This window comes from Zavarzinella formosa DSM 19928, from assembly GCF_000255705.1.
GTDB classification, from domain to species: domain Bacteria; phylum Planctomycetota; class Planctomycetia; order Gemmatales; family Gemmataceae; genus Zavarzinella; species Zavarzinella formosa.
In genome coordinates this window covers 1-49,439 of sequence record NZ_JH636446.1, presented here as the reverse complement: position 1 = coordinate 49,439, position 49,439 = coordinate 1, and the positions used below count along the sequence as shown (strand labels likewise).

83 protein-coding genes (1 of these 83 running past the window's edge) are annotated in these 49,439 nt (G+C 59.6%); 34 read left to right on the top strand and 49 right to left on the bottom strand.

Annotated features, from left to right (window positions below; translation table 11 throughout):
* From BGIM_RS0134550 to BGIM_RS0134415, 27 genes are all read right to left on the bottom strand, one after another.
* Nucleotides 1-387, bottom strand: the start of a protein-coding gene (locus tag BGIM_RS0134550) for a beta strand repeat-containing protein (protein ID WP_020474237.1). The gene continues 1,083 nt to the left of window position 1, outside the view; the window shows 387 of its 1,470 coding nt (coding positions 1-387); the start codon lies at nucleotides 385-387; its stop codon lies off the left edge, out of view.
* 17 nt (nucleotides 388-404) lie between these two features.
* Nucleotides 405-638 (bottom strand): hypothetical protein, encoded by a 234-nt coding sequence (locus BGIM_RS0134545; RefSeq protein WP_020474236.1) that lies wholly within the window; start codon nucleotides 636-638, stop codon nucleotides 405-407.
* 11 nt (nucleotides 639-649) lie between these two features.
* Nucleotides 650-1,060 (bottom strand): hypothetical protein, encoded by a 411-nt coding sequence (locus BGIM_RS0134540; protein WP_020474235.1) that lies wholly within the window; start codon nucleotides 1,058-1,060, stop codon nucleotides 650-652.
* Between the two features lie 8 nt (nucleotides 1,061-1,068).
* Nucleotides 1,069-1,404 (bottom strand): phage head closure protein, encoded by a 336-nt coding sequence (locus BGIM_RS0134535; protein ID WP_169331897.1) that lies wholly within the window; start codon nucleotides 1,402-1,404, stop codon nucleotides 1,069-1,071.
* Nucleotides 1,397-2,023: a head-tail connector protein gene (locus BGIM_RS0134530; protein ID WP_020474233.1), complete on the bottom strand. Its 627-nt coding sequence runs from the start codon at nucleotides 2,021-2,023 to the stop codon at nucleotides 1,397-1,399. Before BGIM_RS0134530 ends, BGIM_RS0134535 begins: the two co-directional genes overlap by 8 nt.
* A complete protein-coding gene (locus BGIM_RS0134525; RefSeq protein WP_020474232.1) occupies nucleotides 2,024-2,323 on the bottom strand; it encodes a hypothetical protein in 300 nt (99 codons plus the stop codon).
* Between the two features lie 13 nt (nucleotides 2,324-2,336).
* Nucleotides 2,337-2,612 carry a spike base protein, RCAP_Rcc01079 family gene (locus BGIM_RS0134520; RefSeq protein ID WP_020474231.1) on the bottom strand — a complete coding sequence of 92 codons (276 nt, stop codon included), beginning with the start codon at nucleotides 2,610-2,612 and terminating at the stop codon, nucleotides 2,337-2,339.
* The gene (locus BGIM_RS0134515; RefSeq protein WP_020474230.1) at nucleotides 2,612-3,148 is read right to left on the bottom strand and encodes a hypothetical protein; all 537 of its coding nucleotides are present in this window, start codon (nucleotides 3,146-3,148) and stop codon (nucleotides 2,612-2,614) included. Before BGIM_RS0134515 ends, BGIM_RS0134520 begins: the two co-directional genes overlap by 1 nt.
* 54 nt (nucleotides 3,149-3,202) lie before the next feature.
* Entirely contained in the window at nucleotides 3,203-3,631 is a 429-nt protein-coding gene (locus BGIM_RS0134510) for a hypothetical protein (RefSeq protein ID WP_020474229.1), read from the bottom strand.
* A gap of 68 nt (nucleotides 3,632-3,699) precedes the next feature.
* Nucleotides 3,700-4,959, bottom strand: coding sequence for a phage major capsid protein (locus BGIM_RS0134505; RefSeq protein ID WP_020474228.1), 1,260 nt, complete (start codon nucleotides 4,957-4,959; stop codon nucleotides 3,700-3,702).
* 12 nt (nucleotides 4,960-4,971) lie between these two features.
* On the bottom strand, nucleotides 4,972-5,625 hold the full coding sequence (locus BGIM_RS53890) for an HK97 family phage prohead protease (protein WP_020474227.1): 654 nt from the start codon (nucleotides 5,623-5,625) through the stop codon (nucleotides 4,972-4,974).
* Complete coding sequence (locus BGIM_RS0134495) at nucleotides 5,622-5,810, bottom strand: hypothetical protein (protein ID WP_020474226.1); 189 nt, start codon at nucleotides 5,808-5,810, stop codon at nucleotides 5,622-5,624. Before BGIM_RS0134495 ends, BGIM_RS53890 begins: the two co-directional genes overlap by 4 nt.
* A 14-nt stretch (nucleotides 5,811-5,824) precedes the next feature.
* Nucleotides 5,825-6,571, bottom strand: coding sequence for a phage minor head protein (locus BGIM_RS0134490; protein WP_020474225.1), 747 nt, complete (start codon nucleotides 6,569-6,571; stop codon nucleotides 5,825-5,827).
* Nucleotides 6,564-6,752 carry a hypothetical protein gene (locus BGIM_RS0134485; RefSeq protein ID WP_020474224.1) on the bottom strand — a complete coding sequence of 63 codons (189 nt, stop codon included), beginning with the start codon at nucleotides 6,750-6,752 and terminating at the stop codon, nucleotides 6,564-6,566. The genes BGIM_RS0134490 and BGIM_RS0134485 overlap by 8 nt, the downstream gene beginning before the upstream one ends.
* A complete protein-coding gene (locus BGIM_RS0134480) occupies nucleotides 6,749-6,991 on the bottom strand; it encodes a hypothetical protein (protein ID WP_020474223.1) in 243 nt (80 codons plus the stop codon). The genes BGIM_RS0134485 and BGIM_RS0134480 overlap by 4 nt, the downstream gene beginning before the upstream one ends.
* Entirely contained in the window at nucleotides 6,978-8,285 is a 1,308-nt protein-coding gene (locus BGIM_RS53885) for a phage portal protein (RefSeq protein WP_020474222.1), read from the bottom strand. The genes BGIM_RS0134480 and BGIM_RS53885 overlap by 14 nt, the downstream gene beginning before the upstream one ends.
* Entirely contained in the window at nucleotides 8,286-9,563 is a 1,278-nt protein-coding gene (locus BGIM_RS0134470; protein ID WP_020474221.1) for a DNA-packaging protein, read from the bottom strand.
* Nucleotides 9,502-9,951, bottom strand: coding sequence for a terminase small subunit (locus BGIM_RS53880; protein WP_084760317.1), 450 nt, complete (start codon nucleotides 9,949-9,951; stop codon nucleotides 9,502-9,504). The genes BGIM_RS0134470 and BGIM_RS53880 overlap by 62 nt, the downstream gene beginning before the upstream one ends.
* Nucleotides 9,952-10,088: 137 nt before the next feature.
* The gene (locus tag BGIM_RS0134460) at nucleotides 10,089-10,688 is read right to left on the bottom strand and encodes a hypothetical protein (RefSeq protein ID WP_029631198.1); all 600 of its coding nucleotides are present in this window, start codon (nucleotides 10,686-10,688) and stop codon (nucleotides 10,089-10,091) included.
* Entirely contained in the window at nucleotides 10,685-11,740 is a 1,056-nt protein-coding gene (locus BGIM_RS0134455; RefSeq protein ID WP_020474218.1) for a DUF4062 domain-containing protein, read from the bottom strand. Before BGIM_RS0134455 ends, BGIM_RS0134460 begins: the two co-directional genes overlap by 4 nt.
* Before the next feature lie 49 nt (nucleotides 11,741-11,789).
* The gene (locus tag BGIM_RS0134450) at nucleotides 11,790-12,119 is read right to left on the bottom strand and encodes a hypothetical protein (protein ID WP_020474217.1); all 330 of its coding nucleotides are present in this window, start codon (nucleotides 12,117-12,119) and stop codon (nucleotides 11,790-11,792) included.
* A gap of 447 nt (nucleotides 12,120-12,566) precedes the next feature.
* On the bottom strand, nucleotides 12,567-12,851 hold the full coding sequence (locus BGIM_RS0134440; RefSeq protein ID WP_020474216.1) for a hypothetical protein: 285 nt from the start codon (nucleotides 12,849-12,851) through the stop codon (nucleotides 12,567-12,569).
* On the bottom strand, nucleotides 12,848-13,243 hold the full coding sequence (locus BGIM_RS0134435) for a hypothetical protein (protein ID WP_020474215.1): 396 nt from the start codon (nucleotides 13,241-13,243) through the stop codon (nucleotides 12,848-12,850). Before BGIM_RS0134435 ends, BGIM_RS0134440 begins: the two co-directional genes overlap by 4 nt.
* Nucleotides 13,244-13,340: 97 nt before the next feature.
* Nucleotides 13,341-13,592, bottom strand: a complete 252-nt coding sequence (locus tag BGIM_RS63770; RefSeq protein WP_020474214.1) for a hypothetical protein — start codon at nucleotides 13,590-13,592, stop codon at nucleotides 13,341-13,343.
* On the bottom strand, nucleotides 13,589-13,966 hold the full coding sequence (locus BGIM_RS53875; RefSeq protein WP_020474213.1) for a RusA family crossover junction endodeoxyribonuclease: 378 nt from the start codon (nucleotides 13,964-13,966) through the stop codon (nucleotides 13,589-13,591). Before BGIM_RS53875 ends, BGIM_RS63770 begins: the two co-directional genes overlap by 4 nt.
* Complete coding sequence (locus tag BGIM_RS0134420; RefSeq protein ID WP_020474212.1) at nucleotides 13,963-14,151, bottom strand: hypothetical protein; 189 nt, start codon at nucleotides 14,149-14,151, stop codon at nucleotides 13,963-13,965. Before BGIM_RS0134420 ends, BGIM_RS53875 begins: the two co-directional genes overlap by 4 nt.
* A complete protein-coding gene (locus tag BGIM_RS0134415; protein ID WP_020474211.1) occupies nucleotides 14,148-14,354 on the bottom strand; it encodes a helix-turn-helix domain-containing protein in 207 nt (68 codons plus the stop codon). Before BGIM_RS0134415 ends, BGIM_RS0134420 begins: the two co-directional genes overlap by 4 nt.
* A 113-nt stretch (nucleotides 14,355-14,467) precedes the next feature.
* Between BGIM_RS0134415 and BGIM_RS0134410 the strand changes: the two genes are divergently transcribed.
* From BGIM_RS0134410 to BGIM_RS63755, 16 genes are all read left to right on the top strand, one after another.
* Nucleotides 14,468-14,635 (top strand): hypothetical protein, encoded by a 168-nt coding sequence (locus BGIM_RS0134410; protein ID WP_157369648.1) that lies wholly within the window; start codon nucleotides 14,468-14,470, stop codon nucleotides 14,633-14,635.
* Nucleotides 14,636-14,637: 2 nt separating this feature from the next.
* The gene (locus BGIM_RS0134405) at nucleotides 14,638-14,859 is read left to right on the top strand and encodes a hypothetical protein (RefSeq protein ID WP_029631191.1); all 222 of its coding nucleotides are present in this window, start codon (nucleotides 14,638-14,640) and stop codon (nucleotides 14,857-14,859) included.
* Nucleotides 14,856-15,056 carry a hypothetical protein gene (locus BGIM_RS0134400; RefSeq protein WP_020474208.1) on the top strand — a complete coding sequence of 67 codons (201 nt, stop codon included), beginning with the start codon at nucleotides 14,856-14,858 and terminating at the stop codon, nucleotides 15,054-15,056. Before BGIM_RS0134405 ends, BGIM_RS0134400 begins: the two co-directional genes overlap by 4 nt.
* Nucleotides 15,057-15,058: 2 nt before the next feature.
* Nucleotides 15,059-15,304: a hypothetical protein gene (locus BGIM_RS0134395; RefSeq protein ID WP_020474207.1), complete on the top strand. Its 246-nt coding sequence runs from the start codon at nucleotides 15,059-15,061 to the stop codon at nucleotides 15,302-15,304.
* Nucleotides 15,301-15,570 (top strand): hypothetical protein, encoded by a 270-nt coding sequence (locus tag BGIM_RS0134390; protein ID WP_020474206.1) that lies wholly within the window; start codon nucleotides 15,301-15,303, stop codon nucleotides 15,568-15,570. Before BGIM_RS0134395 ends, BGIM_RS0134390 begins: the two co-directional genes overlap by 4 nt.
* A gap of 11 nt (nucleotides 15,571-15,581) precedes the next feature.
* Nucleotides 15,582-15,794 (top strand): hypothetical protein, encoded by a 213-nt coding sequence (locus BGIM_RS0134385; protein ID WP_020474205.1) that lies wholly within the window; start codon nucleotides 15,582-15,584, stop codon nucleotides 15,792-15,794.
* A 2-nt stretch (nucleotides 15,795-15,796) separates the two neighbouring features.
* Nucleotides 15,797-16,423 carry a phage replication initiation protein, NGO0469 family gene (locus tag BGIM_RS53870; RefSeq protein ID WP_020474204.1) on the top strand — a complete coding sequence of 209 codons (627 nt, stop codon included), beginning with the start codon at nucleotides 15,797-15,799 and terminating at the stop codon, nucleotides 16,421-16,423.
* Between the two features lie 2 nt (nucleotides 16,424-16,425).
* The gene (locus BGIM_RS0134375; protein ID WP_020474203.1) at nucleotides 16,426-16,845 is read left to right on the top strand and encodes a recombination protein NinB; all 420 of its coding nucleotides are present in this window, start codon (nucleotides 16,426-16,428) and stop codon (nucleotides 16,843-16,845) included.
* Nucleotides 16,846-16,909: 64 nt separating this feature from the next.
* A complete protein-coding gene (locus BGIM_RS0134370) occupies nucleotides 16,910-17,179 on the top strand; it encodes a DUF2312 domain-containing protein (RefSeq protein ID WP_020474202.1) in 270 nt (89 codons plus the stop codon).
* Nucleotides 17,176-17,673, top strand: coding sequence for a hypothetical protein (locus tag BGIM_RS0134365; protein WP_157369647.1), 498 nt, complete (start codon nucleotides 17,176-17,178; stop codon nucleotides 17,671-17,673). The genes BGIM_RS0134370 and BGIM_RS0134365 overlap by 4 nt, the downstream gene beginning before the upstream one ends.
* A gap of 8 nt (nucleotides 17,674-17,681) precedes the next feature.
* Nucleotides 17,682-17,831: a hypothetical protein gene (locus BGIM_RS63765; protein ID WP_157369646.1), complete on the top strand. Its 150-nt coding sequence runs from the start codon at nucleotides 17,682-17,684 to the stop codon at nucleotides 17,829-17,831.
* 2 nt (nucleotides 17,832-17,833) lie between these two features.
* Entirely contained in the window at nucleotides 17,834-17,995 is a 162-nt protein-coding gene (locus BGIM_RS63760) for a hypothetical protein (RefSeq protein WP_020474199.1), read from the top strand.
* Nucleotides 17,992-18,246, top strand: a complete 255-nt coding sequence (locus BGIM_RS0134350) for a hypothetical protein (RefSeq protein WP_157369645.1) — start codon at nucleotides 17,992-17,994, stop codon at nucleotides 18,244-18,246. The genes BGIM_RS63760 and BGIM_RS0134350 overlap by 4 nt, the downstream gene beginning before the upstream one ends.
* A 2-nt stretch (nucleotides 18,247-18,248) precedes the next feature.
* On the top strand, nucleotides 18,249-18,479 hold the full coding sequence (locus tag BGIM_RS0134345) for a hypothetical protein (protein WP_020474197.1): 231 nt from the start codon (nucleotides 18,249-18,251) through the stop codon (nucleotides 18,477-18,479).
* 12 nt (nucleotides 18,480-18,491) lie between these two features.
* Nucleotides 18,492-18,620, top strand: a complete 129-nt coding sequence (locus BGIM_RS67935) for a hypothetical protein (protein WP_020474196.1) — start codon at nucleotides 18,492-18,494, stop codon at nucleotides 18,618-18,620.
* The gene (locus tag BGIM_RS63755) at nucleotides 18,617-18,778 is read left to right on the top strand and encodes a hypothetical protein (RefSeq protein ID WP_020474195.1); all 162 of its coding nucleotides are present in this window, start codon (nucleotides 18,617-18,619) and stop codon (nucleotides 18,776-18,778) included. Before BGIM_RS67935 ends, BGIM_RS63755 begins: the two co-directional genes overlap by 4 nt.
* 235 nt (nucleotides 18,779-19,013) lie before the next feature.
* Here the strand turns inward: BGIM_RS63755 and BGIM_RS0134330 are convergent, their stop codons facing one another.
* Together BGIM_RS0134330 and BGIM_RS0134325 are read right to left on the bottom strand one after the other, a co-directional pair.
* On the bottom strand, nucleotides 19,014-19,343 hold the full coding sequence (locus tag BGIM_RS0134330) for a hypothetical protein (protein WP_020474194.1): 330 nt from the start codon (nucleotides 19,341-19,343) through the stop codon (nucleotides 19,014-19,016).
* A gap of 87 nt (nucleotides 19,344-19,430) precedes the next feature.
* Entirely contained in the window at nucleotides 19,431-19,856 is a 426-nt protein-coding gene (locus BGIM_RS0134325; RefSeq protein ID WP_029631184.1) for a hypothetical protein, read from the bottom strand.
* Nucleotides 19,857-20,124: 268 nt separating this feature from the next.
* Here BGIM_RS0134325 and mobF point away from each other — a divergent pair, with 268 nt between their 5' ends.
* From mobF to BGIM_RS0134300, 4 genes are all read left to right on the top strand, one after another.
* Entirely contained in the window at nucleotides 20,125-23,364 is a 3,240-nt protein-coding gene (gene mobF, locus BGIM_RS58770) for a MobF family relaxase (RefSeq protein ID WP_020474192.1), read from the top strand.
* 188 nt (nucleotides 23,365-23,552) lie between these two features.
* Nucleotides 23,553-24,008 carry a hypothetical protein gene (locus BGIM_RS0134315; RefSeq protein ID WP_020474191.1) on the top strand — a complete coding sequence of 152 codons (456 nt, stop codon included), beginning with the start codon at nucleotides 23,553-23,555 and terminating at the stop codon, nucleotides 24,006-24,008.
* 30 nt (nucleotides 24,009-24,038) lie between these two features.
* Nucleotides 24,039-24,674: a WDGH domain-containing protein gene (locus BGIM_RS0134310; protein ID WP_040891313.1), complete on the top strand. Its 636-nt coding sequence runs from the start codon at nucleotides 24,039-24,041 to the stop codon at nucleotides 24,672-24,674.
* A 232-nt stretch (nucleotides 24,675-24,906) separates the two neighbouring features.
* The gene (locus tag BGIM_RS0134300) at nucleotides 24,907-25,329 is read left to right on the top strand and encodes a hypothetical protein (protein ID WP_020474188.1); all 423 of its coding nucleotides are present in this window, start codon (nucleotides 24,907-24,909) and stop codon (nucleotides 25,327-25,329) included.
* A gap of 207 nt (nucleotides 25,330-25,536) precedes the next feature.
* On the opposite strand, the gene BGIM_RS0134290 is transcribed toward BGIM_RS0134300, so the two are convergent.
* From BGIM_RS0134290 to BGIM_RS0134280, 3 genes are all read right to left on the bottom strand, one after another.
* On the bottom strand, nucleotides 25,537-26,595 hold the full coding sequence (locus tag BGIM_RS0134290; RefSeq protein ID WP_020474186.1) for a hypothetical protein: 1,059 nt from the start codon (nucleotides 26,593-26,595) through the stop codon (nucleotides 25,537-25,539).
* Between the two features lie 222 nt (nucleotides 26,596-26,817).
* On the bottom strand, nucleotides 26,818-27,045 hold the full coding sequence (locus BGIM_RS0134285) for a hypothetical protein (RefSeq protein WP_020474185.1): 228 nt from the start codon (nucleotides 27,043-27,045) through the stop codon (nucleotides 26,818-26,820).
* On the bottom strand, nucleotides 27,042-27,230 hold the full coding sequence (locus tag BGIM_RS0134280) for a hypothetical protein (protein WP_020474184.1): 189 nt from the start codon (nucleotides 27,228-27,230) through the stop codon (nucleotides 27,042-27,044). Before BGIM_RS0134280 ends, BGIM_RS0134285 begins: the two co-directional genes overlap by 4 nt.
* Nucleotides 27,231-27,529: 299 nt before the next feature.
* Between BGIM_RS0134280 and BGIM_RS0134275 the strand changes: the two genes are divergently transcribed.
* Entirely contained in the window at nucleotides 27,530-28,960 is a 1,431-nt protein-coding gene (locus BGIM_RS0134275; protein WP_020474183.1) for a PIN-like domain-containing protein, read from the top strand.
* Between the two features lie 1,493 nt (nucleotides 28,961-30,453).
* Here the strand turns inward: BGIM_RS0134275 and BGIM_RS0134255 are convergent.
* From BGIM_RS0134255 to BGIM_RS53855, 10 genes are all read right to left on the bottom strand, one after another.
* On the bottom strand, nucleotides 30,454-30,744 hold the full coding sequence (locus BGIM_RS0134255) for a hypothetical protein (RefSeq protein ID WP_020474179.1): 291 nt from the start codon (nucleotides 30,742-30,744) through the stop codon (nucleotides 30,454-30,456).
* Nucleotides 30,737-31,519 (bottom strand): DUF551 domain-containing protein, encoded by a 783-nt coding sequence (locus tag BGIM_RS0134250; RefSeq protein WP_020474178.1) that lies wholly within the window; start codon nucleotides 31,517-31,519, stop codon nucleotides 30,737-30,739. Before BGIM_RS0134250 ends, BGIM_RS0134255 begins: the two co-directional genes overlap by 8 nt.
* 181 nt (nucleotides 31,520-31,700) lie before the next feature.
* Nucleotides 31,701-31,988, bottom strand: coding sequence for a hypothetical protein (locus tag BGIM_RS0134245; RefSeq protein WP_020474177.1), 288 nt, complete (start codon nucleotides 31,986-31,988; stop codon nucleotides 31,701-31,703).
* Nucleotides 31,985-32,233 carry a hypothetical protein gene (locus BGIM_RS0134240; protein WP_020474176.1) on the bottom strand — a complete coding sequence of 83 codons (249 nt, stop codon included), beginning with the start codon at nucleotides 32,231-32,233 and terminating at the stop codon, nucleotides 31,985-31,987. The genes BGIM_RS0134245 and BGIM_RS0134240 overlap by 4 nt, the downstream gene beginning before the upstream one ends.
* Nucleotides 32,230-32,535 carry a hypothetical protein gene (locus tag BGIM_RS0134235; RefSeq protein ID WP_020474175.1) on the bottom strand — a complete coding sequence of 102 codons (306 nt, stop codon included), beginning with the start codon at nucleotides 32,533-32,535 and terminating at the stop codon, nucleotides 32,230-32,232. Before BGIM_RS0134235 ends, BGIM_RS0134240 begins: the two co-directional genes overlap by 4 nt.
* Nucleotides 32,532-32,735, bottom strand: coding sequence for a hypothetical protein (locus tag BGIM_RS63750; RefSeq protein ID WP_020474174.1), 204 nt, complete (start codon nucleotides 32,733-32,735; stop codon nucleotides 32,532-32,534). Before BGIM_RS63750 ends, BGIM_RS0134235 begins: the two co-directional genes overlap by 4 nt.
* A gap of 341 nt (nucleotides 32,736-33,076) precedes the next feature.
* Complete coding sequence (locus tag BGIM_RS0134225) at nucleotides 33,077-33,298, bottom strand: hypothetical protein (protein WP_020474173.1); 222 nt, start codon at nucleotides 33,296-33,298, stop codon at nucleotides 33,077-33,079.
* A complete protein-coding gene (locus BGIM_RS63745) occupies nucleotides 33,282-33,536 on the bottom strand; it encodes a helix-turn-helix domain-containing protein (RefSeq protein ID WP_020474172.1) in 255 nt (84 codons plus the stop codon). The genes BGIM_RS0134225 and BGIM_RS63745 overlap by 17 nt, the downstream gene beginning before the upstream one ends.
* Nucleotides 33,537-33,912: 376 nt before the next feature.
* A complete protein-coding gene (locus tag BGIM_RS0134215) occupies nucleotides 33,913-34,689 on the bottom strand; it encodes a hypothetical protein (protein ID WP_157369644.1) in 777 nt (258 codons plus the stop codon).
* 70 nt (nucleotides 34,690-34,759) lie between these two features.
* Entirely contained in the window at nucleotides 34,760-35,266 is a 507-nt protein-coding gene (locus BGIM_RS53855; RefSeq protein ID WP_020474169.1) for a transposase, read from the bottom strand.
* A gap of 156 nt (nucleotides 35,267-35,422) precedes the next feature.
* On the opposite strand from BGIM_RS53855, the gene BGIM_RS67930 reads away from it, so the two are divergent.
* Entirely contained in the window at nucleotides 35,423-36,082 is a 660-nt protein-coding gene (locus BGIM_RS67930; RefSeq protein WP_020474168.1) for a GP88 family protein, read from the top strand.
* Nucleotides 36,083-36,106: 24 nt separating this feature from the next.
* Here BGIM_RS67930 and BGIM_RS0134200 read toward each other — a convergent pair whose 3' ends face one another.
* The 5 genes from BGIM_RS0134200 to BGIM_RS0134180 all read right to left on the bottom strand — a co-directional run bounded on the left by BGIM_RS0134200 (nucleotide 36,107) and on the right by BGIM_RS0134180 (nucleotide 39,069).
* Nucleotides 36,107-36,937, bottom strand: a complete 831-nt coding sequence (locus BGIM_RS0134200; RefSeq protein ID WP_157369643.1) for a hypothetical protein — start codon at nucleotides 36,935-36,937, stop codon at nucleotides 36,107-36,109.
* Nucleotides 36,938-36,957: 20 nt separating this feature from the next.
* Entirely contained in the window at nucleotides 36,958-37,431 is a 474-nt protein-coding gene (locus BGIM_RS53850; RefSeq protein ID WP_020474166.1) for a Panacea domain-containing protein, read from the bottom strand.
* Nucleotides 37,432-37,568: 137 nt separating this feature from the next.
* Nucleotides 37,569-38,006 carry a hypothetical protein gene (locus BGIM_RS0134190; RefSeq protein ID WP_020474165.1) on the bottom strand — a complete coding sequence of 146 codons (438 nt, stop codon included), beginning with the start codon at nucleotides 38,004-38,006 and terminating at the stop codon, nucleotides 37,569-37,571.
* 2 nt (nucleotides 38,007-38,008) lie between these two features.
* Nucleotides 38,009-38,746, bottom strand: coding sequence for an ATP-grasp domain-containing protein (locus tag BGIM_RS0134185; RefSeq protein WP_020474164.1), 738 nt, complete (start codon nucleotides 38,744-38,746; stop codon nucleotides 38,009-38,011).
* The gene (locus BGIM_RS0134180; protein WP_020474163.1) at nucleotides 38,743-39,069 is read right to left on the bottom strand and encodes a DUF6166 domain-containing protein; all 327 of its coding nucleotides are present in this window, start codon (nucleotides 39,067-39,069) and stop codon (nucleotides 38,743-38,745) included. The genes BGIM_RS0134185 and BGIM_RS0134180 overlap by 4 nt, the downstream gene beginning before the upstream one ends.
* A gap of 78 nt (nucleotides 39,070-39,147) precedes the next feature.
* Between BGIM_RS0134180 and BGIM_RS0134175 the strand changes: the two genes are divergently transcribed.
* Together BGIM_RS0134175 and BGIM_RS0134170 are read left to right on the top strand one after the other, a co-directional pair.
* Entirely contained in the window at nucleotides 39,148-39,726 is a 579-nt protein-coding gene (locus BGIM_RS0134175; protein ID WP_020474162.1) for a sigma-70 family RNA polymerase sigma factor, read from the top strand.
* 639 nt (nucleotides 39,727-40,365) lie between these two features.
* Nucleotides 40,366-40,875, top strand: a complete 510-nt coding sequence (locus BGIM_RS0134170; RefSeq protein WP_020474160.1) for a hypothetical protein — start codon at nucleotides 40,366-40,368, stop codon at nucleotides 40,873-40,875.
* Nucleotides 40,876-41,103: 228 nt separating this feature from the next.
* Here the strand turns inward: BGIM_RS0134170 and BGIM_RS0134165 are convergent, their stop codons facing one another.
* Complete coding sequence (locus BGIM_RS0134165) at nucleotides 41,104-42,075, bottom strand: helix-turn-helix domain-containing protein (protein ID WP_020474158.1); 972 nt, start codon at nucleotides 42,073-42,075, stop codon at nucleotides 41,104-41,106.
* Between the two features lie 382 nt (nucleotides 42,076-42,457).
* Between BGIM_RS0134165 and BGIM_RS0134160 the strand changes: the two genes are divergently transcribed.
* The 10 genes from BGIM_RS0134160 (at nucleotide 42,458) to BGIM_RS0134110 (ending at nucleotide 47,533) form a co-directional block, all read left to right on the top strand.
* The gene (locus BGIM_RS0134160; RefSeq protein ID WP_020474157.1) at nucleotides 42,458-43,228 is read left to right on the top strand and encodes a ParB/RepB/Spo0J family partition protein; all 771 of its coding nucleotides are present in this window, start codon (nucleotides 42,458-42,460) and stop codon (nucleotides 43,226-43,228) included.
* A 126-nt stretch (nucleotides 43,229-43,354) separates the two neighbouring features.
* On the top strand, nucleotides 43,355-45,238 hold the full coding sequence (locus tag BGIM_RS0134155; protein ID WP_020474156.1) for a type IV secretory system conjugative DNA transfer family protein: 1,884 nt from the start codon (nucleotides 43,355-43,357) through the stop codon (nucleotides 45,236-45,238).
* A gap of 39 nt (nucleotides 45,239-45,277) precedes the next feature.
* A complete protein-coding gene (locus BGIM_RS0134150) occupies nucleotides 45,278-45,655 on the top strand; it encodes a hypothetical protein (RefSeq protein WP_020474155.1) in 378 nt (125 codons plus the stop codon).
* A 45-nt stretch (nucleotides 45,656-45,700) separates the two neighbouring features.
* Complete coding sequence (locus tag BGIM_RS0134145) at nucleotides 45,701-45,967, top strand: hypothetical protein (protein WP_020474154.1); 267 nt, start codon at nucleotides 45,701-45,703, stop codon at nucleotides 45,965-45,967.
* A gap of 22 nt (nucleotides 45,968-45,989) precedes the next feature.
* Nucleotides 45,990-46,142, top strand: coding sequence for a YkvA family protein (locus tag BGIM_RS60635; protein ID WP_020474153.1), 153 nt, complete (start codon nucleotides 45,990-45,992; stop codon nucleotides 46,140-46,142).
* Nucleotides 46,143-46,211: 69 nt separating this feature from the next.
* Nucleotides 46,212-46,649 (top strand): type III secretion system chaperone family protein, encoded by a 438-nt coding sequence (locus BGIM_RS0134135; protein ID WP_020474152.1) that lies wholly within the window; start codon nucleotides 46,212-46,214, stop codon nucleotides 46,647-46,649.
* 112 nt (nucleotides 46,650-46,761) lie between these two features.
* A complete protein-coding gene (locus tag BGIM_RS63740) occupies nucleotides 46,762-46,932 on the top strand; it encodes a hypothetical protein (RefSeq protein WP_020474150.1) in 171 nt (56 codons plus the stop codon).
* Nucleotides 46,914-47,123: a hypothetical protein gene (locus tag BGIM_RS63735; RefSeq protein WP_020474149.1), complete on the top strand. Its 210-nt coding sequence runs from the start codon at nucleotides 46,914-46,916 to the stop codon at nucleotides 47,121-47,123. The genes BGIM_RS63740 and BGIM_RS63735 overlap by 19 nt, the downstream gene beginning before the upstream one ends.
* Nucleotides 47,120-47,242, top strand: a complete 123-nt coding sequence (locus tag BGIM_RS67925; protein ID WP_020474148.1) for a hypothetical protein — start codon at nucleotides 47,120-47,122, stop codon at nucleotides 47,240-47,242. The genes BGIM_RS63735 and BGIM_RS67925 overlap by 4 nt, the downstream gene beginning before the upstream one ends.
* A 39-nt stretch (nucleotides 47,243-47,281) precedes the next feature.
* Nucleotides 47,282-47,533 carry a helix-turn-helix domain-containing protein gene (locus BGIM_RS0134110; RefSeq protein WP_029631166.1) on the top strand — a complete coding sequence of 84 codons (252 nt, stop codon included), beginning with the start codon at nucleotides 47,282-47,284 and terminating at the stop codon, nucleotides 47,531-47,533.
* Here the strand turns inward: BGIM_RS0134110 and BGIM_RS0134105 are convergent.
* The gene (locus BGIM_RS0134105; RefSeq protein ID WP_020474146.1) at nucleotides 47,520-48,632 is read right to left on the bottom strand and encodes a tyrosine-type recombinase/integrase; all 1,113 of its coding nucleotides are present in this window, start codon (nucleotides 48,630-48,632) and stop codon (nucleotides 47,520-47,522) included. The two genes, BGIM_RS0134110 and BGIM_RS0134105, sit on opposite strands and share 14 nt — an antisense overlap.
* Nucleotides 48,633-49,439 lie beyond the last annotated feature (807 nt).

Genomic DNA, 49,439 nt, shown 5'->3' with positions numbered 1-49,439 from the left:
TTCCTTCCCGACGAGAGCCGCTGAAGTGTTTCCAGTCGTCGCCGCGAGTGTGCCGGTTGCCGAGGCCCATCCGGTTGCCGCAATAATCGTGGCCGCCGTGCTGGCCGCCAAGGTTCCCGTGAAGGTTTCGGCGCCACTGGAAGCCAGTGTCGTATTCGATGTGGTGGCTGCGAGCGTGCCGGTGGCGCCGCTGGCCGTGTAGGTGAAGCTGACCTGCCCGGCCGCGCTGTCGCCGCCGTTCTTGGTGCCGCTGCCGCCGCCGCCGTAGTTCGCGGCCGCGCCGTCGGCGCCCGGCCCGCCCGGCCCCCAGACTTCAATGGCGACGGTGGTGACGCCAACCGGGACGGTCCAGTTGCCGGAGCCGGACGTGAAGGTGTCGGTAGTCACCTCCTACCTACGCTGAATTAGAAGATGCGGTAGGCCTTGAGCGTCGGGTCGGCCGTGTCGATGCCCCCGGCGGTGTAGCCCTCTGCCTCGGCTTCCTCCACCGTCCACACGCGGTATTCGGCGGTGACGACGGTTTCTTCCCCGTCCTTGCCAAGGCGGGTGATGAAGGTGTCGAAGCAGTTGTCCGAGACTTCGGTGACGAAGGCCGGATCGGCTGAAATCGCGGTTACTAACAGGGTTTTCTTGTCCATGAGGAGTCTCCTTACGCGTTGCCTTCGGTGAACACGGCGCTGGTGCAGGCGACGGTCGCCCCCGACACGATGCTCGTGGTGTTCAGATTCAAGTCGGCGCCGGACGTGCCGACGCTGCCGTCCATGACGACGGTGGTGCCGTTGGACTTGAGCATGCGAAACCACGTCGCGGTGCCGGTCGCGGCGGCGTTGGTGTCGCTGGTGATGGCGTTGAGCGTCAGCACGCCGGACGATGTGGACCCGGCGAAGGTGGCGTTGAGCGTCAGGGTGGCGAGCAGGGTCTGGGCGCCGAGGGCCGTGTTGGCGTCGGTCGTCTGCGTGCCGGTGTAGAGCTTGATGAAGCCGCTGTTGCCGGCGGTGGTGGTGATGGCGTCCCCGCGGGCGTTGCGGAGGGCCGTGGTGAATTTCAGGTTGGACGCCATGTGTTACCTCACTGTTGTTCGATGGCTTGGAGTTCGAGAAAGGCGTTCGCCTCGTCCGGGTTCAGCGCTTCCTTGATGTTGAAGACGCGGGAGCCGAAGAGGACGCGTTGTTTCGTGGTGATGCCGCTGCGGTAGCGGATGGTGATCTTGTGCGTGACGGGCGTCTGGGTCTGTTGGGCCTGGAACTTCTCCCAGCCCTTGGTCGGGTTGACGTTCGCCCACACGGTCGCGTCGGTGGCCCAACTGTCGGTGAAGCCGCCCTGGCCGTCGGAAACGCGGGTGACGGACTGGATCGCGACCCGCTTGTCCATCTTGCCCGGCGCGTATTTGCCGCACTTAGGCACCGAGGCCGTCCATCACGCGGTAGTGCCGGAGCAGCGTCGCACAGCTTTCAGGCATCTCGCAGACAATGCGCTCGTCGTACATGCGCTGGACGTGCATGAGGATGGCGGTTTTGACGGGCTGCGGCACGTCGCTCGCGGCCGGGCCGAAGCCCGCGACATACGCGATCTCCAAGGCCCCCATGCTGCGGAGGTTGACCGGCCACACGGACATGGATTTCAGGGCGAAGCGGTCGCCGGACAGGAAATACCCGCTGGCCGACATGACCGTGGCGTTTCCGTCTTCGTCGTAGGTGGTGACGGAGGTAATGGAGGACACCGGGCCTTTGGGCAGTTCGATCTGCGTCGGCAGCGAGCCGTACAGGGCCGAGACGGGCAGGTCGTACACCCCGGCGGGCAGGTTGTAGTAGCATCCGCTCGGCTGGGGGTCGAGTGTCAGCGTCAGCGTCTGCGAGATGATCGCCCGGCGAAGGTGCTGCTCGGCCGCTTCGGTGGCGGCGGTGATGAGGCTGGCGATTAACGGGTCGTCGTCCGTGCCGTCAATCTTGGCGTAAGCCCTGGCCTCGCCCAGCGTAACGGGTTCGGCGGCGGGGCGAATGGTGACGCGGACGCTGCGGCGCAATTACTTTTTGCCCTTTTTGAACTTGGAGGGCTTGGGTTCTTCGGGGGGCACGATTTTCGTCTCGCGGTCATCCGGGCTAATCGTCAGAACCTCGTTGAGCTTGCCGTCCGGAACGGGAGCGTCGAGTCCGACAACTTCGGCGACGATTGCTTCCAGAGTCGCCAATTCGGCCCAGCCTTCTTTGACGGCAATGGCCGCCAAGTCGTTGGACAAGGGGACGGTCGCGCCGGCAATGAACTTGTGGAAGTCGTGGCCGTCCTGCGAGCCGTTGAAGTCTTTCAGGATGCGGTAATGTTTCATGCGGAGTCCTTTCCTACCACAGCGCCACGACAAGCGTGGCCGTGGTGTTCGTGCTGAGCAGTTGCTTGATGCGGATCGGCAGCAGCGTCCCCACGGGGATGGCGCTGAAGAGAACCGTTTCCCCGGCGGCGGTGACGACGTTGATGTTGCCCGTGCCCCCGACGTAGAGGGCGCGGGACACCTTGGTCAGTTCGTCCGTGTCACTCTTGGTGAGGACGGCCGCATGCGCGTAGGGGGCGACGAGGCCGCTGCTGGCGCTGCCGTAGTCGTCCGTCGCGACGACCGGCATTAGGCGACCTTCTCAAGGCACACCGAGAACTTGATCGATCCGGTGGTGTGAGGGGTCGCCGGGGTTCCGCCGGAGTATTGGAAGTAAATCTGCGCCCCTGCGACCGAGGCGGTGTCGGAGGTGCCGGTCAGGAACGGGACTTTGGTGTTGCCCCAGTCCAGCGTGGCTGACGGAGCCGATTCGATGTCGGCGTTGGCCACGGTCGTCCAGACGGTCGTGCCGTCGGTCAGGCCGAGCAGGCGGTCACCGCCCGCGCCGAAGTTGGTGCCGCCGCCGATCAAGCGGATGTTGCGAATCTTGTACTGGTCGGTGGCGTTGGCCCCCGTGCCCGCCGCGATGACGTTGACCTTGCCCGTGCCCGTGGAGGCGTCGAGCAGCGTGGCGGTGCAGGTCACATCGACCCAAACAACGTCACTAACGGCGATGCCGCCCCGTTTGCGGGTTCCGGTAATGTTCTGCGTGCCGGAGATGGTCTGGGTTCCGGCAATAGTCTGGGCGCCGTCTTCCTTGTAAATCGTTGTGGTGTATGAAGCCATGTTCCCCTCCTTGGGAAAGAACGGGGAGAGCCTTTCAGCCCTCCCCGCGGTTAATTACGCCAGTTGGGTCGTGTTCGGGGCGGCGCGCAGGCTGCCGAGGATGGCGCACGCCGAGATCAGGACCGCGCCCGTGTTGTTGGCCGGCGTCACCGTCAGGCGCACGTAGCGCTTGTCGCCGATGTAGCCGATCTTGGCGATCTTGTTGTCGTCGGAGAAGATGAACGACGCCCCGGCTTCCGTGCCGAGAAGGTAGGTGTCGTCCACCGCCGCGCCGCCAGACAGGTCGGAGGCGTCGCCGTCCTCCACCAGGACGGTGAAGGTGGCGTCGGTGTCCGCGAGGGAGCCGGTCTGGATGATGAACTCCAGGGCGTTGGCGTTCTGGCGGTCTATGATCTCGCCCACCTTGGCCGTGTTGCCGGTGCCCAAGTCAATCGGGTCGAACACCGAAAGCACCTGGATGTTGTTGTGTAGGTCTTGACGCATGGGATGATTCCTTCTGAATGTGTGGGGAAATGCCCCGACTTGCGCCGGGGCAATGACCTGAGCCGTGGTTACGTCGAGATTTTGCCGATCTTGATCGCTTCAAAATTCACGACGGCGCCGCCTACCCGTTTCGTGGTGTAGAACAGCACGTTCGGCTTGCTCGTGTAGGGGTCGCGCAGCACGCGGATGCCGGAGCGGTCCACGATCTGGTAGGCCCTGCGGAAGTCGCCGTAGGCCATCGCCAAGGCGTTGCTCGCCACCGCCGCCACGTCGGCCGCGAAGTACACCGGCTGGCCCATGAGAGTGGGCTGGAGGCCGACGTTCTTGTCGAACGACATATTGAAGATGGGGCGGCCCTCGCCGTCCTTGATGAGCATCAGGTAGCTGTTGCTGGCCCGGCGAATCAGGAACGAGGCGTTGGACTGGTACTCTTCCTTCAGGGCGTTCTGGAGGTTGACCAACCCGTCGTAAGTGAAGGTGCTGGCCGAGCCGGACACCACCTGCTCGATCTGCTGGGATGCCACGGTCGTGCCGGAGGTGTAGCTCATGATGCCCTTGGGCTGGTTCACGCCGCTGCCGGACACGAAGGCGGTCGCCTCCTTGCGGCCGAACTCTTCCGCGACCTTGCGGGACAGCCAGCCTTCCACGTCGAACTGCGCGTCGTCGAGCAGCTTCTGGGTGACGGGCGGGTTGGAGTAGAGTTCGTTCACGTAGATGGTCAGCTTGCCGAGCGTCGGGGTGGCCGTCGCGGTGCGGGCGGTCTGTTCGCCGACCCAGCCGGACGTGTTGGCGTCGTTGTCGAGGATGTACTCCAGCGTGTCGGTGCCGATGGAGGTGACGGAGGCGAGCTGGCGAATCGGCGAGCTTTCGTAGACGTAGGTCTGGATGACCCCGCCCATTTCCGGCATCACCAGGTAGCCGCCGTTCGGGTCACTGCCGGCCGAGAGGGTTTTCACCTCGGGGTCGGTTTCGGCGCGCTTCTCCAGGAACACGTCGAAGTACTGCTTGTTGGCGTCGTCCTTCTGGCGGGCGAACTCGTTGAACAGCTTCTTCGACTTGGCGCGGAAGGCCTTCTCGTCGGTGGCGGGGTTCGACGCGGCCGGGCGGCTCAGGGCGGTTTCCATCGCCTTCACCTGGTCTTCCAGCGCCTTGCGGGCCCCGGCTTCCTTCTGGGTCAGTTCGATGGCGTCGCCCATCGCCTTTTCGAGCGTGGCGAGCTTGCCCGCGTCGAAGGCGTCCAGCTTGTCGAGCTTGGGGGTCAGGTCGGATTTGAAGGTCTCGAACGCGTTCATCGCGTTCTCCATCTTCTGGGTGAGTTGTGCGTCCATGCGGATGCTCCTTTAAGTGGTTGGGTTGATGTGGGCGGCGAAGCGGTCGAGCCGCTCGGCCAGTCGCGTGAGCATCTCCTCGTCAGGCTCCCCCTGAGTCGCAAGCGCTTTGAAGCCGTGCAGGGCGACGGTGGTCGCGTCCTTCTGGCTGAAACCTCCCTCCCGGAGGTATTCCTCTAATTCCCGGATGGTCTGCGGCCGGTCGGCCTTCACGCGGGTAATCAGGGCTTGTTCGTTGGCCGGGAACGTCACGAGGGACGTCTCCCACAGCTTGACCTGTTCCAGCCGGCGCACGCCCTTGGCCTTGTCGAAGCTCGCCTTGGTGGGCGAGTAGCCGATGCTCATCTGGGTGATGGCGCCGCTGCGGACCTCCTCGGCCACGTCGCGGCCTAAAGTGGTGTTGAGCGTCTTCCCGGCGAGGATGAGGCCTTTGCTGTCCTCAGCCCCGCGCTCCCAGATGCCGGGGAGGCGGTGCTGGTCGTGCTGGTACAGCATCTTGGGCATGCGGGCGGCGAGCGAGTCCTTGAACGCGCCGGGCATGACGATGTCGTTCTGGTTGTCGGTGTTGCCGAAGGTGGAGGCGTAGCCTTCGATGGTGGCGACGCCGTTGTCGGCGAACTTGACCTCGAACTCGGTCAGTTCGATGTGCTTTTGTTCCAGGGTCATGGGCGATTCTTTCGCTTGGCGGGGAGCAATGTGATCTCGCAGGCGGGGCGGGCCGTGATGTAGGCCTCGAACTTCTTGGCGTATGCGATGACAGATTCGGGTTTGGTGCGGGGCGTGACGGGCTTGGTGCGCAGGGCGTAGTCAACGCACCAGGCGCGCACTTGGTCTTCGTCCTTGATGGTCATGAGCGACTTCCTTGTCAGTCGGTTGCTTCGGTATAAATGAGCGCGCATCGGCAGTTCAAAAGATTGGCCGGGCTGGCACTCGGGTCGCCGGGCCGGTCCATCATCTCCCCGTCCACGATGAACTTTTCGTCCAGCGGAATCGGCGGTTGGCCTGACATCGCGGCGTGTGCCGGGCGGGTGCGGTTGTCCAGCGTGGGCAGCCACTGCTTCAGCATCCGCACGCCCAGGTCCTGCTCGGCGACGCGGACGCTCTCGATGCTGCCGAACGTGGCGGCGGCGTGCGTCTCGGTGCGGGCGATGAGGCCGGCCCGGTCCTTAGTCAGTTGGCTTACCTTCCTGATGCGCCTGCCGATTTCCTCCGTGCCGTCGCCCTCGTCCAAGCCGTCCCGGATGGCGCTTCGGACGGCCTCGGCGTCGGTGGCGGCGATCATGGCGGCCTTGCGCAGGGCTTCCCGGCTGACCCACTCGGCCATGAGCCGCTGGAACGTGTCGGACTTCTTTTCGATGCGGCGTGACTTGATCTGCGACAGGGCCATGCCCGCGAAGTGGGGGATGACTTTCTGGTAGTGGGCGGTCAGGACGGTCTCGATCCGCTTGCGGTGGGCTTCGATCACGTAGGTGGGCAGCGATTGGGCGGTGGGGTAGGCGTAGGCGGCGTGACTGAGGAAGGCGTTGCGGGCCTTCCCGGCGTTCACGCGGAGCAGCAACTCGTAGCGGTCCAGCAGCGCGATCCACACCCGGAGGTGCGTGCGCTTATTCATCGGCTTCGGAGACGTGGTGCGCCCGGATGGTGCGGTCGCCGATTTGAGTGGTTAAGCGGCCGAGGGCGACGTGGTCGTCGAGGTAGAGCAGTTCGTAGGCGAAGGCAATCAGCGGCTCATCCCGGCGGGCGGTCAGGCCGAAGTCGGCGTGGATGACGTTGCCGTCGCGTTTGGTAATCACGCGGCGATACCACGCTCTGCTGCAATCTCACGGAGCCGGGGCAGCCATTGCCCCACGGTGTGCATTATTTCGGCATTGGCCACTTGCATCCCCGTGATTTTGTTAACACGGTGCCGAAGGCCGACCATGTCTCTTGGCACGCCGCCGGGCATTACCGCTGCCAACAGCGCCAGAAACTCATGCCATTCGGCAGTGTCCTGAAAGCTCAAGTCGTAATCGGGTTTTTTAAACGGCCACATCGTTTCCTCCATTGTCTGCCGGGCTTCCCGGCTCGGGCAGGGTCATTGCTCCCGCCAGTTCCAGCGGGACGAGCGTGCTTTGCACCAGCACCGTGTCGCCGCCGTCTGGCAGCGCCTCCAGCCCCATCGCCTCTCGCTTCTCGTTGATCGTCATGTACCCGGCGGCGTTGATGCGGTCGCCCTTCTCCTTGCGGCGAGGTTCCAAGGCCGGGAGCATTTCCTCGTCGTACCACAGGAACAGGTCGTCGCCGTACAGAGGCGTCAGCCAGTTGCCCAGGTCTTCGAGGATCGAGCCGAGCAGCGTCAGGACGGTGTCGGACCAGTACGCCAGCTTGGCCTCGGAATAGTTCGAGTAGGTCGATTCGCCGGGGATGTTCACCAACTGCGGCGGGGTGCCGTAGACGCCGGCGATGAACCGGGCCATCGTCAGCATGTTCTCGCGGTGGTCCATGTCCTTCGGGTTGAACGACATGCTTACCCATTCCAGGCCGCCTTCGAGCAGGAGCGGCTTCCCGGCGTTGCGGGCTCCGGACATCTTCTCGTCGAGTTGCGCCTTGATGCGGCTGTATTGGTCGTCGCTGAGTTCCGCGTTCTTCCCGTCGGCGGCTTTCACCATCAACGCGCCGGACGGGCTGGCCGAATTGTCGAGCAAGGCCTTGTTCCACGCCATGCCCGAGTTGAACACGTCCACGCCGTAGACGGCGGCCACCAAGGGCGGCAGGCCGAGCATGGGGTTCAGCAGGTTGACGGTCTTCAGGTGCAGCACGGCCGAGTGTCCCGTGATCGGGTTGACCGGGTAGATAATGTTCTGTTCGTTGCCGATGCGGCGCTCGTAGGAGGCCGGGATCATCGACCGCTTGGTGCCGTTGACGCTCATCTCCTGCGGCGGGAGGAGCCAGAGTTCGCCGGGTTGTCCAGTCTTACGGTCGAGGGCGCTGGCGAGGATGTAGCCGTTGCCGCCGACGAGGTACTGGGTAATCAGCGTCTCGATGAATTTCTTGCCGCCCTGCATGGCGTTGGGGCGGGTGAGCAGGTCGAGGATCGGGTGGGCGTCCACTTTCGTGAGCCGCCCGCCCTTGCCCTTCTTGTACAGTTGCAGGTCCACCGAGGCGGCCGACTTGGCCAGCTTGGTGACGCAGGCGTAGACGATGGGGTTGTTCTCGTACCCTTCGGTCGCCAGCAGGTCGAAGCGCCGTTCCAGCCACCTTGCCCCGCCCAGGCCGTAGATGAACGAGGCGTTCTTCAGGGCGATCTGCGCGACGGCTGTTTTGGTCTTCCTCCCGAATAGCCGCACTCAAAAACTCCTGATTCTGATTTCCCCTGCTCCGTTGAACAGTTCGGTGAACGCCCAGACCAGCGCGTCCATGCGGTCGGGCGAGTATTTCGCCGTCTTGGGGTCGTACTCGCACATCTGGTCCTCCAGGGCCGGAAACGACCCGACGTGGTGGCACTTGCCCTGCTCGTACAGCGAGCTGATCGGCTCGGCGCGGGTGATCTTGCCCCGGCTGGCGTGGACCGCCTTGAACGGGGCCTTGGCCTCGACGGTGCGGATGACGTGTTCGACCATCTCGCCGCCGTTGTTCGTTTCGCCGATGATGCGGTCGGCCTTGTGAAGCAAGTAGCCGTACACCGCCGCCCGGCCCCATTCTTCCGGGGTGCCCCGGAGTGACAGGTCGGCAAGGACGTAGCCGTGGCCGTCGATCCCCAGTCCGGCGACCACGATGCCCGTCTCGTCGCTGTTGGCGTTCTTGGTGGCGGCGGGGTCGATGGCGACCACGATCCGCTTCATGGGCGGGGCTTCTTTGACCCGCAGTTCGTCAATGCGGTTCCGCTGCCACAGGGCGCCGGGGTTGTCGTCGAGGATTTCGGCGCTCAACTCCTGCCGGCCGAGGCGGGTGCCCTCGTATTTGGTGACGACCTTGCTCAGGAAGGCCGCCGCGAGGTTCTTCTGGTTCTCGTAGGTGCTGCCCTTGGTCACGACCGTGCCGGAGTCGGCGATCAGTTCCTTCAGGGCCTTCGTCGGCTTGGGCGTTGTCGTGATGATGGCCTGCGGGTTGTCGCCGAGGCGAAGCCCCAGCGAGGCCTGGTCCCATGCGTCCGGGTAGCGCCAGGCGCAGAACTCGTCGGCCCACAGCTTCATGTGCTGCTTGCCGCGCAAGCGTTCCGGCTCGTCGGCGGTGAAGATCAGGCTCTTGGCCCCATTCGGCCATTGAAGCTGGCGTTTCTGGGACAGGTACTTCGGGCGTTCGTCGCGCGGGCAGATGGCGAGAATGCCGGACTCCCCCTCGATCATAATGTCGCGGGCGTCGTCGGACGTGGCGCCGATCAGGTTGACATAGGGATAATCCCTCACCCAGATGCGGACTTGCTCGGCCCCGGTGCGGGTCTTGCCGAAGCCTCGTCCCGCAAGGATCAGCCAGTACACCCACGGCTCGGGAGGAGCAATTTGATTCGGGCGGGCGTGCTTGGGCCAGTCGAACTTCGCGGCCTCGGTCAGGCGGCGGTGTTGTTCAGCCCTCAGTGCGCGGAGGTATCGTTCCCGCAGTTCGCTCGTACTCGGCGATTCCGTCATTCAACTCGTCATCCGTCATTTCTGCGATGGGCTTGCGGACGGTCACGTCCGACTTGTCGGTGACCAGCCCGTGCAACTTGGCCTTGCTCATGCTGGCCGAGATCATGGCGGTCATCTGCCGGTCTTCCCTGGCCATCGCGCGGGCCTCGTCCAGTTCGGTGGTGATCGAATCCAAGGTCACGTCGTGGCGTTTCAGCGCCCGCTGTTTCAAAGTGTTAACCCGTGCCGCGATCTTGCCGTTGTCCAGCAGGTCTTTCGCCTTGCGGTTGATCGTCGCGGGCTTCATGCCATCGGCGTCATACGCCTGGCGGTACGCTTCGCTCGCGTTTCCCGTTTCTAGGTACTTCTGGGCGAAGGCTTCTTGCTTTGGTGTGAGGGTGTCTGACATGCCAAAAAAAATGCCAGCCCGAAGGCCGGCGAGTTGGAGTGAACTGCGATGAAGCTGGAACAAGTGACAGAAAGTGAATTCTCTACGAGACTAATACATCGTGTGCCGATCCGTCAAGCATAAAGAATCAATGCGGATCAGTATCCGAAATGATCGGCAAGGTCATCAAGGGCTGCTTTCAACTGCTCCATGCACCTCCGCTGCGCCGTCCTCGCCGAGATGGCCTTCACCGCCCGGTCACGGAGTGACTTCCCCCGCAGCCGCTCGTCCTTCACTTCGTGCATTTGGGCAATGGTTTCACCCATGCAGCAGACGTTGTAGGCGACACGCTTCTGCGGCACTCCACGGATGGCCTTCATGGCTTCCCGGTACTCGTGGGCGACCAGGGCGGCGGCCTCGGCGTCGGAATTGGACTTGGTGTGGGTGTACCGCATCAGGACGTAACCCGACGATCCAGCGCCGTAGTACCAGAGTTGGTGCAGCTTGTTGCCGGCGTCGAACTGCTGGGGCGTGATGATCCGCTTGGCGTGGTAGAAGTCCAGCGGGTTGCTGAACGACCGAACCTGCGAGCCGCCCCGTTCCGACTGCACCAATTCAACGTCGCCCTTGTCCAGCCGCTCGGGCGTGACGACGGGCGAGTTGCGGCGAAGCCACTGGGTGGGGTCGATCTGGTCGGTCATTCGGCGGCGGCCCTGACTGGTTTCAGGACCGTACCACGATTCTGATGGCGTTGTCACGAAGTTCCAATCATTTCGCGGGTCAAATAGTTGACCATACCTCCAATAAATTTACCGCAATAGAGAGGATTGCCAGCGAAGTTGACAGTCCCATTGGCGCATACGCAGCATAGAGTGGTTTCGTCCGTCAACAAATGGCCGGTTGGAATCATGTAATCAAACCGAACGGTGATTTGAAATGGCTTGCCGCTCTGAGCATCGGGACTAATTGATGACAGAAAATCCTTGGTTGGCATTTCTATGCAGGCATTTCTTGCAATTTTCGGGCTTTCGTCTGTGCTCGCAAGCACAGCCGCAACTCGTCCATCTCCTCTCAAGTCTCCGTTTTCAAATTTGAGCATTGCTCTGATGTTAAATGCCGGGATGCTACCTGCGTTTAAAAGACCAAGATCGAATCGCAAACTCGTGCCCGATGGACTGCCCGCTCCGACAGTTTGAAGCCCTTGAGTGGCAACAATAAGGATGGGAACATTGCCGTTTTCAATCAACTTTTGGGCAGTAGATCGAAATGCTCTTGGGGCGATATCTTTCCGTATCATGCCTCGCAAATCGACCGATGATATGAATGTGTTGTACCAATTGTTGCGATTGGCAGAGCCATCTTGGTCCACAAGCCGCTTGTGCTCCTCCAATAGTGCAAACAAACCCTCGGCGTCTTGGTTCTTGGCCCAAACGCCTTTGAAATTAATGACTTTTCCGTTCGCCGCCCAACTTGCATGATCCGCTTCAAGCCGGTTCCGTACATAAAAGCGGATTGGTTTTCTGAGTTTCACTGCCTCGCGATATTCGGTGTGGGTCGCCGAGATTGATTCAAACGGTGCTTTGAGCCGCGGGCCATACCTTTGCGAGAGAACGACAATCACCAAATCGCTGGCTCGCAGATTCGTCAAGCAAGTCTCGATTGAGTTTGTTTCTGGGGCTGTTTCCACAAGAAAATCGCTATCCCCATACTCAGAGAACATGTACCGGACCCCAAGGTCTCGAAGGTCATTGCGGAGTTCGTCTCTTAAGTCGATCAAATCGTAACATGTCGAACTAACAAAAATCGTCATGGGTGGGCTCGCTGTTCCGTCCGGCAATGTGTCACTGAAGCATCTTGCACTAAATCCTAACGATTTCCCCCGCTTCCTTCCACTCTTCTCGATACCTCACCACCTGCTCGTCGAACCACGCCTTAGCGGTCTCTACCGTCCACTCGCCGCCGAGGAAACGCCTCAAACACGCGGCCTCGCCGTGTTGGTGCTGATAGTCGTGTTCCTCGCGGGTCATGGGCACGCACGAATACTCGGCCTTGTACGCCGTGCCCGACTTGCCCGCCCGGCGAACGTGGCAGGCTAGGTTCCGGCCTTCCGCATGCACCCATTCGCTGTACTGGCCGGAGATGCACGACGGAAGCGTCTGCACCCAGACTCGGTAAGCTTTGTCGGTCATAGGCTTCCTCCCTGAATTTTGATAATAGGCCGCTTTCCGCAATCCCAGCCAGCGAACTGGCAAGCGGTCTGGGGAGCTACGTCTTGGCCGCCTATAACCACGATGCCCGTCTGGTGGGCCAAACCTCCCGCGCGGCTTCTTGTGTCCGCACCCTCAATGGGGTCTTTGCTGGCATTATTGTCGTGGGCTTCCCCTGTCCCCCGTAGCGGAGTGCAGGGCGCTCGGAACCCCGTTTCCGGGTAAGTTCGCGGGCAACCTTCGGTCAGTTTCAGCATCCGGCGTATGACCAGGCCGGTAGGTCCGTTTAGAATCCGCTTGCGCTCGACACCATCCGTGGTAGGATTGGGGTCGCAACGCCACTACATGCGGACTGTGGGGCAAACAGTCCTAAAAGAAACCCCACCGGCCCGTCAGGATTCTGAGTCCTCGACGGGCTTATTCTTTTTCTCACCTCGGCGTCCAATGCGGGTGTTTAACCACATCTCCTCTTATAGCCTGCTGCGTGTGCAGCCATGCGTCGTGAATGAACGGGCCGAATTTTGAATGAGTGGCGATGAATTCAGCCACTTCGCTCGCGTGCGACGGGCAGGCTGTCATCACACCGGCCCGGCCGTTCGGGAACAGCGTCAACGTGTCGGCTGCATAAACGTACCAGCCGGGGACGGCCTGTTCGACACAAGCGTGCTTCCCGAGCAAGTAGTCAATGTCTTGGAGTGCGGGGACTTTGTTCACGCTTCGACCCTCCCGTGCTTGGCCTCGTAAGCCTTCATCCAGTCCCGCAGGGCAGCGTCGCACTCGACCCGGTGCGGCAGCCGCTGTCGGAGCCACGCGATGCGCTCGGCCTTTCGGCGGTCGGCAAACTCGTCGGGGGCAAGCTCCTGCTTCTTCGCCTCTAGTATCTCGGCGGCTTTCCGCTTGTCGCGGGCGTCACGGATGGCCTCGGTGAAGAAGCCGAACGAGCCGATGCGGGCGTTCTTGCCCATCAGTTGTTTCATGGTCGGCAGGATGTCTTTGTCGGGGTCGCAGCCCTCGTTCAGCCAGAGGCGAATCGTGTAGATGTCCCGGTGGGCGAGGCCGGGGTTGTAGAGCAAGGCGAGGTCGAGAATTGGGGATAGGTCGGTCATGGTGTCCTCCGCAGTGGGCGTTGATGTCCAGCCGGTGAGGCCGTCTGCGGGGGGGCCAACGGGAGCTACCCGCTGTCCCGTCTGGACGCTTCGATCCTTACACGTCCCGAAGCCTTCCCGCAACAGGTTTATGCGGCCCGATGTCTTCGTACCGCACCCCGGCCATCGCCACCCGCTCGTCCACCAGCATCCGCGGTCTGGCGACGCATGGGTCGTACTTGTGTGACGGCGGCCCGGCCTTCTGGTTGATGGTGCAGAAGACGCATTTGTCGTTCTTGATGTACACCTTCCAGTTTCCGCACTCCGGGCACTTGGAGTCGTTGCGTCTGATGTAAATGCGGGCAGTCATTTCCTCCACTCCCTCGGCGGCAGTTCCATAACCTTTACGCGGACCATGCCGGGCCGCACTTCATCGGACCACCGCATGATCCCTTCGTCGATCAGGCAGTCGTCCTCGATCACACCATGCGAGACGAGCAGGTCCCCGAGTGCTTTCTCTCGGTTGAACAAATCGCGGCGCCGCAGGTCGGGGTATCGGCCGAGTTCATACACGACGCGAATGCGGCCGGACACCTTGTCCGGCTTCTGCTGGTTCAAGGACAGGCCGGCGTGTTGGAGCCAGGCGACATACTCTTTGCTGCGGAACCGCTGACCGTTCTTGCCGGTCGGGAACAAGTTGTTGGCTGACGGGGGAATGGGCAGGTGCAGAACAACCCCGGTCATTCGGACGCCGGGCGAAGCTTCGCGAGCTTCTTGTTGATCGCGTCGAGTCGGTCATAAACGGCGGCGATCTCCCGATCCACGGCCTCGGCCATCACTTCTTCCCTGTCGGTCAACCGGATCATGATCCCGCCGGAGTGGCCGCCCTTGGTCCGCAGGATGAGTTGAATGCGTTCGGTTATCTTCATGTGCGGGCCTTTCTCTTGGTGATGGCCGCCAGCACTTTTGCCAGCTTGTCGTATTCGTCCACGAGCAACGAACTCTCGTCGTCCTTCTTTCGATAGAACGTCGCTCTGGAAAGGCCTGCTTTTTCGCAAAGCTCAACGGCCGACACTCCATGCTGTTTGGCCACATTCTGCATGTCTTTCAACGACATCCGCTCCTGCTTCATCTGTCTCAATTCCGATGCAAATAGTTGTTGACGATAGATTCAAATCGTGTCACTACTAATCCCACGATTGATACAAGATGTCAATCACCAACAACAACGCAATGGAGTGCAACATGGGATACGTGATTTTCTACGATCCGCAGACGATGAAGCCGCGGGAGATACTGGGCGACGAGTACGGCCAACAGCAGGCCCAAAAAGCACTGGGCCTGCCGCATAAGGCCGATGGCCGGAACGTGTCGGAAGGCCAACTAGCCGCCGCTGACAAGACGGGGGAATGACCATGCAGCCCACCCTCAGAAACCTCTGGCTCGGCTCCCTGACTGACCCGGAGGCCACATTGGAAATCGCCGGAATGACCGTCAAAGTTCCCGTTGCCCCGCCGGTGGCACTTCTCAAACCCATTGAGGACTTCTACCTCGCCGAGCATTTCCGAAGGACGGAATCCCTCCGCAACCCGCCGACCAACCCGGCCACTTACATCACGAAAGGAGAGCCGCTATGACCGCCGCCAACGACAACACTCGTGCCAAAGCCCCGTTTGACTGGGAGGCTTTTTGGAGCATGGCCCTTCTGACCCTCATCGTCGCCTTTGCCCTTTGCCTAGTGCTGAGTGGTGGCATCGTGCTGGGCCGACAGATGGGTTATCAGGACAATCAAGAGGATTGCCTCGCCTTCACCCACAGCGTCGTGGGGAGGTAGTCATGGACAAGCTCTGCCTCAAAATGCTCGCCGTTATGTTCACCGGCATGTTCCTCATGGCCATCCAGCAGCCGGAACACCAGTACGACCAAGCTGGTATGGAAGCCCTTGTCGCCTCCGTGCAGGACGAAACCGTCCCGGTGGTGCTGTGGAAGGCAGTTCCCGCCTGTGAGCAGGACGATTGGGGCTGCACGCTGGGAGAAGCCTACTACGCCGGGTATCGCCCGCAGAAAGGGAACAAATCATGACCGCCGATGTCATCAACCTGCGGAAAGGAACCCCGCCCATGACCCAAGTCGAACACTGCCTGCAAGCCCTCGCCAACGCCATCATCGCGCTGGAGGAAATCCCGGCCAACGTGCTGATGCATTACTCCAGCTATGACCCGGACTCCCGCAGCCGCATCGGCATCACGCACGAACTGGACGCGGCGGTGAAGCGGCTGAAGGGCCAGACCGTGAAGGTGCAGACCTTCCGGGCGGCCTCGTCGATTCAAAACGTCACCATTAGCTGATGGAGTGGCCAATGAGACGCTTTGAAGGAGTGTTCGACGAAGAGGACCACGCGGGCTTGCTGCGGCGAATCCGTGACGCCGAGGTGCTGCTGGCAAGCCTGCCGTTGGTGCTGGGCGTTCCGAAACCTCATCTGCTCAAGACGGCCGAAGTGGCGTCCGGTTTGGCGGGTTGCCGGGCGAGGCTCGATGAACTGGAGAAATTAACAACCAAGGAAGGAAACTGAAGATGCCAATCGTATTACCCAAGGAAACCGGAGGTGATTTTGAACGCGTGCCCGCCGGGACTTTTGTTGCGACCTGCTACCGGATCATCGACCTCGGCACCCAACAGGGCGAGTGGAAAGGTCAGCCAAAGTTCCAGCACAAGATCATGTTCTCGTGGGAGTTCACCGACGAACTGATGAGCGACGGCCGCCCGTTCACGATCCACCAGCGTTACACCCTGTCCGCGTCCCAAAAGGCAAAACTGCGGCAGGATTTGGAGTCGTGGCGGGGCGTGCCGTTCTCGGATGCCGACTTCGGGGCCTTCGACCTCGGCAACGTGCTGGGCAAGTCGTGCCTCATCGGCGTGGTGCATGAGCATAAGGACGGCAAGACGTATGAGAACATCAGTTCGATCCTGAAGCTGCCCAAAGGCATGCCGACGCCTGCCCTCGTCAACGAGCCGATCTACTTCAGCCTGAACGATTTCGACCAAGAACTTTACGACAAGCTGTCCGAAAGCCTCAAGGCCGTCATCGCCAAGTCGCCCGAGTATCAGGAGTTGAAGGGGGCACACCGCGTCGAGGCGGTCCCCGATCAAGGGGGGTACAGGTCGGCGCCCGTCGATCTGGATGACGAGATTCCGTTCTGACCGTGGACGCCCTCGAATTCTCCACCCTCGTCGAGAACGGCAGGCTGCCGGATCATGTCGCTCGTAAAGTCGGGGCGGCGATCCGGCAGTTCACCGGCAAGCGGATCGTCATCTCCGTCCGTGAAGCCAAACGCGGCCGCAGCCTTGCGCAAAATGCCCTGCTATGGTCGTGCGTGTACCCGCCGATTGTGGCTGCGTTCCGCGAGGCCGGGAACATGGTGGACGCCCAAGACGTTCACGAGTTCCTGAAGCAGCGGGTGGGCAGGCTCCGGCAGGTCATCGTCTGTCCGAAGACGGGCGAGGTGATGATGGGGCCGGGGTCCACGCGGCGGCTTAGCAAGACGGAGATGACGGACTACATCCACAACGTCGTGGCGTGGGCGGCTGAAGTACTCGACTTGGAGATTCAACTGCCCGTGTAGTTCACATACTGATTCACAGACGACGAAAGACGTGTTTTAATCCCACCAACGAAAGGACTCGCTTATGACAAAACCCGGAAACGTAGCCGTCGATCAACTCCGCTCCATTATTGACCGTATCGAAAAGCTTGAGGATGAAAAGGCCAACATCGCTGCCGACATCCGCGACGTGTTCGCGGAGGCCAAGGGCAATGGCTTCGACGTAAAGGGCCTTCGACAGGTGCTAAAGATTCGCAAGCTCGATGCTCAAGAGCGCGATGAGCAGGAAGCCGTGCTGGATACTTACCTGCGTGCCCTTGGTATGGCACCTGAACTGGACGACGAGGCGGCATGACGCGGCCGTTCTACGCTGATCCGCCTGTGCCTCCGTACATGACGGGACACTTTGGGATGCGATTCATCACGCCTGCCGATGGCACATTTCCTGCCGGAGATTACTTGGATGTTGAAACCACCATTTTCTTCGATGGCAGCAACTGCGTGCGAACCCATCATTCCGGTTCGGCCTGCCGATTCTACATCCACCCCGACAGCCAGCATCTGCTGAATCCGCGACTTGGCGACATTGTCGAAAATGGCATGGCCCAGATTGGTCGAGTCCTGTGGGTAGTCGGCAATGGCGAGGGCTATGTCGCGTACTTCAATTGCGAGGATGCCGCACTGGCTGATCGAATACAGGCGGCCAAAACAATTGACGAGGACACACTTTCTCTGCTGGCCCGCAGTGCCTGCGTGGCTCATTTTGGATTTGACTCCGACGAATGGGCGGCCGGAACTATCATCCAGCGAGACAGCAAGCCCTTCTTCTGGCCGGAGGCAGAGGCGTGATCGGCTGGGTGCAGACATACACACTCGTCCATGTGACCGTACTGGCCACGGCAACCGTCGAATGGTGGGTGGAGGGCATGCGGGTCGCTGCGGTCGGCGGTGTCCTCCTGCTGCTGATCTGGACGCCCTCCCTCGGCCGCATTTTCGAGTGGTGGTGACGATGACGTGGAACCAGAGGTACGTCGGCCTCATCCTGCTGCTCTGCCTCGGCTGGCTCCTGCTCGCGTCGGTCATGTCCACGGACCACTACGTCGAGGACTGGATGGACAACCTCCCGGTGGGCATCTCGGAACCGACGATCATCGAAAGGACCGTCCCGTGATGTTCTCCTGCTGCGAGACGCTGGCGCTGGACACCGTGGACTGGGTAAAGGTCATCGACGCCCGGCAGAAGGAAGAGTCGGCGTTGAGGCGGGTGTACCTGCGGAGTTTGGAGGACGCCGACTTAGAGCAGTGGATGCAATGCCGCGACCGGCTGGCCCAGGCCGAGCGGGTCCGGACGGAACTATACGGCCAGCAGACGTGGGTGGAGCGGATGGGCTTCGCCCCGGTGGGAATTACAACAGGGAGGTGAACATGACGATAAATAATTCCGAGCGATTGCTGAAAGTGGGGCTCCTATTGGCGATGACCTTTGAGGCCCTTCAAGAGCACATGGAACTTATCAAAGAGCAGGCCACCAAGAACAGTGCCAAGGGCGAACAATATTGGGCGGTGTACTCGAAAGGACTCGCAACTGTGCTTGAGTGCCAGCAGTTCATTAAAGAGGAAATGAGGCGGGTGAGCGGTGAGAGTGTTGACCACTAAGCCGGTCGCAAGATGAAAGACATCACTCCGCACACCTGGTCGTTCATTCAACACACCTCGCCTTGGCTGGCCGGCGCGTTGCTGTTCTGCATGATCTACGAAGCGCTGTGCAAGCAGGAGTTCAAAGGCAGGGGACGGTGACGGAGTGGTTCGAGGGAATCCTCCGCGGCTACCTCATCGGAACCGACGCGCCGGAGGAAGTGCTGAATGCCCTGGACATGGTACTGCGGCCCCGTCAAACGGGCCATCTGGACCAGCCAATTGCCTCCCCGCTGACAGCCGCGCCAGACTCTCCATAACCCTCTGACATTCCCCGAGAAATCAGGCCGCACCCGCTCTCCGTGGCCTCGGTCCCTGTGAAACACAGGGGTGGGGTCTATTGAACTAACTACCTTTTCGCCCCCTTCACTTTCCCGGCCCTCTTTCCCGACAAGACAGTTGCGGAACACCCCCGTTTTGCGTCATACCTATGACATGCAAAACGCCTCCCATCTCACCTACGCCAACAGGCCGCACGGATCACCCGGCGGCCCGTTAGTCGGTCGGCTGAATGACCTGCTCTTCCGCTTCGGCGATCACCTGCCTGAGCGACGCCAGCGGTTCGGCTTCCCATTCGATCTGGGTGAACGCCTGCGGGTCGTCCATCTCCAGCATGAGTTCCATCTGCCGGAGGTGACGGGTGCAGGCCGCGAGCAGCTTGTCGTGCATGGCGAGCCGGTGGACGATGAACTTGGCGTCGGCCTCGGCCTGCTCCCTGTCGTCCCAGAACTGGACGCTAGCAATGGTCCGTCCGTTCGGGTTCTGGATGTCAAAGAACTGGTCGCATCCGTCATTGTCCAGGCAGTAGAAGTATTGGTCGGTCATCTCGGTGTCTCCTCGGTTGGTTGGCGAAGTGGCAGGGTGGCGCGTCGAGAAGGATGGGGCCGAGCCGGAGCCCGACCCCCGCTCAATTCAAGCCGCAATAGTGCCGCCGGAGTGGCTTGCCAGGTATCCACCGTGGGCTTTCCATGTGAAGTCCTCGACATTCACAATCACCACGCCAGCGTCTCCGTGGCTGGTTGCCTTCATCAACTCTCTGTCGAGAAGGTCGTTAACCCCGAATTTGTTGCTGGAAACTCCCAAGCTCAAGTTGCCGTCGATGTGCTCGTGGCAGATGCCGACAAACCGAGCTGCGGCATAGGCCAAGTCGCCTTCCCGCCCTTTCATCCGGTCCTTGAGTTCGCCCAGCAGTTCCGGAACGTGGCTTCCCGACCAGTGCAGATAGACGGTCGGCGAAACTTTCTCGTCGTCGTGAAAAATGATCAAAGCTCTGTCTCCCATGTTGGTTACTCCGTGTTGTTGGTTAATGAAGGTATGATTCGCTTCTTTGCGAACCATACCTTCTGCCACGTGGCGAACGCGGGGGTGGGAGCGGAAAGCCCCGGAGCGGAGAAAACAGACGCCTGCGTCCGATTGGTGAGCGGAGCGAGCCTAGCGGAAGCGGTGTCTGGCTTTCGGAGTGGAGCCGTCAGGCGAGCGAAGCGAGGGGCTTGTAGCGGAGAGGGGGCAGCGCCCCCTTACTGCGTCAGGGATGGGAAGGGTTCAGTCCCGCAGGGACCGGAGCGAAGCGCAGCCCTGGACAGCCCGGCCCGAAGGGAGACGCCCCATGATTAACTTCACCATCCTGAGATCGGCCGCTGAAGCCAAAAAATATTACCACCCCCACGGCCATGACTACTACATCGAGGACAAGTCCCAAGTCGCCTTCTTCGGCGGCAAGCTGGCTGACCGCCTCGGCCTGTCCGAGTTCTCCATCGACGCCTTCCATGACCTCTGCGACGGCATAGTCCCCGGCACCAGCAAGACCGACCCGAAGACCGGAAAGACCCTCCCCGAGTCAGGCGACCAACTCACCCCCGGCACCAAGGGCGATAAGCGGGCGGGATACGACGTGACAATGGACGGCCCGAAAGACCTCGGCATCCTGATGGCCCTCGGACTGGACGACCGGATCATCCCTGATGTCCTGGAGCGTGCTGGCCGCGACGTGATGGCCATGATCGAGCGGGATGCAAAGACTCGGGTCCGGGTTGGTAAACAGGACACGGACAGGAATACTGGCGAGATCGTCTACACCGGCGTCCTGCACACCACCGCACGCCCCGTGGGCAACAAGATCGACGTGCAACCCCATTACCACTTCGTCGTCGCCAACGCCACCTGGGACCCGGTCGAACGCAGAATGAAGGCCCTCCAACTCCAGCCGTGGGCAACCAACGGGGCGAAGGAAGCCCGTCCTTATTACACCGCCATCCTGAACTCCAAGCTCGCCGGGTACATGCAGGAACTGGGGTATCAGGTCGAACGCACGAAGGACACGTTCAAGGTCGTCGGCATCCCGGAGTCTGTCCGAAAAGAGTTCAGCCAACGCACCAACAAGATCGAGGCCGTCGCCGCCCTGCTGGAAGAGAACAAGCGGAAGTTCCTGAACGATCCGACTGCCACCCTCAACCCGTCAACCAAAGGGCGCCTCGGAGCCCATACCCGCGAACCAAAGAAGCCGGGCAAGACATGGGACAGCCTGCTGGATCATTGGAATAGCCGCGTCACGGAACAGGAACGGCACGCCATCCTCGACACGGTCATCAAGTCCCACCGCGATCCACAACTGCAAACCCCCGACCGCTCCCACGAGGCCCTGACCTGGTCCCTCGACCACCTCCTCGAACGCTCGGCCGCCGTCCCGGAACGGCAGGTCGTGACGGAAGCCCTGAAGTACGGACTTGGCTCCGTGTCCGTTGAAGGCGTCTACGAGCAGCTTGGCAGGCCGGGCTTGATCCGCAGGGACGGGCTTGTCACCACAAGGGGCGTGCTGGATGAGGAGCGGGGTATCTTGGCATTCGCCGCCAAGGGCCGGGGTAAGCTCAAGCCATTGGGCAAGGTCGAAAAGTTCCGGCCAGAGGAATCGAACCCCACCGTAGCCACTGAGCGATTGAATCGGCCGATACCGCTCCAAGGGAATCGAACCCTCACACCAGTTGCCGGAACCAATCCCGACACTGCCACACCTCCAGTCTTCGGGCAAGCAGCAAGTGGCCACACCCGCCTGTTCCGAGTCGAGCCAGCCCAGCGTGCTGTTCATGCCGATTGGATTCAGGCCGCCCAGGCAGAACGAGGCCATACAGAGGCCCAAGACCGCTGGTTCGTTCAAGACCCGGCCATGCTGGAGTGGTATCGTCAGGACGCCAAAGGGCCGACGATCACCACGTATGTAGATGTGCCAACGGCAGACCTGGAGCGTTACCGTGTCCGAAATGTGACGGAGCAGATTTCTGGTCGTACCCCGGTCTCATTCTCGAAAGACCCCGACAACGAGTTCTTCCTCCCTCGCCCGCTGGCTGATTCGAGGCAAGCCGTTGTCGCTCACGGGCAAGGCACAAAAAATCTTGCTCCTCAAAACGAGCCGGTTCCAACAGACAAACTATCCCCCTCCCAGCAAGCCGCCGTTCGCCACGTCCTCACTTCCCCCGACCGCGTCATCCTGATCCGCGGCGCCGCCGGGACGGGCAAGACGACGCTGACGAAGGCCGCTCTGTCCAAGGTAAACGTCCCGTGGGTCATCCTCGCCCCGTCTTCCGATGCCTCTCGCAATGTTCTCCGGCGGGATGGATTCGAGAAAGCCGACACGCTGGCGGCGTTCCTGAACAGCAAAGAGATGCAGGAGGGCGTCCGAGGCGGCTTGGTCTGGCTCGACGAAGCTTCCCTCGCAGGCTCCCGTGATGTGGCCAAACTGACACAGCTAGCTGACTCACTCAACGCCCGTGTCATCCTCTCCGGGGACCGTAGACAACACAAATCCGTCGCTCGCGGTGACGTGCTGGGCCTGCTCGAAGACCGGGCCGGCCTGCCGTGCGCCGAGGTGTCGGACATCAAACGTCAGCACGGCGAGTACAAGGCCGCCGTCAAGCTGGCGTCTCAGGGCCGGGCGGGCGACGCACTGGCCAAGCTCGACGAGATGGGCTGGGTGCGTGAAGGGGATTCCAATCTGGCCGACGAATACACCGCCCTTCTGAAGAAGGGCAAGGACGTCCTCGTCGTCTCCCCCACGCACGCCGATGGAGACAAGCTCACCGGGGCGATCCGGCAACGACTCAAGGAGGAAGGCCGACTGCATGGACAAGAAGAAAGGTTCACCACCCTCGAAAACGCGCAGCTTACGGAAGCTCAACGCCAAGACCCGGAAACGCTTAAAGCGCTCGAAGGGGCGCAAGCGGTTTTTGTCCGTCATTCTGAAGGACGCCGGGCCGGAGATCGGGTAGCCATCACGACCGACAACGCCGAGGAACTGGCAAAGCACGGCGACCGTTACGTCGTCTACAGACCCAAGGAACGTGAACTGGCTGAAGGCGATTTGATCCGCATCACGGCGGGCTGCAAAGACCTGACCGGCAAACACCGGATCAATAACGGCACCCAGTACACCGTCTCCGGCTTCACCTCGGCCGGCAACATCAAGCTGTCGAACGGCTGGACGCTGGACAAGAACGCGGGCACCTGGTCCCACGGCTACGTCCAGACCAGCTACGCCGCCCAAGGGAAGACCGCCGACATCGTCCTCGTCTCCATGCCGACCGCAACCCTCCCCGCCGTGGACGCCGCCAGTGCCTACGTCGCCATCTCACGCGGCAGGCATCAGGCTGTTGTGTTCACTGACGACAAGGACCAGTTGCTCGACGCCGTCCAGCGGCAGGATAACCGCACTCTCGCGACGGATTTGGTTCGCCGCCCCCGGCACAAGTTGAAAGAACGACTCCGCAAACACCTGTCGTTCATCCGCTCCGTCGGAACGAGAGTCGTGGACAAGGTCATGGACCGCGAGCGGCAGCCGCAGGTGATGGAGAGGTGATGCAAAATTGCCACTTGCGCGGAACGTGGTTCCGGTCTAGCTTCGTCTCACGAATGGGCGATGAAGCCCGGAGATTACCAATGCGAGATTCGATTGATGGGGAAAGTAGCTTTCCCGAGAAGTTCGAACACCTTCAGAAAATGTGCGATTAGAATGTCTGCACCCAAACCGGGACCTAGGAGCAAGAGATGAAGAAGACAGAAGAAATGTTGGTGATGTTCGGCGGTCACGAGTGTCGCGTGCGCGTGGAAAGGTATGCCTCCAGCGGACACACCGCCCTTATTCTCGACAACGCATGGGATGGGCAGCAGGTAGCCGTCGCCACCGTCAACATGCCTGACATTCCACTCCCCCCGAATCAGGTGTTCATCAAAGACTACGGCGAGCAAGAGGGCATGTTGAAGGCACTTGAAGAAGCTGGCTTCGTGAAAGCCAGCGGAGTACGGGCCGCCACTGCAATTGGGCCACTGCCAGTGTGCGATCTCCTGGTCCCGCCGCCCGAACAGGAGAAGGCGCTTCAGTTGAATGATCTTCTTGGAGGGACCGGGTTTGCCGACAGCCGGGGAGACTTCGCACGCGATCTTCTGAATACGAAAGACCAACCTGAAAAGCCGAAATCGCGTGGCTTCGAGATGGAACGTTGAATGAGTGAGTCAAAAACACAAGGAGGAAGCATGAGCAAGCTGATCGAAGCTGTCGAGGCACGCAAATATCAAAATCCACGCAACCAGTGCGAATTTGCCACCAATGACGGGCTCGATGCTGCAATTGCGCTCATCCGCCACTACGAATTCAAGGGTCTTCTGATAGACGAGTGCCGTGAGGCATTTGAAGAATGGATGCGCAATCGGGGCCAGAAATTCACACTCCAACACTGGATGGACGAAGGTTACGCGGAATCAACGGTCGAAACTCTTTGGAATGGGTGGAAGGGCTCATGGCACCACAGAGCACCTCTCCTTGATGAGATTACCGCACTTCGCAAGGCAAAGGATGCCGCCTACTCCGAGCGAAACAAACTAGTTGCTGCCTTGTCAAAGCTGTTCCCAGCATGGCTGGAGCGGCATCCCGACAGCGCATGGGAGGATGACTGGAGGTGGATCGTGTTCTTAGACCTCCCGGTCGTTTCGGGTTCCGGTCAGGTTTCGTGGCACATTCACGACAGTGAGCTTTCGCAATTCGACCATCTGGAACGCCGTAGCGGCAATAGCTGGGACGACCACACCACTGAGGAGAAATATTTGCGGCTGGCATGTCTGCGCGTCCTCGCAGGGCAACTACAACCGTCAAAGGGTTCAGCCAACCCATGACACCCGAAGAACTCCGCAAAATCGGTGAACGGCTCTATGGCCCCCGCGGGCAATCTAAGCTGGCGGGGGCTTTGTCCGTATCGACGCGTTCCGTCCGATACTGGCTTTCTGGCAAGCGGGCGATCCGGCCCTGCATGGCGAAGCTGATTCGGTCCCTTGAGGACAACCAAAACTGATTGCCATCCATCCCCCAAACAGGCACACTCCCGAAAACCAACAGGGGAGCCATACCATGAAGAACCCGACAGGCCGCCGAGCGTCACTCTGGGATCAGGGCGACATCCCCAGGCAGGAGATTGACGAGCCGAAGGAGGATGACCTCGGCAGCGAACCGGCTCAGGACGGCTGCGGGCTGGTCAGCAGCCGCCACCCCCTCGCGGGCCTCATGCTCCTCAGCGACGACGGCTGGCACGGTATCTCCTACGCCTCCATCCTGGGCGAGGTGCGGATGGACCGGAACGGCAGCCGCATCGAGTTCCGGTACGAGTCGGACAAGGGCGTCTTCGACGTGACCATCGACGGGAGCAACCTGTATCAGGTCGCCCGCCACCTCGTTCAATGCAAGCGAGACGAGTTGAGGGTGGGCGAACCCGCGAGCGGGGTGGGGAATGTGGTCAGGATTGGAGTGACGCCGGCGGCGGTGGAGGAGGAATGAGCGGGGCGTGTACGACGTGTGCAAGTCGAAGATGCAGTTCATCAAGGTGGGCGACGACGAGGAGGGGAGTCCCAGCGAGGAGCGAATCGATGTGTGAAGCTGGCAATAGGTGACATCGAAGGCGGGGCCGACCATCAGGAAGACTGAATGGTCGGCCGCCCGGCGTCAATCAACCGCTGCGGCTCCCATAAACATGGCCAAATCGAATCATTCCAGCACAAGGGCGAGCGCGTAAACCCGGCCGAAATGCCGCACATGCGTTCCGATGACCTTGCGTCCGTTTCCACTCAACGTCTCTTCCTTGTCGTTCGGTCCCGCTTCGCCGACCCATTCGCCGGTGTAACTGTCCTTGGTGTTAATGGTCCCGTTGGGCATGATCTTCATGTAAACCGCCTGGATGGCGGTCACCGTGCTGTTTGTCTTCACGTTCACCGCCCCGACCGCGTAGCCCGGCTTTGCCATTTCCCGCTTTTGCCCGTAACTCGGTTGCCGCTGGTCGAAACTGGGATTCAGGTGGACGATGCACCCGGCCTTCAACCCTTTTACCGGCTCGAAGGTGCCGAGAGTGTAGTGGAACCCGACCACCGGCGTCTTCTTGGGGGCGGCGAACCGGAGTGAAGGAGTCGTCTTCTCCACCAAGCCGACGAACTTCGTGTCCTTGCCGACACTGCCATTGGCGTTCAGCGCCGGGCCGGTCGGCGGCGGGTCGTTCAATTTCTTGGTCTCCTCCGCCGTCCAGTCGCGGGCGTACTGCAAGTCACGGCCAAGGTCGCCCATGACCGCCGAGTTCGAGACTTTGAACGTGGGCCGGAACTCCTCGTCCTCCCAACGCCGGTCCGAAAACGTGAGGTAGGCTTCCAACTCCTTGGTGTTCTCGCCGATTCGGGCGTATCCCAGGCCGAGGGTGATGTCGCCGCTTTTGTCCTTCAGGACGTCACGGCCCATCAATCTCGCGCCGATGAACCGCTGTTTGCCGTCCGCGGTGCGGAGGACCAGGACCGGGTTCGGGAGGTCCCCGGCCGACGTCAGTTCATATCGCACCTTGAGGAGCGCCTGCTGGCCCGGGGCCGGAACCTCCAGACGGACGTTGGACAGTTTAAACTTCGCCAGTTCCTTAAGAGGCTTGAGCGGGGCCTCGGCGGGAGCCTCGGCGGCGTCAAGCACTTTTTCAGCGACGGCGGGGACGGCTGGTGGCGTCTTCGGTTTCTGGGCGGTGGCCGGACCGATCACGGCAGCCACGACAACGAGGCCGAGAAATTTTCGCATAGATAGCATCCTTTCACCCGTGGCAAACTGTTCGCAAGGTCAACTATACGGAACCTCGTTGCGGACGCTCGGCCGCCCGCGTTACAGTACACTGGTGTCCGTGGGAAACTCGCGGTAAATGGTCATCGAACATTGTAGCGAGGCCAAGCCGAGCGCACGCCGGTGCGGTCAGTCGGCTGACTGAGGGCCGCCGCTGGGACTGCCCCCAACCTGAATCGCCCGCTAGACCGCCACAGGAACGGCCCACCCGACGATCCACCCCTCGTCGTCTACTGCGTCATACTCGATGATGCGGTCGCACTGCATGCAACGGTACAGGTCGCCCTCGGTCCACTGGTCCGCAAACGGCTCGACAACCGTGCCGTCACGAAGGCAGGGGTCAAACCCGCTGGACATGGTCGTGTTCCCGCACTCGCACCTCCAGTCTTCGCCGACGAATTGGGCGGTCATGACCCCCTCCGATCTGCCTCGCGGAGAATTACGCGTCCGTCGAGGGGCAGGCTGTTCAGGTGGATGATGAAGCCGCGTCCGTCCTTGGTGGCGAACGCGACGCCGATGTCGGTCCAGCGGCCGGTCTTGCCGTCCTTCCCGTCACGCACGGAGAAGGCGGTGTGGCTGGGTTTGTTGTCAGTCATGGGGTGTCCTTTCTGGGTTGGTTATGAAGGTGTCGTGCTTGAAAAGCCGTACACCTTCTGGCCATCGCCGAGATCGGGGAGGAGCAGTCAAGGGGTTCCGGGACGGTTACTTTGGAGCGTCAGCGGCCGCGAGGAATCGCCGTTTAGCGAGGGGAAAGTAATTGGCCCGGAAGCGTAGCCTTGCCCCTTGATTGCGGGAGGGGCAGCGCCCCTTTGCTTCCTGTATGGGGCAGGGAACGCGACGCCGCGGAAATTGTTCTTACAATTGACCAGTACAAGCAGTCTTTCTTGAGCTGAATATGCCCTCCGACGAAAATCAAACCGCCGATTCTGGCGATGCTCAGGGCGTTAACCCGCTCAAAAAAAATGAAGCACCGAAGGCTGGAAAAGGAAAGCCAGTTCCCGCTGAAGCTGAAAAGCCAGAGAACAACGCTCAGAAGCCGAAGGGTGATGTCGACCTCTTCTGGCTGGAAACCATATTCCCAAAACCAGAAGACATTTTCACCTACAGGTCTCCTTCGCCTGAAGAGTTGGCAAAAACCGCCGTATTCGGACTGGATGCCAATGTACTCCTCGCGCCCTCTCTAATGGGATCAGAAAGTGTCGCCAACTTGGAAGTCATTTACCTGAAACTGGCTCAGGCTAAGCGGCTTTTTGCACCTGCCCAGGCCGTCAGAGAGTACGGCAAGAATCGAGCCAGAAAAGTAGCCGATGTCTCTTCACAAGTTTATAACCGGTTAAGCTCCCTCCCGACGGTTCAGTCCTTGGACTGTCCGATGCTTGAGGGGATAGCCGAGTACACTGCGCTCAAAGAGCTAGGAGCGGCAATAAGAGAGAAAACTAAGGCGTACAAGGAAAAGCTAAACCTGCTTCAGCAAATCCTTGCCGACTGGGGCTGGAATGACAAGGTGAGCGAGCTTTACCGTGAAGTGTTCACAGGACTTCGCATCGTGGATCACAGCCTGTCGCAAGTTCAAATCAGGGAAGATTTGTCGAGGCGGCTTGCTCGCAAAATTCCACCTGGCTATAAGGACGGTGGAAAGCCTGACGAGGGCGTCGGAGACTTGCTTATCTGGCACACCCTGATTCAGCTTGCAAAAGACAAGCAGAAGCCAGTAATTTTTGTATGCAACGAGGAGAAGGCTGACTGGTTTGTAAGAAGTAACGACAGACCCCTGATGCCTCGACCTGAATTGACGCACGAGTTTTTTCAGGAAACCGGCTTCCATTTCACGATAATGAGTTGGTCGAGATTCTTGAAATCTGTTGATGCAACTGACAGGACGGTGCATGAGGCTGAACAAGCAAAGATAATGCTCGGCCAGACTTATTATGCAGACGATAAACTTATTGACTCGTTAAATTCGTATCGCGAATTGCTGGGCGTATTTAACAACATGATTCGCCTCGGAGCAAACGACACAGGCATATTAGTCAATTCGGACACAATACCGGTTCAGGCAGAGCATTGTGTCAGAGTGATTGGCGGAGAGGTCGCGAAATATACCGCCACTGTGACTCCAATTGATCCAGACAGATTGCGGCAGATGCAGCGGCTGCATTATTTTGCCAATGAGATTAAAGAGGAAGTGGGCAAGATAATATTCCTGAAACTGACAGGCGGGCCTCGCATCGAGCATCATATTGGTAAATTTTCTGACCGATATGCAGAGTTTTTAGAGCACCTCCGCGAATACGAATATTATTGCAACGATCCGGCTCGTTCTTGATTGAGGATTGTGCGCGCCATGCCGCGTGAGGGATAGGAGAGGCGGCGCCAGCCGGTCCCGCAGGCACGGAAGCCGTAGGCGTACTCCGTAGCACTCCGACCCCGCGGGGGTGACGCCCTCACTCTTTAGGGGGACGGCTTTCCGGGTCAGACCCTGGTTCCTCGGGGCCGAGGTACGGGTACACCGTCCACATGAATACACCGACCAACAACCCAATCCCCAGCCCGAGCAACCCGCCTAGCCAAGCTCCTCCAAGCGGAGGGCCGTCCGGTTCTGTAAGTGTGAGATGACCAATGGCGGCGCCGATGACCAACCCGACCGCACCGCGGGCTGCGACCGAGTACCATCCGCGGACCGCCCTTTGTTCCGAACTCACCACTGCCCCCCGTTGGACGCCTGTAAACGACTGAGACGCAAGGTCCGCAAACAACATCACGAACGCAGGGGCTTCCAGTAGACCATTGGGCGTGGGCCAAAGCAACAGGGCGGGCGGTGGTCCAAATTGCCCTCCCCCACCACAACGAACCCTAATCCGGCCACTTGCCGCAAACGCCCCTCCCCAGCGGGGGTCGAGCCGATAACCGACCGGCACCCAGACGCCATTGCAAAATTGAGCCGCGCTTCGTCCAACTGACGACTTAGCCCGAAACCACGCCAGGGGCCATCGACCACAAGCCTATTGAAGGACGCGATTGGTGCCTCCGGTGGCTCACCAAAGACCCCGGCGAAGCACTCAGGGTCGGGAACCAAGTCTAGTGCGGCGTGGATGCTCATCCTCGCGGCGGCCACGAGTTCCGAGCCATGAAAAACCACCCAATGATGGGCAGCATCCTCAAACTCGTCCAGCCAAGCTCCCATCGCAGCAGCTTGAGGGATTAGCGTGGTCCAAGCTCGCACGCGCAACTTCCCGATGCGCGCAAGTAGGTCGGCGTCTGGTGTGGGCACTTTGAGCAGTCGAAACTCGCTCACTCCCATCACCCTCCGACCGCAAGCCTATAGTCAGATTGTAGGCATAATTCGTCGTCGTTGCCCGTTCAGGTATGCACTGTACCACCCCTGGCACTGTCTCGCAACGGGGTGAGGTGGCTCGGCCCCGCGTTAGAGACTCGGAATGGCGGCGAAGCCGGTCCGAAGGACGGAAGCGAAGCGTACCCTGTAGAGGCTCGGGCCGAAGGCAACGCCCAACCCTAGGTTGCGGGGTGGAAGAGGGGGAGGGTTATGGCTTGGCCTTCCGGCTGGTTATCCAACGGGAGTCTTTTCAGCAAAGAACGGGCATTTGAACAAGCTGTCAACCTCATGGCCTTGCCATTGGACGCCACAATCCCCGCACCGTCCTTTCTTCCAGTTGGCACAGTTAATGGCCACTCGCTCTTTGCCCATCGCCGCCCGCTCCTCGAATCGCCCACGCTCAACGCCGCGTTGAAATGCCTTCTGCTCGCGTGAGTCAAGGTCGCGTTGGCTGAGGATGAATACGTCAGGAGAGATATTCGCGCTCATACCCCGTTCACCCTCTCCTTGATTGCCCGAATGGCGGCTTTGGCGATTCTGCGTCCACTCTCTCCGTCAACAACGCCGTCCAAGTAGTCGTCTAGGCAATTTGCAACCACCTCCACCAACCCCGGATCATCCAGCCCCTGCACTCTGGTTTTTTGTTTAGCATCCCACGCCATGCGTGCCCACATGGTGTCGCTGTCGTCATACCCCATGGTTTTGTCAGAGATTTCCACCGAAAGGCCTTGCTGCACGGCCCATAACTCAAATTGCTTGCAGCGATAATCAGACATGCGATTCCCCCTTCAAGGCAGAAATAGCTCCTCTAGCCCACTCACGGTATTGATCCTTTTCAGGTTCATGTAACGCTTCCCATTGCAACGCACTCGGAACTTTTCCCACCTGTACATCGCGGTGATACTTGGCCAGCCTCTCGACCGCATCCTCGTCAAGTACCTGTAACCCAACCCGTTCTTCACGCAAGACGGATGAGGCGGTGGGATAAATACCCATCGGTTTTCTCAATTCATCAGGGTCGATCCTCCGGGCATCTGCCAGCTCACTGAGAATTTGGGCGCTGCGGTCCTGAACCTCCTGCAACTCTTTTTTCCCTTCTGGCGAATTGACCCAGGCGGCGATGTCCTTGGCACTCACACACTTACTGGTCTGCTCGGATGGGGGCGGTGGCAAGGGCATCCAGTGGCTGGGCAGGCGGTGGTACGGTTTGTCGAGGCGTTCGCCGTCCCAATGCCAAGTTCCATCGGAGTGACGCGCCCCGGTAGCCATTTTCCAGTTCGGTAGATCAGGCAACGAATTATCGCACCACAGCAGCAGAATCTTGTTGGACGGAGCCGTTTCAATGTCCATCCACCCTGACTGGCTGATGGATGGGGGAGTGCGGTTCAATGCGGCTTGCCAGCCATGCCATCTTCCTGCTGAATGCGAACAAAACCGGTCATACGGCACGCCATAGCTTTCGAGGTGCCACGCCTCAAACCGAGTGCGGCACTCATCGCTGATGGGAGAGATGTCGGGGAAATGGGCGCGTGTATCCGTTGGCTGAGTCATACGCGTCCTCCGGCAAGGTGCGAAAGATTCACAGGACCTTGGCCGCGTTTCTCGGCCCTGAAATTCTTCCCTCCGCAACACTCTTTGACCTTATCCACCGTCACGACGTTGCCGGGATAGGCGTAACTGCAATCGCAGAGCAGGCAAGTGATTATGATGGGAGAGGTATCGGGGAGCTTGCTCATGCAGCCTCGCTTTCTGTCTCGCCTCTTAATGCTGACTCCAGCAGCACATCTAGGTCTGCCGCCGACAACAGGCAAAATCCACCGGGAGTGTCCGGATACCATTGGAGCGTCCAGCATTCGTTGGTGGAAATTGCCTTTTGCTTCTGCTCCTCTGACACCCAATCGTCATCCCTGAATCCGTGGTCGTGTTGCTCAATGGACTGCTTTACGGTGAGGTAATATGCCTTATGAGTGTTGTGTTCGAGGTGAAGGCTTGCTGCATGCTTGGGGAAAATGAGCGTCATGCTTCCCTCGCTTTCAGCATGGCGTCTGCGTACCCAAAGGCCGCTTTTGCCGTTTTGCTTGGCTCTCGTGAAGCCTGTCCGTCAAGGAGGGCGTCCGATGCCAAAAAGCCTTGCATAGCGGCTGCGGCGAAGTAGTCCCGGAGCGTCATGCCAATGGAATCGCTGCCTGAGTGAGGGGTTTGATTTGTTGCAAAGTTGAGCACCGTCATCGGAAATGCTTGTGGGTTCTCGGGTTTCTGCGTCATGCAGGTAGCTCCTGGTTGGGGTTGGTGGCATCAAGGGCTGGCGTCACAACATCATCGTCGTGCCAGCGAGCATCACGGTGACGAACATAAAGCAGAGCCTCCCTCGCCACCTCAAGCTGATTCTGCTGCGCACGGATGACGGCCATCATGGCAATTGCGTTTGCACCGAAGTCACGCTCTGCGTGCATCAACAGAACTCGCTCATGCTCCAGCCGCATGTAGTCATATTCTTCCTTCGCCTTGATAAACTGCCGCTCCAGCTTTTCCAGCCTCTCCATTTCGCTCCCTATGGTCTTGGTCATAATGTCTCCTTGGCCACAGCGAGGTTCCGAGCCAAACGCCGCTCACGTTTTGCCTCAGCCCTGTCCAATCGCTCCTGATCGAACACCGTGAATTGTTTGGTCTGCCTTGGCTGGGAGAGAGGGAACCCCATGCCTTCAGGAACGAGTTGTCCAGTTGCCAGCATTGCTGCTGCCAGTGTCGTCAAACCGAGTTTCGTCATATTCACCTTCCTTGGTTGTGTTGTTACTTCCTTGCGTTAGACTGTGGCATGGGGCGCGTATCCGTCATAGCAAATTCCCGAATGCTTTGCGGCGAGCCAAAGCCTTGCGTCTCGCTTCGGTATTTTCTTTCCACGTCTCGCAGTCTTTGCAGTGCTTCGCGTTCGTCAGCTTCCAGTCTCCGCACACAGGGCACTCGTTTGGCTTCTCATCTATCGATTCATTGCTCACCTTCTGATTCCTTTCCTCTCTATTTCAACGCGTTAGCTGCCGTAGCGATTCAGTCCCGAAGGGACCGCAGCGAAGCGAACCCCGTAGCTCTCCGGCCCGAAGGGCGACGCCCTCACTTCCCAACCCTCCCCGTCCACTTCCTATCTCCATCCCTGCCCTCCAACTCCGCAATCCTCAGCCTAAGCCTCAAATTCTCCTCATAAAGCAACCCCACCAGCTTGTAGACAATCCTCACCGGAAACCTCTTGCACTTTTTCATCCAAGAGAACTCCTGAATAAGTTCCCCAGCGGAAGCCAGAGTGACGTGGGGGAGGGGTTCATGCTTGCGGGTCATGGGGTGACTGTTTCCTCGATGGTCGGTCATGTTTAACAAAATCTTTGAAGTCATCGCCCAGCCAATCGAGGATTCGTGCTAACGAGTCCACATCTGGCCGCTTGCGGTGCGTCACGATGCGGCAGACTGTTGATGTCGAAATCCCCATCTGTTCGGCGGCATCGCGGTACTGAAGCCGCTTCTCCCAAAGTGCGCCGTAAACTCGCTTTGCCAGCTTTTCGTTGTCGAAACTCACCATAACCCCCCCCCGGACATTTCCTCTGTTGCTCTCTCCATCCCATACTTGGATGCGTTATCTGAATGTTTACGCCGTCGCCGTTCGATTCACGTATTCCTCAATCAACTCCCAAGAGGTCTTTTCCATCCGGGCAATGACCCTCTTCAATTTCTCTCTGCTTTCACCTTCGATCATAACCTACCTACCATTAACCCATTACTCTTATCATTCACCTCACCGCCCATCCTTGGGCTGGGTGTTCTGTTTGGACTGCTCATGCTTCCGCTTGCGGCTCGCTCGAAGTCGGCATAGCCCAGAGCAATAGCGGTGAAACCAAGTTGATGGCTTGAACGTCTTTCCGCAGTCAGAACACTTTGCCTTCGATTCCTTCATCCCATTACCCATAAATTTCGACTGTTTCCGCAAAGCTCAAGTGTCGTCCGGCGGCATGTGACTGCTTGTGGTGCCTTCGCATCTCGTTGCGGTACACGTCGTCAATCTGGGTCGGCTGCGTGAATGTTGCCATCATTGCTTCGTGAGCCGACCGCTTGTCGTTCATCTGCTGCCAATCCCAGTCTTTCGCGGCGATGGACGAGGCGATCTCGTCGTTTGCTCGATCATCGTCGCAATACTGGCTCAGGGACATTACCCCGTACCCACCCCGCTCGACATTATCCCGCCGCCATTGCTTGACGTAATTCCTCACCAAGTCAGGTCGCTTCTCCAGCGTGGAGATGTTGATCTTGCCCTGGTACACAGCCAACAGAATCTCTTGGCATATGTCGGCCCGCATCTCGTCCGGCAGCCCCTTTGGCACCAAGTTGGTCACGGCGATGAGGTCGGCCTGATCTCCCGTGGCCTTGATGATGAACGGGTAGCGAAGTAACTGGACTCGTTCTCGGGGATGCGGGACGTACTTGGGCTTGGGCAAAAGCAGTGTCCACGACTCAGGCATGACCACGCCGAGCTCACGGGCTTTGTACGCAAGCGTCTTTGGTTCCCTCCCGAGAGCGGCGGCACTCCTCTCGACGTCGGCGCACGCCTCGCACAGGATGCGGAGCCTTTCCTTGTCTCGATCCTTCCAATTCAGACCTTGGTTGAGCAGCATTCCGCCCATGTACGCCGGCCGAGCCAGAATCTGATCAGCCGTGGCAGGCACAATCGTCGACGGCATGGTCGCGGTTCCACCTGTGCCTCTGTGCTCCTTGTACAGAGGTTTGCGGCCCTTGTTGTGCTTTGAGCGTCTAGTTCCCATATGCCCCCGACCGCTGCCAGTATGCCTTCCAATCGCGGCTTACCGGGGAAGCGAGTGCTCTTGCCGTCGCCAGCAAGTATCTGTCTCCGATCCATTCATCCGAAGTGGGGGCCATCGCCTCACGCAGCTTGTTCAAGAGCACAAAAGTCGTCTTGTACTGCTTGCCGGTCAATCGGCTTACGTTCAACGCACGGACACCAGAGGATTCGCTGAGATACACGGCGACTGAAATCAGGATGTCCCGGTGGGAGAGTTTCCGGCTCGCGAAAGCCGTCCCGGAAGTGACCGAAAACTGTGACCTGCACTCTTTGCATTTGAAGATTTGCCGCGAGCGATACTCGTAGATCGCCCGCGAATCGCATCGAGGGCACTCCGGCCTGCCGTCGCTTTCCAGCCAACGCAGGTTTTTGATCATCTCGTATGCCTCGGAATCGGTCATTCTTTGCAGATATGCCAGATCAGCGATTTGAGTTTTAAGGCTCTCTAACCCAGTCATTCCTGAACCCTTCGATTCCATTCAACTGCCGCGACCCTAGCGCGGTGACACGCTCGTGTCAACCACTTTCTTTGCTTGCGCGAAGCGCCAACCCCTGTCACCGTCGCCGGGTTTTCGCCCAATCCCCCTTTCTCTTTTCTCGAAAGGATTTCAAAAATGGGGACTACGGTGCGTGGACTCTTGCAGCAAGGGAACACGAAACTCGGGACTGCGATCCACGTCTGGTCCATTCCCGCGGTGACAACATGCCCAGGCAGGACTTCAATCTGCGAGGGATGCTGTTACGCCACACGTCATCGCTTCCGGTTCGATTCAGTCAAAGAACGGCTGGACTGGAACTTGGAGCAAACGAAACGTGACGATTTCTGCGACCGCATGGTCAAGGAGGTTCGCCGCAAAGGAGTTTTGGTCCTTCGGGTCCATACTTCTGGCGATTTCATGGACAGGGTTTACGCCGAAAGGTGGCTCTGGATCATGAAGAAGGTTTCCCGGCCCCGGTACTACTGGTACACGAGGTCATGGAGAATCCCGGAGATTGCGGAGGTGTTGGAGAAAATGGCCGCACTGAAGCAAGTCCGAGGATGGTACAGCACTGACTCCGAGACAGGAACGCCCGAGCGTATCCCCAAACGGATCAAGGTTGCCTACCTCCAAGTCGATGAAGACACGCCGCCGAAACCTGCCGACCTTGTGTTCCGCGTCCGAAGGTTGCGAAAGCTCCCTCGTCCACGGATCGGGTTAACCGTTCTGCCGTTGTGTCCGAACGAAGTGAATAGCGAAGTGTCCTGCGGCTCCTGCCAACGGTGTTTCGCGTGAAATGAGACCCCGGTGAATTGCTCGCTATGAGCCTTCATTGGGGTCTTTGATTGTGATCGTCTCGTCTGAAATGCCAGATTGCGCCGCACCGCCATTTGCAGGGGCTTGCCCGGGAGTTTTGCAAAGCAGACTCAGCACTCCTTCTTCAATAATTCCTTGCATCGAAAGCTTAGGATCTGCTTCCAATAACTTTGTCACGTCGTCTGCGACACCGTCCTCTATCCGCAAAATTGAAACTGAATATACGTGATTTTTATCTGGGACGGCTGCGAGTGCCATCCTTGCCGGACAGTCGGCGGTAGTACATTCCAGTTTCTTGACTCGATCAACATCCTCAAGCAGCGTCGTATACACACACGGCAGAGGCGAGCAAGGGTTGACTTTGTAGTGAAACCGCTTGGCGGGCTGAATGTTGTGAAGCGGGTCAAGCAATACCAAATTAAAAACTCGGTTTTCGTCCCAAAAGCCAACAACTCTTCCTAATGCCTGAGATACTTGAAATTGAACTATGGGGTATTCTTCTGGGTTGTCCAAATAATCCTTGGGAAGCCAATTCAGTTCGGCCCGTTGAAGAGGGATGTTTTTCTGAGTCCAAGAAATGTCATGGTATCGCCACCTGGCTTTCTTCGGACCATCAGAGAAAAAATCGTCAATCTCCTCCCCGCTAAGCTCTGAAAGTTTCTCCATCAAGGACACGAACCATTTGGAATCTGTTTTGTCGAGACCAAAGAATTCAACTTGCTTCCAGAACCTAAAAGAGAACGTCCATTTGGTAGCGAGGGGAACTTCGCCAACGACAGGCGTGTTGCCACGAGGCGGCGTCGGTGCTTCAAGAACAGGCCTGAATTTTGCCACGTCATCCACCTCCTGTTGGGTCAGTCTCCTTCCCCTAGGCGCGCCCCATAGTAGTTGGACATTGCCGCCTCATCAATTTCAACCTCGCAACGCTGACTTGGGGCGTAGCCTTTTCGGGCGAGCTGCCACGGCTCTTCGCGGTGGGTCATCTCTTCAAGTTGCGAGCCGCTGTACTGCACATATGCTTCAAGAACAGCGTCAATGTGTGCCCGCGCGGCCAAAGGAACGGAGTCTGGGTCAAACCCAGGCGTGACATTGCTTGGCCATACCTGAGAGTACAGCGATTTCGTGTTTGCGAACCTGTCGTAAAGCTCTCTGCTCACCGGCCCGTGAATCCATGCTTGGAATCTTCCGTCGAACAGCGGTTCGCCTGCGGTGGCCAAATGCCAAGCCTGAGAATAATAAACGAGCTTCTGAAGTTTCAGCAGATTCAGGTCGCCGCCACCTTCTGTTACCTTCAAGATGATGTAATCGGTAACGTCTTGCAGAGTCATTTCACGCCCTCCCGCTCGCGGCACTCCGGCCATCAAAACCTTGAATTTCCCATGCAGCTTCGGGAACAGCAACGTCAGTAGCTGGAATCTTTTGTCATTTTAGAAGGTTCGGCCAAGTTTTGCAGCGTCAGAATCGATCAGAACAGCGTCGGCTGGGCAACTTGCTCCCTGAGCCTTGCCCGGATCACCGAAAGTTCAGCCTTCTCCGCTGCCGAATGCCCTTTCTGCTCTGCGGTACGTTCGAGCAGTTCCTGAACGCCTGCCCGCCGTGCGGCGTCCTCGGTGTCGTAGGGATGGGCTGACCAAACGCTTGGGGCATAACCGAATCCCGTGGTTGAAGTTTCCAGCCCGCTGCAGAAGACGTAGCAATGCTCACGAACGCGGCAGACGCCCACCTCGGCCACCGCCCTCCCTGACATGGCCACCACCTCACGCGGACAGGGAGAGAAGATGCCGTGGTCGTTGACGTGGCACTCCGGCTGCCAGACCATGAGGGCGGCCTTCAGGGCGTCCGGGTTACGCCAGAAGTCGGGGTCGGCATCGCGGATAGCTTGGATGCGGTCGGGGATGTCCACAGTCAGGCGACGAAGCCGCGAATGTTCGCGTAGCTGCCGAACAAGCACGGGTCTGACAGGCCATACGGATTGATCTCGATCATCACCGGCCCATCGGGAGTGTGGCCGATGTCGAAGACGTAGTCGCTCGGCGGGTAATGCTCGTTGATCGTTGCGAGGTATCCCTCGGCCTGACCCTGCACTGCGGCGACCACTTCCGGCGTATGCTCCACCTTGGACGCGCTCAGGTAGTCGTACCGGCTGATGCCCTGAATCTGGCGCTCCTTCACGAAGACGCGGTACTCCTCGCCGAACTCCACCCACTTGCGGAAGCAAAGCACGATCCGGTCGCGGTGGTGGCGTTGCAGGCAGATGTCGTCGAACACCCTCTCGCTGCCGAAGAACGCGTTGGGCAGTTGGTCGAGGTTCTCGGCGGTGTACTTTCCGATGTCCGAGTCTTTCGGGCTGCGACTGTCGAGCTTGAAGAACACGCCATCAGGAAATTCGGCCAATGCCCTCCGCCCGCATTCGACCTGCCTTGTGCAGGCCTCACCGTCATTCTTCCCGTCGAAGACTGGCAACCACTTCTCCTTCACCTCTTGCATGGGGATGGCGAAGAACATGGTGGGGATCGTTATGGCCATGATGGCTGGGTGAAGTCCGGAAAGCAGAGCGGATTCCTGGGCCTTCCACTTCGCTGTCGTCCACTGTTTGACTTCCTCGTCAGTCGGGGCCTGAATGGGCGGGAGGGTAAAGGTCATACGCGCTTCCTTCCCATTGCTCCGGTCAGTCCGAGTGCGGCCTGCCGGACATCTTCTTCAGAGAGCGAGAAGCCATCTTCGGGCAGTTGGGCGATGACGGTTCGCTTGAAGTCGTTCGCACATTTCCGGGCAAGTGACTCGTCTCCGTCGAAGACATCCTGCAAAACGGCTAGGGCCAAGTTCATCGACCCCGCTCCCGATGTTCCCCATGCGAACGCCTGCCCCTCTCTGGGAGTGAGCGGATACCCCCCATTTTCAAAGGACTGGTCGAGGACATCCACCTCGAAGCCATCAGGGGTTCTGGTTCCAACAAAATGCTTCATGGCCGAAGGAAAACATGAGCCGGGCCTTCGGTCAACAAATGGATTGCGCCACCGTCCCATTCGCGCTACCGTCCGCGGATGCAAGCCCCTCCGAACATCAAGGCGATCCACGAACGTTTCCTGGCAGTCCTTCCAAAAATCGAGGAAGTCGGACATCACCACTTCCGCTACTGGGGCAAGGAGAAGTGCGCCGAGGCCGTTCAGGAGATGACCGCCCAAGCATGGAAGTCGTACCTCTCCGCAGACCTACAGGGGAAAGAACCCGACAGCTTCATCTGCGTCCTCGCCAAGCGGTGCTGCCAGCACGTCAAGGCCGGAAGACGGGCCGCCGGCGGCTTCATGTCCACCGATGTCTCTGACCGGACGAACCAACTCCGGGCTGGCTTCAAGGTCGCCCAGGAGCCGGAAGACGGGTTAAGCCCGATGGACACCGTGGTAGACAATAGGCACTCTTCGCCAGCGGATTGTGCGGCGTTCAAAACCGACATGCGAACGTGGCTCGAACGCATGACTCCCAAGAAGAGGGCAATCGTAACGGACATGATGACTGGAGAGGACACGTCCACGCTTGCGGAGAAGCACGCCGTTTCAAGAGGGCGAATTTCTCAGATTCGGCGGGAGTGCAAAGAGGAATTGGAACCGGGTGGACGGTCATAGCAGTTCGAGTCGTTGAAGCACTTTGCCTCGTTACATTCCCGCCATCATTTGGCACACATTCTGCACCATTTTTGACCCAGTCTCCGGACAGCTACCGGACACGAGACACCCTGAAAGACGGGTCGGACGGCCATCGCAATTGCGGGAGCCTTTTGACCCCAGTCTCGCGGGCGTCGCGGCTCGTCCTCGAAAGGGGGCGGGCCGTTTTTGTTTGATGGGCAGCGGGTTGCTCAAATGAGTTGCGCGAGACGAGGAAATGGGGCAGGATGACGGCGGTTGCGGCGGCGTGGAAAGCAGACACGCTAGCACGTCCTTTACGGGTGCGACTGAGGAGACTAAACAAAGATCGGCGTACCGATCTCGCCCGCCTCCCGAGGGCAGCCGGGGCAGCGTCCGGCCCGCAACCAACCAAGTCCAGATTCGGACGATTGCGTTCAATCAGTGCAAATCTGGACTGGCACTCAAGACCCGCAAGGGCCACGGGGAGTTGATCGCCCCGTGCAGCAAAAAAACAGCCGAGGAGCGATCCCCGGCCCTTCCTATTTGACACTTCCCCCCAAACGCGCTACTCCGGTCTGGCCCGTTCATTGCTTCCGCTGGGTTTCAATGAACGGGTTTAACCCAGACACAGGAGGCCACATGGCAAAGAAACGCACCGCTGACGAAGCACATCAGACTGAACCCGCCGAACAACACACAGAAGCTCGCACCGAAACCACACCCGCCGAGAACCCCGCCCCGACCATCATCGAGTCCATCGCCGCCGCAACTGCTGAACGCACCGATGAGCGATCCCACGCCGAGACTCACAAGAAGCCCGGCCGAGGCTGGACGGAACGCTACGTTGAACCAGTCCGCTACCGCATGTTCACCGCCAAAGACGGTACGGGCAAAGAGCAGATCATGTTCAAGTTCAACCTGCCCGCCGGTCAGACCAAGCCGGACGATGCCGTGGTGCAGGTGATGCGTGACCACAAGAAGACGGAAGAAGGCTACAGCACCGGCCTCCGCTTCGAGCAGGATGCCGTGCAAGGCCCGGTGTGGAAGCTCCCCTCGACCCCCGCAGGCCGCTCGGCCGCGATGGCCATCGACGAAGCGTTGAACGAAGTGGCTCATAAGATGGAAGCCGCCGCACGCACGCCCGGCTGATGACCTGCCTGATCCGTCCCCACGACTGGGTCGATTCCGTGGACACGCTCACCCACAAGCGGCGGGGAAGAACCTGCCAGCGATGCAGGAAGAAGCAGCGGTTCGCGGTGGAACTCAGCCGCGGGGTCGGGAAGGGTGTGGTGGAGTGAGGGTGCCAGCCTGCCCCAGAAAGGCGTCAGGCTGGCCCAGAAGGAAAAGCACATCGTCGGGCGTTTGTCGAGCGGAAGCCTACCCGCCGATGATCTTGTCCACAATCTGGTTGTAGAACCTCGCCTGCACGGGGGCGGCGCGGGCGGCACTTTCTTCCAGCACCACACGGAAGTACGCCCGCATTCGCTCAATGGCGATGTGTCTGTCATGCACAATCATGATCGCTCCATCTTCCATCGTGACAAACGTGAACATTTTACGGATCGGCAGCCCACAGTCTCCGCGTGTCCCGATCAGCATCACTTCCGTGCCGAATGCGCTCATCGGAAAATCGTCCCATTCCAGCGATTGAAATCGGCTCTGGGAGGTGGAGTCCGAGTTGGAGTCGCCCGCTTCCGCGAGGCGCCGCTTGTAAGCCGTCACGAATTCATCGAAAGTTTCCGGGCAATACCACGCCCTAGGCACGTCCTGGATGTAGTACCGCTTCATGAAGTTACGGCTGGAGTCGCTCGTTGGCAGGATGAAGCACGTCTGAAGCCCGCGGTCAGCGGCTCCCATCAATGCACTGACGCAATCCGCGTATTTCCTGCCTTTGGACAGCAGTCTGGGCCGGGTGGACTGCCGCGTGGTGATGAGGTAGTCCCCGTCCTTCAGGGTGTTCAAAATTTTGGTGATCGCCGTCGGAACGCACGGAGCTTGTACGACCGGTCCAAGAGCCTCGACGACCGCCCCAAAGTCGTGTGGCGGTGACGCGGGCGTGTGCGTCCGAGAATCGAACCAGCCGGACACGGAGAACTTCTTCTGCTCGCCGCCATCCGCGACGATGAGGTAAGACGTCTGCGTCGTCCCCTCGTACAAGTCCACCGCTTCGAGGCCTAACTCGGAACAGAATGCCTTGATGCGGTCTTTCGGCCAGCGGTTTTCCTTTACCCACCAATTCAGATTGGACTGCGTAGCGCCGATGGCCTCCGCGACGGCCTTCTGTGTAGTGCCACGCTCCTTTAGGCGAGCCTTGATGAAGTCGGCGAACTTCGGACACTCGTCTGACATGACTGGTCTCCAATGAAGAATAGGGAATGAGCCAGCACAACGTGCATGGCAGATCACGCCAAAAAATCCGTCGGAGTTCAGGCCAATACTCTGTGACGTCACCTGGAAGGAAAAAGAAAAATGGATTCTGGCGGGACTCTCAGACAATAACGACCCGCTTGTCGCTTCTCAACAGAAAACTCTGCAAATTCAACAAGTCACATTCAACAAGCGTCTTCAAATCAACTGGCTCAACCAAGCGGTGCAATTGGATTCAACACGCGTTCGCGGCGCGACCTGGTTGATTGCTGACAATCACTGACGAGTTTTGAAACTCTCTGAAACTTCTCGGGGTCAGAACCCTCGTCGCCCCATTTCACCCTCGTTTTCTAGGAGACATTTTGTGACCGAGCCAGAGTTCATGGCGGTCATGGTCTACCTCTGTTTTGCTCTGGAAACAGACGGACGTGACCGCACGACGCGAGAGTACGCCGAATACCGAGACAACGTCCTGCGTCCCGACATTCGACGCCGGGGCATCCAGGTCCCGCTGCTGGGCTACAAATCCGGCACGAAGACGGTCATCTACGACGGGGTGACCCGACTGGAGTGTGCAAGGCTCGAAAATCTCGAAACCGTGCCCGTGCTCGTTTACCCGGAACCGCCCTCCGAAAAGGAGAAGCGGAAGGGCATGTGGTTGTCGAACGAGATGCGCCGCGACTTCACCCCTCGTGAAAGGGCAAAGTTTTACTTCGACACGCTCAGGGCCGAGAACTGGACCCAAGCTCAACTGTGCTTCGAGTACGGCATTAAGGCCCCGCGCGTGAGCAAGGCTTTGAAGTGGCTGGAAAATCTAATTGTGGAATTGCACGCCAAGGTTGGCGAGGGCGATGGGATGATCCCAGAACGGGCAGCTTACACGCTGGCCGACCTGTCGTCCGACGCGCAGCGAGAGACCGCCAAGCGGATCGTGGCTGGTTTGCTAACAGTGGAGGCTCTCGAAGCCGAGGTCGCTCGTGAGAAGGCCCGGAGCGCAAAAGCGAAACCCAAGCCGAAAAAACTGAAAGATGGACCGCTCAGTTTGGTGTTCCCCGGCGACTGGGCCACCGAGAAGATCGTGGAGGCGTTGACCGCCATCATCCGCAAGGTTCGCCGTGGTGGCGAAGCCGCTTGATCTAAGCCCGTTTTGATTTTCCGCACGGTCACTGGCCGCCCCGAAGGGCGGCTGTGCTTCAGGTACGTACCGAGGGTCGTTCGATGACAACCGATTCAACACCGGCCCTCGTTCGTGAGGGTTTCAATGAAACTCAATCCGACCAGAATGATTTGGCGTTCGCTCATCTTTTGCCTGACTTGGGAAGGCATGCGGTTCTCGCGGCTCTGTCTCGTGGTGGCCGCCGTCTCGTGGATGTTCAGCGCCGCTTTGCTTGCGGTGTACCTGGCCATCATCGAGCCAACGTCGATGGTCTTCACGGGAATGATCGCCTTGGCCTTGGCGAAGAAGCGGCGCTACATCGCGGCGTCGTGGACGCACGGGACGGCGGCGTTCATCACGCCATCGGAAGCTATTCAAGCGGACCTGTGCAGCGGGAAGCCAGGATTGCTCATTGGCAAGATTCCTGCCCCGCCGATCCGGCAGGCCTGGAGGGAACTGTTACGGCTGCGGACAAGGTCGGACGTGGCGGTGACGCAGTTCTTCGCGGCTCTGTCGCGGAAGGATTTGTGGGTGACTCTTCCACATTCAATCCACAGTCTGATTGTGTCTCGCACTGGTGGCGGCAAGGGCGTGTCGTTCCTTTTGCCGTTCTTGATGCGAAATCCCGACTCTGCCATTGTCTTCGATCCCAAGGGGGAGGCGGCAACTCTGACCGCTGCCATTCGGCGAAAGATGGGGCATCGAGTGGTATTGCTCGACCCGTTTCACGTTGTCACGGACACGCCGGACGTGCTGAATCCGCTGGATGGAATCAGCGGAGCTTCGCCGCATCTTTTGGACTTGGCTCGTTCTTTGGCAGAAGCCATCGTGGTTCGAGAGAAGGGGGAGAAAGAGCCGCACTTCAACGACTCGGCCGTGATGTGGCTTACGGCCATTATTGCGCTGACGCTTATGGCCGGGAACGGCGTGCCGAGGGATTTGAACACGGTTGCCACGACGCTGGCGCGGCCCGAGGAACTGGCTGCCGCAATCTCAGCAATGGCGGGCAACCGCGACTTGTGTGCGGGGATGCTGGGCAGGATCGTATCGCAGTTGCAACACTTCGTGGACCGGGAAAAGGGCAGCACTCTTACGACGGTGGCCAGGCATCTTACTTGGCTCAATTCGCCTGCCGTCGCGGCCTCGGTCAGTGCGAGTTCGTTTTCTCCGCGCGATTTAAGGTCACAGCCGGTGACCGTTTATTGCATCCTGCCCGCACACTTGATCGACTCTCACCGGAATTTGGTCAGAGTCTGGCTCACCACAATGATCAATGCGGTCATCGAGCAAGGGGTTGGCGAGAAGCGATTGGTCCATGTGATTTGCGACGAAATGGGTGCGGTGGGGCACTTGCGGGCCTTGGAAACGGCGCTGAATTTGGGGCGCGGTTTTTCGCTCCGGGTCCAGATGTACATGCAGGGACTTGCCCAACTCGAACATTGTTTTCCCGAGCAATCGCAGACGATTTTGGGGAACGTCACGCAGGTCTTCTTCGGCGTGAACGACTTCCAGACGGCCGAGTATATCAGCAAGCGGCTGGGGGAGTTCACGACCGTCTACCGCACGAGTTCGACGGGCGGCAACAAGGGCCGCAGCCTCGACAATCACGGCCACGACTCGATGTCTTCCGGCTCGAACACCGGGATCAACGAGAACCGGCACGCGAGGGCTTTGCTCCAGCCCGGCGAGGTGCTGAACCTCGGGGATCAAATCGCCCTGATCTTCAGCCCCGGCCTGCCTCCGCTACTAACCCGTCTTGCCCGTTGCTACCAACGCGGCTTTCGTTCGGCTCCACACCTCGGCCAGAGGCGACGCCGCTTCCTTGCCCTTCACTGTCTGTTGATCGCCCTCTTCAGTGTGGCAGTGCCGTGCCTGATGTTGGCCCCCACGCTCACGAAGTCGCCGGTCAAGCCTGTCGAACAGAATGCCCCGGCCAAATCGGTCGAGCAGAAGTCAGCCAAATCAACCGGCGCTACGAAGCGCCGTTAATCCATATCCGAAATTGCCCATTCTTTACAGGAGGGTCAGGTGTCGGAAGAAAAGGTGCCGCTGGGCGCGATCATTGGTAGCGGGGCCAGCATGCTGTACGCCTTTCCGCAACGGAATATGGCCCAGCCCGTCTCGCTCGGCGCCGAGTTTATGGCGGTGTTCCGCGGCGGGAAAGAGGATTTGTGGAATGCCGCCATACCGGCGTTTCCGGACTCCCTGCATGCAGTGCGGGAACAGGGTTCGCCAGGGTCTCCCACGGCTTCTCTTACCACAGACGCGCTCACCGGGAGACAGGGGGGCATTCACTCGGCAACGACCGTCATGAGCGCCCCTCGGCAGTCGGCGCTCGGGTTTGACATCCAGCCCGAGCAACAGATTGACAACCAGCAACAGCAGGAACGCGGCCTCGGCCGCTGACTTACAGCCCCGCTCATGCGGGCGGGGCTTGTTTCCGGAAACATCATGCAGAGCAAAACCATGAGCATCATGAAGTCCCTGTTCAACTTGTTAAGCTCCAAAATTTCGTTCACTCGCTACGCCGTCGCCCCCGGCAATCTGGACGAGTTCCTGACTGAGGTTCCGAAAGCCCGCGACTATGCGTCCATGGTCGCGCTAATGGGCAAGGGCGGGGTGTCGGCCGCCGACATCGCTGAATTCGCCCGACAGCACCGAGATTTTGAACGCAGCCACCCCCGCACCGTCATCGTCTACCGCGTCGATGGCGAATGATTCCCCCTTCGGAGTTTTCGACGTGCGAAAGCTTATTCCGATTCTCAGCGCCTTGTATGTCATTTGCCCAATTGATTTTATCCCGGACGTGATTCCCGTCTTCGGGTGGGTCGACGATGTGGTGGCGATCATCATCGGGGTCAAAGCCCTGATGAAGAAGCACTCCACCCCCTGACGTGACGACGGGCCGGGCTTCCTTGTGCCGGCTCCTTCTTGCCAACTATTTCCTTCACAGAGCATGACTATGTCTTCCCCCTCCGCCTCTCGTGCCTTCTTCCGCAATATCGAACAAGTCGCCCGCGGTTGCGACTGGCCTATCGACGCGCGGGAGCATAACCGCGTCGGCTTTTATTTCAATGGTGGCGCGCTTGTTCACAGGCGCACCGTGTGGGTTTTCGAGGACGACCTGCTGGACAGCATTGTCACCTTCTGCGCGTGCCGTCTCGACCCGGATGACATGCCGGACGGGTTGTACCGCTTCCTGCTGGAGCGGAACGAAGAACTCGATTTCGGGTCGTGGCAATGCGGCCTGTTCAAAGGCCAGATGACGTTCTCCATCACCACCTTCCTTCAGATTGAAGGCCTCCGCCCCGCCCGGTTCAAAGCGGTGTGCGGGAAGCTGGTGAATGAGGCGGCCGCCTTGGACGCGGTGTTCCACAAGCGGGGCTTGTTTCGCACTTAACTGGAGTTCGCATGTTCGCAATGGTTTCAGTCAACACGTTCTCCCTGCTGATCCTCCTCGCCGCCACGGTGGCGGCGGGGTTGGTCGGCTTGCGGGCCGGGAGGGCGAAGCGATGAGCGAGGACTCAATCCACACGCTGGCCGCGCAGGCGGCCGGTGACGTGCTGGCGGGGTTGCTCGGCGTCATCCCGCCGGAATGGACGGTGACGGTCTCGTACCTCGTGTACGCGGCCGTCCGGAAAGCACTGGCATCGGAGACATCCCCATGCCCAGCACAAGTCTGATTCATGACAGTGCGTTCCGGCTGGCCAACCGGCTCATGCAACTGGTCCCGCCGCAGATGACGGAATCCGCCCGCAAGGACGTGTGGCGGCAACTTCAGGAAATCATCAAGGAAGAATTGTTGAGACACGAAGAAGTCGCGAATCGAATGGCAGACAGGCTATACGGCCCGCTGGCCGGGAGGACGACGTGAAGCTCACGCCCGAGACCCGGAAGCGGCTGATGGCGGCGTTCCGGGCATTCTGCGAGAAGCGGGACAAGGCGGTCAGCCCGCCCCCGCCGCCGCCAAAGAAACCCGATGACAAAGGATGATTGCCCGCGCACGGACGCGCCTTCGTTGAGGATGCAACCATGAGTGAGGAGAACGACGGCGCCAGGAAGGTGTGCTGCTACAAGGAGGCGATGTTGCTCACGGGACTGAAGAAGACCAAACTCTACGCCTTGTTCAGGCGGGGAGTGATCCGGGGCTACCGCGACGGGAAGATGATCCGGTTCTACGTCGCGTCGCTCACGAAGTACATGCGGGACAGGGAGAACAGCCCGCCGCCTGTCGGGAAGAAGCCCCGGATCATCCCGCGGGTGTTCACCCCTAAATTTCTGTAGCCTGCTGGCTCTTGTTGAGGAGGTCACGCAGGCGGTTCGTCTTGGCGGCGACGTGCGAGTAGTTACGGTGGATGACGCCGGGGGTGTTGCCAAGGATCGCCGCCACGTCCGAGTCGGAGTGCCCCTGTTCGAGCAACGTCGTCGCCCGCGTGTGCCGGCACGAGTAGGCGGTGAACCGTCCCTCCAGCCCCGCCCGCTTCGCGTAGTGCATGATCAGCGTCGCCAGCCGCACGTCCGTCCACGGCAGGCCGGTGGGCGAGCGGAACAACTCCCCCTCCGGCCGCTTGCGGGCCAGGCCCAGACAAATTTCCTTGGCCGCGTCGGTCAGCGGGACGACCAGCGGCCTTCCCGTCTTGGCGAATGTCTTGTGGACGGCGCTCCCCGCGGGCGTGTTCCAGTCGGCGAACAACAGCGAGTTGCCCCCGTCGGCGAGGTTGGCGGCGGTGGCCCGGCAGATGTTCACCGGCCGGGTTCCGGTCTGCCACGCGACGACCAGCACGTTCCGGACCTCCTCCGACTTGACGAGCGACATCAGCCGCTGGAACTCGGCCTCGGTGACGACCACGTCCGACGACCGCTTCCGCATGGTGGGGAGTTCCATGCCGTCGAGGGGGTTCTTGGGGATGATCGCCCCGCCCTTGCCGGGCAGGGCGGCCCAGCGCATGGCGGCCTTGAAGGCGCTGCCGGAGAGGTTCCGGGAGGACGCGCCCCATTGAGGGTGGGACTTCTTCCACCACTCCTGGATGTGGGCGGGGCGAAGGTCTTTGACGAGCAGGCGGGGGTGCCGCTTCAGGAAGGAGGCGAAGAAGCCCTGGTAGTTCTTGAACGTCTTCGGGGACACCTCCCGCCGCTCCATGTCCTGGAGGTACAGGTCGAGGATCATCCGCACCTCGTTGTTGTCGCCGACGCTCGGGATGTCACGGGCCGCCATCAGGCGGTAGAACGCCTGCTCGGCGGCGGCCCCGTTGTCCTTTCCGCGGATGTAATTGCCGTGCTGGTCGGTCAGGGTGTGCCGGATGCCGTCGATGCGGACCTGCCACAAGTCACGGTCCTGGCGGTGCCACGGCTTGCCCCACTCCCCGCGTTTTTTCTTGGCCACAACCTCGCTCCTTGGTGTCGGGAACTAACTCTTTCCATAATAGTTCCCAATTGGTTCCCGGCGCAAGGTCAGAAGTGCTAAAATGGCCTGAAAATAAGGGTTATTCTGAAATGTTTGAGTATGGAGGTCATAGGTTCAAATCCTATCGCCGCAACTTCAGACCCCGGAAAAACAAGGCTTTTCAAGAGCCCTAGGTTTCCGGGGTCTCTTTTTTTCGTCCTTTCCGAATACATAAGTACCACTTATGTGCCATCTATAATTAACATTCATTTAATCATCACTACAATCGCACCTCTGTTTTGGATTGATCGACATTTAGGCAAATGGTTGATTGATGTCTCAAAAGCCTCCGGAAGAGTTGTTGATGGCGGTCAAATCGCCAAATTGTAGTTCTGGAAAAAAAGAAATTGAAGGCATTTGGCAGAGGTAGAGTGGCAGGCAGCTTATTGGGCTAATTCCCCAAAATTGCGGATACGAATCTCGCCCGCACATTTTCACATCATTTGTCACCCGTCCCGCCAGGCTTCTACATCTCGCTCTCGCCGCTCCATGCAGCGGGCAGAATCCGATGAACATGCGTGAACTGTCTACAGGCTAATCATCCCCACTGACCTGTCTTCAACTTCGGCTGTCGGAGCCCATCGCGGGGGGGGGTATGCAGTTGAATGACGCCCCCTCGCGATGGATGCGGAGGCGGGAGGAGATTCGGAGCATAGGGGTTAGATGGACTTTCATCGGTGACGGATACAATTCTTGGATATAAGGTATCAGCGTTGAAAAAATCTACCGACAAACGGGTTGGATGAT

Bases quoted from the DNA above. Each gene is read 5' to 3' on its own strand.
- BGIM_RS0134545 (WP_020474236.1), bottom strand. From the start codon at position 638: ATGGACAAGAAAACCCTGTTAGTAACCGCGATTTCAGCCGATCCGGCC.
- BGIM_RS0134540 (WP_020474235.1), bottom strand. From the start codon at position 1,060: ATGGCGTCCAACCTGAAATTCACCACGGCCCTCCGCAACGCCCGCGGG.
- BGIM_RS0134525 (WP_020474232.1), bottom strand. From the start codon at position 2,323: ATGAAACATTACCGCATCCTGAAAGACTTCAACGGCTCGCAGGACGGC.
- BGIM_RS0134520 (WP_020474231.1), bottom strand. From the start codon at position 2,612: ATGCCGGTCGTCGCGACGGACGACTACGGCAGCGCCAGCAGCGGCCTC.
- BGIM_RS0134515 (WP_020474230.1), bottom strand. From the start codon at position 3,148: ATGGCTTCATACACCACAACGATTTACAAGGAAGACGGCGCCCAGACT.
- BGIM_RS0134510 (WP_020474229.1), bottom strand. From the start codon at position 3,631: ATGCGTCAAGACCTACACAACAACATCCAGGTGCTTTCGGTGTTCGAC.
- BGIM_RS0134505 (WP_020474228.1), bottom strand. From the start codon at position 4,959: ATGGACGCACAACTCACCCAGAAGATGGAGAACGCGATGAACGCGTTC.
- BGIM_RS53890 (WP_020474227.1), bottom strand. From the start codon at position 5,625: ATGACCCTGGAACAAAAGCACATCGAACTGACCGAGTTCGAGGTCAAG.
- BGIM_RS0134495 (WP_020474226.1), bottom strand. From the start codon at position 5,810: ATGACCATCAAGGACGAAGACCAAGTGCGCGCCTGGTGCGTTGACTAC.
- BGIM_RS0134490 (WP_020474225.1), bottom strand. From the start codon at position 6,571: ATGAATAAGCGCACGCACCTCCGGGTGTGGATCGCGCTGCTGGACCGC.
- BGIM_RS0134480 (WP_020474223.1), bottom strand. From the start codon at position 6,991: ATGTGGCCGTTTAAAAAACCCGATTACGACTTGAGCTTTCAGGACACT.
- BGIM_RS0134470 (WP_020474221.1), bottom strand. From the start codon at position 9,563: ATGACGGAATCGCCGAGTACGAGCGAACTGCGGGAACGATACCTCCGC.
- BGIM_RS53880 (WP_084760317.1), bottom strand. From the start codon at position 9,951: ATGTCAGACACCCTCACACCAAAGCAAGAAGCCTTCGCCCAGAAGTAC.
- BGIM_RS0134455 (WP_020474218.1), bottom strand. From the start codon at position 11,740: ATGACGATTTTTGTTAGTTCGACATGTTACGATTTGATCGACTTAAGA.
- BGIM_RS0134450 (WP_020474217.1), bottom strand. From the start codon at position 12,119: ATGACCGACAAAGCTTACCGAGTCTGGGTGCAGACGCTTCCGTCGTGC.
- BGIM_RS0134435 (WP_020474215.1), bottom strand. From the start codon at position 13,243: ATGACCGACCTATCCCCAATTCTCGACCTCGCCTTGCTCTACAACCCC.
- BGIM_RS63770 (WP_020474214.1), bottom strand. From the start codon at position 13,592: ATGACTGCCCGCATTTACATCAGACGCAACGACTCCAAGTGCCCGGAG.
- BGIM_RS53875 (WP_020474213.1), bottom strand. From the start codon at position 13,966: ATGACCGGGGTTGTTCTGCACCTGCCCATTCCCCCGTCAGCCAACAAC.
- BGIM_RS0134420 (WP_020474212.1), bottom strand. From the start codon at position 14,151: ATGAAGATAACCGAACGCATTCAACTCATCCTGCGGACCAAGGGCGGC.
- BGIM_RS0134415 (WP_020474211.1), bottom strand. From the start codon at position 14,354: ATGAAGCAGGAGCGGATGTCGTTGAAAGACATGCAGAATGTGGCCAAA.
- BGIM_RS0134410 (WP_157369648.1), top strand. From the start codon at position 14,468: ATGGGATACGTGATTTTCTACGATCCGCAGACGATGAAGCCGCGGGAG.
- BGIM_RS0134405 (WP_029631191.1), top strand. From the start codon at position 14,638: ATGCAGCCCACCCTCAGAAACCTCTGGCTCGGCTCCCTGACTGACCCG.
- BGIM_RS0134400 (WP_020474208.1), top strand. From the start codon at position 14,856: ATGACCGCCGCCAACGACAACACTCGTGCCAAAGCCCCGTTTGACTGG.
- BGIM_RS0134395 (WP_020474207.1), top strand. From the start codon at position 15,059: ATGGACAAGCTCTGCCTCAAAATGCTCGCCGTTATGTTCACCGGCATG.
- BGIM_RS0134390 (WP_020474206.1), top strand. From the start codon at position 15,301: ATGACCGCCGATGTCATCAACCTGCGGAAAGGAACCCCGCCCATGACC.
- BGIM_RS0134385 (WP_020474205.1), top strand. From the start codon at position 15,582: ATGAGACGCTTTGAAGGAGTGTTCGACGAAGAGGACCACGCGGGCTTG.
- BGIM_RS53870 (WP_020474204.1), top strand. From the start codon at position 15,797: ATGCCAATCGTATTACCCAAGGAAACCGGAGGTGATTTTGAACGCGTG.
- BGIM_RS0134370 (WP_020474202.1), top strand. From the start codon at position 16,910: ATGACAAAACCCGGAAACGTAGCCGTCGATCAACTCCGCTCCATTATT.
- BGIM_RS0134365 (WP_157369647.1), top strand. From the start codon at position 17,176: ATGACGCGGCCGTTCTACGCTGATCCGCCTGTGCCTCCGTACATGACG.
- BGIM_RS63760 (WP_020474199.1), top strand. From the start codon at position 17,834: ATGACGTGGAACCAGAGGTACGTCGGCCTCATCCTGCTGCTCTGCCTC.
- BGIM_RS0134345 (WP_020474197.1), top strand. From the start codon at position 18,249: ATGACGATAAATAATTCCGAGCGATTGCTGAAAGTGGGGCTCCTATTG.
- BGIM_RS67935 (WP_020474196.1), top strand. From the start codon at position 18,492: ATGAAAGACATCACTCCGCACACCTGGTCGTTCATTCAACACACCTCG.
- BGIM_RS0134330 (WP_020474194.1), bottom strand. From the start codon at position 19,343: ATGACCGACCAATACTTCTACTGCCTGGACAATGACGGATGCGACCAG.
- BGIM_RS0134325 (WP_029631184.1), bottom strand. From the start codon at position 19,856: ATGGTTCGCAAAGAAGCGAATCATACCTTCATTAACCAACAACACGGA.
- mobF (WP_020474192.1), top strand. From the start codon at position 20,125: ATGATTAACTTCACCATCCTGAGATCGGCCGCTGAAGCCAAAAAATAT.
- BGIM_RS0134315 (WP_020474191.1), top strand. From the start codon at position 23,553: ATGAAGAAGACAGAAGAAATGTTGGTGATGTTCGGCGGTCACGAGTGT.
- BGIM_RS0134310 (WP_040891313.1), top strand. From the start codon at position 24,039: ATGAGCAAGCTGATCGAAGCTGTCGAGGCACGCAAATATCAAAATCCA.
- BGIM_RS0134300 (WP_020474188.1), top strand. From the start codon at position 24,907: ATGAAGAACCCGACAGGCCGCCGAGCGTCACTCTGGGATCAGGGCGAC.
- BGIM_RS0134290 (WP_020474186.1), bottom strand. From the start codon at position 26,595: ATGCGAAAATTTCTCGGCCTCGTTGTCGTGGCTGCCGTGATCGGTCCG.
- BGIM_RS0134285 (WP_020474185.1), bottom strand. From the start codon at position 27,045: ATGACCGCCCAATTCGTCGGCGAAGACTGGAGGTGCGAGTGCGGGAAC.
- BGIM_RS0134280 (WP_020474184.1), bottom strand. From the start codon at position 27,230: ATGACTGACAACAAACCCAGCCACACCGCCTTCTCCGTGCGTGACGGG.
- BGIM_RS0134275 (WP_020474183.1), top strand. From the start codon at position 27,530: ATGCCCTCCGACGAAAATCAAACCGCCGATTCTGGCGATGCTCAGGGC.
- BGIM_RS0134255 (WP_020474179.1), bottom strand. From the start codon at position 30,744: ATGTCTGATTATCGCTGCAAGCAATTTGAGTTATGGGCCGTGCAGCAA.
- BGIM_RS0134250 (WP_020474178.1), bottom strand. From the start codon at position 31,519: ATGACTCAGCCAACGGATACACGCGCCCATTTCCCCGACATCTCTCCC.
- BGIM_RS0134245 (WP_020474177.1), bottom strand. From the start codon at position 31,988: ATGACGCTCATTTTCCCCAAGCATGCAGCAAGCCTTCACCTCGAACAC.
- BGIM_RS0134240 (WP_020474176.1), bottom strand. From the start codon at position 32,233: ATGACGCAGAAACCCGAGAACCCACAAGCATTTCCGATGACGGTGCTC.
- BGIM_RS0134235 (WP_020474175.1), bottom strand. From the start codon at position 32,535: ATGACCAAGACCATAGGGAGCGAAATGGAGAGGCTGGAAAAGCTGGAG.
- BGIM_RS63750 (WP_020474174.1), bottom strand. From the start codon at position 32,735: ATGACGAAACTCGGTTTGACGACACTGGCAGCAGCAATGCTGGCAACT.
- BGIM_RS0134225 (WP_020474173.1), bottom strand. From the start codon at position 33,298: ATGACCCGCAAGCATGAACCCCTCCCCCACGTCACTCTGGCTTCCGCT.
- BGIM_RS63745 (WP_020474172.1), bottom strand. From the start codon at position 33,536: ATGGTGAGTTTCGACAACGAAAAGCTGGCAAAGCGAGTTTACGGCGCA.
- BGIM_RS0134215 (WP_157369644.1), bottom strand. From the start codon at position 34,689: ATGCCGTCGACGATTGTGCCTGCCACGGCTGATCAGATTCTGGCTCGG.
- BGIM_RS53855 (WP_020474169.1), bottom strand. From the start codon at position 35,266: ATGACTGGGTTAGAGAGCCTTAAAACTCAAATCGCTGATCTGGCATAT.
- BGIM_RS67930 (WP_020474168.1), top strand. From the start codon at position 35,423: ATGGGGACTACGGTGCGTGGACTCTTGCAGCAAGGGAACACGAAACTC.
- BGIM_RS53850 (WP_020474166.1), bottom strand. From the start codon at position 37,431: ATGACTCTGCAAGACGTTACCGATTACATCATCTTGAAGGTAACAGAA.
- BGIM_RS0134185 (WP_020474164.1), bottom strand. From the start codon at position 38,746: ATGACCTTTACCCTCCCGCCCATTCAGGCCCCGACTGACGAGGAAGTC.
- BGIM_RS0134180 (WP_020474163.1), bottom strand. From the start codon at position 39,069: ATGAAGCATTTTGTTGGAACCAGAACCCCTGATGGCTTCGAGGTGGAT.
- BGIM_RS0134175 (WP_020474162.1), top strand. From the start codon at position 39,148: ATGCAAGCCCCTCCGAACATCAAGGCGATCCACGAACGTTTCCTGGCA.
- BGIM_RS0134170 (WP_020474160.1), top strand. From the start codon at position 40,366: ATGGCAAAGAAACGCACCGCTGACGAAGCACATCAGACTGAACCCGCC.
- BGIM_RS0134165 (WP_020474158.1), bottom strand. From the start codon at position 42,075: ATGTCAGACGAGTGTCCGAAGTTCGCCGACTTCATCAAGGCTCGCCTA.
- BGIM_RS0134155 (WP_020474156.1), top strand. From the start codon at position 43,355: ATGAAACTCAATCCGACCAGAATGATTTGGCGTTCGCTCATCTTTTGC.
- BGIM_RS0134145 (WP_020474154.1), top strand. From the start codon at position 45,701: ATGCAGAGCAAAACCATGAGCATCATGAAGTCCCTGTTCAACTTGTTA.
- BGIM_RS0134135 (WP_020474152.1), top strand. From the start codon at position 46,212: ATGTCTTCCCCCTCCGCCTCTCGTGCCTTCTTCCGCAATATCGAACAA.
- BGIM_RS63740 (WP_020474150.1), top strand. From the start codon at position 46,762: ATGAGCGAGGACTCAATCCACACGCTGGCCGCGCAGGCGGCCGGTGAC.
- BGIM_RS63735 (WP_020474149.1), top strand. From the start codon at position 46,914: ATGCCCAGCACAAGTCTGATTCATGACAGTGCGTTCCGGCTGGCCAAC.
- BGIM_RS0134110 (WP_029631166.1), top strand. From the start codon at position 47,282: ATGAGTGAGGAGAACGACGGCGCCAGGAAGGTGTGCTGCTACAAGGAG.